The sequence below is a fragment of the Bradyrhizobium sp. SZCCHNR1053 genome, assembly GCF_032381235.1.
Taxonomy (GTDB): Bacteria; Pseudomonadota; Alphaproteobacteria; order Rhizobiales; family Xanthobacteraceae; genus Bradyrhizobium.
Window position 1 is genome coordinate 172,029 of record NZ_JAUHJM010000007.1, and the last position, 57,671, is coordinate 229,699.

The following is a 57,671-nucleotide window of genomic DNA, read 5'->3' on the forward strand; positions in this document are numbered from 1 at the left end:
TGCCGTTCACGTAGGGCCAGGGCAGCGGCGGCTCGAACATGATCGCCCGTTTGACCGAGCGCAACCAATACAGCACGTCCGGCGGCAGCGAGGTGGCGAGCGCATTCTTCAACGGTTGCAGCATTCAAATTCTCCAACGCGGCGCTGTTCGATGACCGCAAAACGGCCTTGAGGGATGGCGCAGATGCGACGCTGCGCCGAAGAGAGGTGTTCGCCTGGCAACGCCCGACAGGCGGCGTCACGTCGAGACGGGATCGCGCGCTCGGTGACGGCGATATCGGCGGTGAGTGCGCGCCTTCTGCGTCGCGCGCAAGCCCACCTGCTGCCTCCTGGCTTAGCCGTCCTCCATCCATGGTGCAAGCGGGCGGCCATGCGTCAATAGAGGCTGGCAGCCCGGCGTCCGTCGGCCAGCGCGTCGTGGGCGTCGGCGGGCCGCTCCTTCGGCTGCTTGACGAAGAACGGGTCGGCGGGCCAGTGGTTCATGCCGACGACCATGATCGTCATCTCCTCGTCGGGCATGCGCGGCATGAACACCAGATCGATCGCGGAGCGTGTCTTGTGCGACGGCGGGCTGCCGCGATGCATGAGGCGGGTCGCATCGAACACCAGCAGATCACCGGTCTTGCCCAGAACCGTGTGCTCCCGGTAATTGGCGTCGCGATACTGGAACGGACCGGTCTGCTCGTCGACATCGCAGAGATAGAGCACGCCGCGAATGACGCCGGCCGGGCAGCCGTCGCTGTGCCATTGCTGGGGACCGATGCCCTCGGTCAAATGCGGCTTCGAGCGCACCAGCCGGACATTGGCGACCTTGGCGGGGCAGCCGAGCACGCCGCGGAAGAAGGAATCGAAATCGCCGCCGCTGAACAGCGCGTGCAGATAGTCGACGAGCGCCGCCGATGGCATCCCGGTCTGTAGATCCTGCGTGTAGGGAGCGACGCTGTTGCCGGCCCAGTCCCATGCCGAGTGGCGGTTGCTGACGTCGCGGTCGAAGCTCTCGGTTTCCCGGAACATGGCCGCCTTTTCCGGATTCGTGCTGATCACCGTGACGCCGTTCTGCTGGAAGGCGACGATCTTGTCGGCGAGCTGGCTCGGCGTCTTCTGCGGATCGAACTTCGGCGCATAGGCCGTGCACATCGGCGGCGCGCTGTTCGCGGCCGGCAGCAGCGTCAGCTGGCGCGGCTGCGCCGTGCCGTTCTTGTCTGCGGGGGCTGCGTCTGGACTGAGATGTCCGTTCAGGCGGTCGAACGTGTCGGCCCGCACCAGGCGGTAGCCGAGAGCGCTGAGCGCCTGGTTGACGCCCCCCTTGAGCCGCTGCTTGGCAGTGCTGATCATCGGTCCCAAGGCCATGATGTCCTCATGCTGCGTTCGGCTTGGTGGGCTGGAACGGATCCAGGCCGCACGCCATTCGATAATAGAGTTCGTATCGCGGATGATTGGCGACGAGGCCGCGGCTGTCGATCGCATGATCGATCAGCGACTCGAGCAGGAGACGGGCGCCCTTGGGCGGCAGATGCACCCCGTCGAAATCGAACTCCGGACGCAAGAGATCGCCCTCGGTCAGGTCGGGCCAGCGGTCGACCGTGAAGAGGTTCACCGAACGCACCTTCTGCGCCAGCTTCCAGTTGAACGCCTGAACCAGCTTGGTCCGGACGGAGACAGGGCAGTCGTAGTTCTGCAGCTCTCGGATGCGCGCTTCCTGCCGGGTCGGGGGAACGACGCTCTGCACGTAGACGCGCTTGAAGCCGGCCTTGACCAGCTGATCGAGCCCGGCGACGAACGGCCCGAGCCGTGCCTCGATCGCCTCGTCGATGAGATCCCACGGCACCAGCGGCTTGTCGAGCAGAGGCAACGTGGTGGCGAACGGCGGAACGAAGTCGTGGGTGTCCTTGAGGAGTTGCAGGAGCGGACCGCGAACGTCGATCTCGCCGACGGTGATCATGATCAGCGGCGGCCGCACGGCCTGGCCGACCGCCTTGGCAATGGCGAAATCGACCTCGTCCATCGACAGATGCGTCGCGCGTCCGTTGCGCACCAGGCCCTCATATTCGAGGAAGGCGATGAAGTCAGGATGAAACTCGCCGGTGGCTGGATCGTAGAACTCCCGCGCCGTGGCGCCGGGGATGTACTTGGTACGGGCCATCACCCAGGCGCCGGTCCACCGCTCCCGGAACACCATGTTCCGATACGGCAGGGAATGGCTGTCGCCGACGATATAGACCGGCAGAACCGCTTCGAGCTCGGTGTCCACGCTGATACGTCCCCCCCTCACATCACAGGCTCGGCCGCGGCCGCCGCTCGTCCTCAGTTGTTACGGCTCGCGGCCAGTGCGCGGTAGAACTCGTCCTCGTCGCAGATGATCTGCGGCGCGGCCGGAGGAGCCGCCGGTTGCATTCGTTCGTCATCACGTGCGGATCGCACCTCTGCGCCAGCGTCCTCGCCGGTGAACTGCGCGAAGAACAGCTTCATCGCGCGCGCGACGCCCTCGGTCGTGACCGAGCGCGCATCGTCGGCGAAATACGCCCCCGCATTCTTCGCATTGGTGATGATCTCGTAGGACGCGAAGTAATGCACGTTGTCGTAGCGCCGGACCATCTCCTCGGCGGCGACGCGCAGCACGCTCTTGGAATAGGTCGTGGCCTGCAGCACGTGGCGCGGCTCCATGGTGGCGGCGAGCGGGACCGGCGAGACCGTCAGGATGATCTGCAGGCGCGGATTGGCTGCCGACATCAGGTTGATCGCCTCGGCAAGATAGCCGGTGGTCTCCATGACCGAGAGATTGTGGAACGCGTATTTGGCATCGTCGAAGTCGCCAGCGCTGCCGCACCCCGGACAGGTCGGATACACCGTGCCGTCGAGCTTGGACACCCAGCTCTCGGTCAGACCGAGCGTGAAGATGAAGATGTCGGTGGTTTCGAAGAGCCGCCGCACCGCCTGCAAATGCTGCTTCAGATCGGCCTCGGCCTCGACCATCGAGATGTAGCCGCGCGGCGTGATGCGGGAGCGCAGCAGATCGAACACCCAGCCGTCGCTGTCGGTCCAGAACTGATCGGCTGGCCGGAAAGCTCCGAACGCCCGCTGCAGCAGTTGCAGCAGTTGCAGGGTGCTGTAGACGTTGCCGTAGCGCGCGGAGAACACGCCATAGCCGAAGCGCTCCTCCTGCTCGGGCGTCAGATGCGGCGGCGCGGGCTCGGTGACATAGTAATTGTAGCCGCGCTCCTTCAGGGCGCGCGAGATGTGCTGCGCGAAGCAACTGCCGGCCGAGGCGACGCGCTGATCAGGACCGAAGCGGAGCCGCGCGGTCAGATGAGGATCGAGATCGGATGGGCTGCGCTCGGCAACGGCCTGACGCCAGAAGCTGCTCGCGGGCAGCGTGGTGTAGGGACAACTCATGCACTCACCCTCTGACCGCATGGGGCCGCGACGCAACGAAAGCGAAGCGCATGCTGCTCAAGCCCTCGGCTTCATTCCGAGATAGGAATGAATGATGAACTTGGTGCCCTGGATCGAGTAGTCGCCGGAATGGCTGGCGACGATGTTGAAGCGGCTGACGAGGTCGGCCCAGGCCTTGCGCTCGCCGGCCTCGGGGTCGGCCTCGTTGCAGTTCCAGTCGTCGAAGCAGAGCACGGCGCCCTTCGAGATGAAGCCGCGTTCGAAGCACGGCACCAGAGCATCCATGGTGGATGAGTAGAGGTCGCCGTCGAAATGGATCAGCGCAAAGCGCGTGTCGTCCGGGAGCAGCTTCACCGTGTCGGCGAACCAGCCTTCATAGATCTCGACCCGGCTGGGCGGAATGATGGCCTCGACCATGGTCCGCAGATCCGCGGCGCTGAGAATCCTGCAGCCGCCCTTCGACCAGGTGCCCGATTTCACGTGCTGCGACTCGAGGTCGACCTGCGCCGTGATTTCCGGCAGGCCCTCGAAGCTGTCGAACAGGCGCAGCTTGCGCAGCGGCTGGTTCGGCTGATAGCGCGGGTCGAACACCATCGCGTTCGCCAGGGTGCGCGCGGTGAAGCCGCCCATGGTGCCGAATTCGGCGATATCGCCTTTGACATCGGCGCTGTTGATATACATCACGCTCAAGGTCAGTGTGCGCGCGATCTCCTTGGCGGGCAGGATCAGGACGTCGTCGATATCGAAGAACAGGTACGGCGCGCTGATCTTGTGGGCGTCGAGCCGTTCCAGGGCTTCGGTCTGCCGCGTCCGCGGCTCCGACCCCGCTCCGGCGGCCGGCGCGGGGACCGGTTGAGGCTCGGGTTCGGGCTTTGGCTCCAAAGCGGCCTGCGGCCGTTCCGGAGGCGGCTGCCCCATCAGCGCGCGCTTGATCGAGCGCAGCTTGAACAGGGTCTGGGGGGGCAGGCCTTCGGCGATCGCCACCTTCAACGACTTCGTCATGACAGCCCCGTTCCCTGCCGCTCGCGATGTTTCGCTGCCAATCTATAGATACATTTTGCAAAGATCGCAAAAGCGGCATGCGGGATCCGCACTCGTTTTGCGTGGGTCTTCAGCCGGGGAGGCCGACAAAGCCGCAATCCGGGTCGCCGGCGTTCGAGCCGGTTCCGACGTGCGCGTCGACGACGAATTGGCTCGCATCTTCAGGTGCATCACCCTTGTCCAGTCAGGTGACGAAAAATATTCTTCTTTCGTTTTTCCAGAAAACGTGGTTTTCTCTCGCCATCCCGCCTCGTGCAGAGGGACGTACGCGTCGTCACGATACGTGGAGGTGGGCTGCGATGGACGTGACGGCTGCGCCCGACGAGCGCAAGCGTTACGGACGGCGAAGTCGTGTGGTCCTGGCCTCTCGACGCTGAGGTCTGCGCAACGCGCCAAAGGCGCGTTGTCGCAAAATGGGGGCAAGAACGCCGATCCCCAGGGAGAGCACGAAGGACACCGTTAAAACCGATCGCGCGGGGAAGGCCGGGATGTCCCAGCCGAACCTGTGGTACCTGCCGCCTGCATTTCTTTCTGCAGGCGGGCCATGGGGGCGGCAGGCTCCCGGCCTTCCTCGCGCCCTCTCAATCGAGAGGGCGATGGTCAACTCATAGCTCGGACGCCAATGCGTCGCGAGAGCGCCTGTCGACGCTCTCAGCTCACCCTCATTCGAAGAAGATGAATTCGTGGTCGCCGGTGTAGCCGGAGCGCTTGAACTCGAACGCCCATTCCTCGGGGGTGTGGAAGATGCGGCAGGTGAGCTGCCAGTACATCAGGTTCACCTTCTCGCGCTCGTTGCGGTAGCCCTCGACGCAGAGATATTTGGCGCCGCGGCTGACGCGCTCCATCTCGCGCAGGGCGGCATCGAGATCGTAGTTGTAGAGGTTGTGCAGCGTGTTGATCGAGATGACCAGATCGAAGTGCTTGTCGGGGTAGGGCAGCTTGGCCGCGCTGCCGACCTGGCAGAACGGCTTCACGCTCTCCATCGTGTGCTCGACGCCGTAGGACGAGACGTCGATGCCGGCGACCTCGAGATCCGGGATGGCCTCGCGGAAATCGTGCAGAATGAAGCCCTTGCCGGAGCCGACGTCGAGCACGCGCATGCCCGGCTTGATGCCGTACGTCTCGATCATCGCGTCGGCGACCTTGCGCCAGCGGCCGTCATATTTGTAGCCACCATAGCCGGTCTCGCGGCTGCCGTCCCAATAGTCGTAATCGTACTTGATCGCCATCTCCGCGACATCGGCCTTGTCGCGCTGGGTGACACGCGCGAGATAGTCGCGCTTGGTCGATTTGTGGACGAGACTGACGAACTCGCGATAGGCCATGAAGATCTCCGGGCGTGGGATTGTCGGTTAGTCGGATGTGGCGCCGATCAGGCCGAGCTGCGCCTCGGCCTTGGCGAGCTGCGCGGCGCAGCGCTGCGCCCAGGCGCCGGTGTCGGCGAAGGCGCGCCTGATGGCGCCGAGCGGCAGGAAGTCGTTCAGGATGATGCAGGTCCACTTGACCTGGTAGGCGTCGAGCAGCAACCGGCAGCGCGCGACGCTGGCCGCATCGAGCCCGAGTCCCTCGGTCAGCCGCTCGGTGAAATGCTCATGCACGGCCAGCGGCACCGGCACCTCCGGCTGGCAGAAGAAGTCCGACGCCAGCTTGGCCGGATCGTCGCGGCCGGCATATTCGAAATCGAGGAAGGTCAGCTTGCCCTGGTCGTCGATCAGCGCGTTGTGGAAGCCGAAGTCGGACGGCGATAGGCAGACCTGATCGGCGGGGATGGCGGCCTCCAGGCCGAGCCCTTCGGCCGCGGCGCCGCTCAGAATGGTCGCCTTCACGTCGGCCCAGGCCGGCTGCAGCCGCGCCGCCACGAATTGCCGGGCCTCGGCCACATGCGGTACGTCGGCATCGAGCGTCGCCAGCCGCGCGACGCGGCGCTCGACGGTCGCGATGTGCTCGGCCAGCGAGAAGCAGGCCTCCGATCCCGGCGCCAGCGCAGGGCGGGGCGGGGCGTTCACCGCGAGCACGAAATCGATCGCGGCCTCGACATGAACAGGTGCCAGCTCGGCAGCCGTCAGCTTGCGTCCTTCGACGAAGCTGTAGAGGCCAGCCTGCTCGGCGCGGTCGCAGGCCAGCGGTTCCGGCACGACGCGAACGCCGCGCGACCAGGCATGGCTGATGAAGCTCCATTCAGCGCCGAGCCGGTCGCGGGTGTCGCGGGCATCGGTGAAGTAGCGCTTGAGGACCAGCGGGCCGTCGGCGGTGTCGACGCGAAAGACCTGGTTGTTGCGGCCGCCGGCCAGCCGCGTCAGCGCCCTGGGGCTCGCCTTGCCGGCCTGCGCGGTGAGGCGCTGCGCCAGCGCCAGCAGCGCGGCATCGGCGCCCGCGCTGGCCTCAGCCGCGGTCACGGACGATATCCGCCGCGATCTCAGCCCAGGAGGTGCGGCGCTCATAGCCCGTGGCCTTGGTCGCGAACTGGTCCTCCGGATCGAACAGCACCTTGCGCATGCCTTGCGGAAATCCGGCCATGGCCAGGATCTCCGGCAGGTCGTCGACGAACACCTCGCAGGCCAGCGTCTGGGCGCGCGCGACCTTCTCGTCCTTGGTCAGCTCGAAGAACACCCGATCCGGAGCAATCTGGCCCGGCGCCGTGCCCATCAGGCCGCGATCGGTCAGGAAGCCGCGCGCGGCGGCATGCATGTCGTGCTTCGGTCCGAGAATGGGGTGCCTGGTCTTATGGCTGACGATGAACAGGTCATGGCCGGCGGCGCGGGCCGCGGCGACGAACTCGGTGAAGCCGGGGTAGGGCGACACCAGGTCCATGCGGGCGCCATAGACATAGCCCTGCAGCTCGGTGAAATCATCCTTGCGCCCGCTGCCGTTGAGATGGTCGCGGACGCTGTTCTTGTCGCGGCCGAGATCGGCCGGGATCAGGCCGCGCTCGAGTGCTGCCGCATGAAACACGCCGTCATAGCAGGCGATCGTGTTGTCGAAGTCGATCCCGATCCGCATGGCCTGGACTTAACGCAGCGACATGTCGATCAGCGGACGGCCGACCTTGCCGGCGGCGAGATCCTGCAGCGCCTGGTCGGCCTGGGCGAGGCTGTAGGGCTTCGACAGCAGATCCCGCACCGGGAAGCGGCCGGAGCTCAGCAGCCGGCCGTAGCGCCCGTAGTCGCGATCCGGCACGCTGTCGCCGCCCCAGGTGCCGAGCAGGCTCTTGCCCTGGTTGAAGACGCCGGGATTCAGCGTGAGCGCCGCGCCATGCTTGGCATTGCCGATCACGACCGCGCGGCCGCCCTGCTGGCGCGTCGAATTGATCGCCTGCTCCATCACGGCAGGAATGCCGGAGGATTCGACCGCGAGATCAACGCCCTGCGGCACGATCTTCTTGATCTCGGCCAGCACGTCGCCGCTGGCATCGATGATGTGAGTCGCGCCGTAGATCTGGGCGAGCGCGCGGCGGGTCGGGTTGGGATCGATGCCGATCACCGGCATCGCGCCGGCCAATGCCGCTGCCATCAGCGCGTTGAGGCCGATGCCGCCGGTGCCGAACACGGCGACGGCGTCGCCCGGCTGGACCTTGAGCACGTTGTAGACCGCGCCCATGCCGGTCGGCGCCGCGCAGCCGAGCAGCACCGCGACATCCATCGGCAGGTCGGGCGGCAGCAGGGTCAGGCGGTTCTCGCTGACGACCGCATGGCGCTGGAAGGTGGTGACGCCGCCGGCGTTGACCTTCTTGCCGTCCCAGTCATAGACGGCGCCGCCGGCCTCGATGCCCGTGCCCTTGATCCAGGACAGCACGACCTTGTCGCCGACCTTGACCTTGGTGACGGCGCTGCCGGCCTCGATCACCGTGCCGGTGCCCTCATGGCCCAGGCAGTGCGGCACCCATTTGTCCTCGCCCTTGTCGCCGCGCCACTCCATCACCTGCGTGCCGCAGGCGCCGGAATAGGCGATCTCGACCAGGACCTGCCCCGACTTCAGGGCCGGCGTCTCGATCTCGGCCAGGACGAGCGGCTGGCCGGTCTGGACCAGGAGGGCAGCTTGGGTCTTCATGTGATGTCTCAGCTCAACGCGTGGATGATCTTGTCCGCGATCTGGTGGCCGGTCAGTCCCAGCACCTCGCGGGCGTATTCCTGTTCGCCTGATTTCTTGAAGAAGGCGTCCGGCGTGCCGAAGCGCAGGAACTTCTGGTGCTTCGTCTCGGTGTCGGCGAGCCATTCGGAGACGGCGGAGCCGAAGCCGCCGATCAGCGAATGCTCCTCGATGGTCGCGACCAGCTTGAAGCGGCTGAAGGCCTGCTTGAGCTTGTCCTCATCCAGCGGCTTCACGGTGTGGAAGCTGACGACCTCGGCGGAGATGCCCTTCTCCTTCAATCTATGTGCGGCTTCAATGACTTCCGGCAGCATGTTGCCGGTCGAGAGCAGGCAGACGTCGGAGCCTTCCTCGATCGTGATCGCCTTGCCGATCTTGAAGTCCGTGATGGGGCCCTTGTGAACGACCGGCTCACCCTTCTTGCCCATGCGGATGTAGACCGGGCGGTCCTGCTGCATGGCCGCGCGCAAGGCGCCCCGCACCTCGAAGGCATCGCCCGGGCAGATCACGACCATGTTCGGGATCGAGCGCAGGAACGAGATGTCCTCGCAGGCGTGGTGGGTCGGGCCGAGGCCGGAATAGGCGAGGCCGGCGCCGACCGCGACGATGGTCACGGGGACCTCGTGATAGCAGACGTCGGTGCGGATCTGCTCCAGGCAGCGCGTCGTCACGAACGGCGTGATCGTGTAGGCGACCGGGCGGAGGCCGTTCATGGCCATGCCGGCGGCGACGCCCATCATGTTGGCCTCGGCGACGCCGCAGTTGAAGAAGCGGCTGGGGTGCTTGTCCTTGAACTTGTCGAACAGGCGGTTGCCGATGTCGCCCGAGAGCATGACGACGCGGCTGTCCTCGTTGCCGAGCTTGGTCAGTTCGTCAGCGAACGCGTTTCTCATGACAGGCCGAGCTCCTTGAACGACTTGACGACTTCCTCAGCGGTCGGGGCGCGATAGTGCCAGTTGTTGTCGTCCTCCATGAACGACACGCCCTTGCCCTTCACGGTGTGGGCGATCAGCGCCACCGGCTTGCCCGAGCCGTTCGGGATGTTCTGCATGGCTTCCGCCAGCGCGCCGATGTCATGGCCGTCGATCTCGTGGGCGTCCCAGCCGAAGGCGGCCCATTTGTCGCGCAGCGGTGCCAGCATCAGGGTTTCGTTGGAGCGCGCGGTCGCCTGCCACTTGTTGTAGTCGACGACGACGCAGACATTCTCGAGCTTCTGGGCGGCGGCGAACATCGCCGCCTCCCACACCGAGCCCTCGTTGTTCTCGCCGTCGGAGAGCAGGGCGAACACGCGGTAGTTCTCGCCCTTGATGCGCCCTGCGAGCGCCATGCCGCAGCCGAGCGGCAGGCCGTGGCCGAGCGAGCCGGTGGCCGCCTCGACGCCGGGCAAAAGGTTCGCCGGCGGATGCTCGGCGAGCCGGCCGCCGTCCTGGCAGTAGGTGTCGAGCTCCTCGATCGGGAAGTAGCCCTTCATCGCCAGCGTCGCGAACAGCGCCGCGGCGGCATGACCCTTGGAGAGGATGAAGCGGTCGCGCAGCGGGTCGGTGGGATTCTTCGGGTCGATGTTCAGCACATGCCAATAGGCTGCGGTCATCGCATCGGCGCAGGACAGCGACGAGGCCAGATGCGCGGCCTGCGCCTTGTGCGACATCTCGATGATCTTGCCGCGCAGCCTTGCGGCCTGCGCCTTCAGGGCGGCGGCGTCAGGCTTGGCCGCCGGGCTCCGGACTGCAACGTTCATCGTGCTCTCCAGTCGCGCTTCTCCGGGAAGCGCAGGGGTCGATCAGGGTTTATGTTCGTACTTGGTCGGCAGCTTGGCCATGACATCCTCGAAACGTCGCGCCCAGGCGATGACGTCGTCGATGCCCTGTTCCAGCGAGAAGGTGTCGCGCCAGCCGAGCTCGGTGCGCAGCTTGAAACTGTCGAGCGTGTAGGCGGTGTCCTTGCCCGGCCGCTCCGGGCCGATCTCGACGCAATCCTCGAACGACTTGCCGAGGCGGGCCAGGATCATCTCGACCAGGGTGCGGATCGAGACCAGCTCGTAGCCCGAGATGTGATAGGTCTCGCCGAGCTTGCCACTGCGACCGATCTTCACCGTCGCATCCGACACGTCGGTCATGTGGATGAAGACGCGGATCGACTTGCCGCCGCCGTCGAGCCGCAGCTTCTGCCCGGTCATCGCCGCCACGATGGTGCGCGGCACGATGCGATAGAGCTGCTGGCCCGGGCCGTAGACATTGGCCGCACGTGTGAAGACCACGGGGAACTGGTAGTTGGCGAAATAGGTGCGCAGGCTCATGTCGCCGGCCGCGCGCGACACGGCGTAGGGCGTCGACGGGTTGAAGGCTGCGTCCTCGCGCACCCAGCCCTCGGTCGAGCCGTAGACCTCGGGCGTCGTGACGTGGACGTAGCGGTCGAGGCCGTCATAGTTGCGCAGGATGTCGTGCAGCCGGACCGCGGAGACGACGTTGGTCATCATCCAGTGGTCTGGATGCAGCCAGCTCTCGCCGACCATGCTCTGGGCCGCGAAGTTCACGACGTGAGTCGGCCGCTCCGAGGCCAGCAGCGCCTTGAGCGCATCAAGATCGTGATTGAGATCGACGCGCTGGAAGCGGACCTTGCCGGGACGCTTCTGCCATTTGTACGGCAGGAAGGCGTCATGCGGCTCGTCCGAGCGGCTGGTCGCGATCACGTCGTGACCGGCCGCGGCCAGGAAGTCGACGAAGGTTGCGCCCGAGAAGGAGTTCGAGCCGAGGATCAGGTATTTTTCGTTCGCAGCCATCGTCCCTGTCCGTCAGACCTCGCGCGTCGTGATGATGTCGCCGCGCTGGGCGTACAGCCACTGCATGATCATGTGGCCGATCACCATCTGCGCGTCCTCGGCGATCTGCATGTCGTCGACCGCGAAATGGATTGGCACGTCGGCGAGCGCCTTGGCCTTGCCGCCGGAAAAGCCCAGCACGGCATAGCTGGTCATGCCGATCTTCTTGCCTTCTTCCAGCGCCTTCAGGATGTTCGGCGAGTTGCCGGAGCCGGAGAAGGTGATCAGCACGTCGCCCTTGCGCGCGAGCACCGCGAGCTGCAGCGAGAACACCTGGTCATAGCCTTCGTCATTGGCGAGGCAGGTGATCACGGATGGGTTCGACGACAGCGAGTGCACGCGCAGACCCGAGCCTGGCGTCTTCGAGAGCGCGTAGAGGAAATCGTTGGCGAGGTGGTTGGCGTTGCCGCCGCTGCCGCCATTGCCGCAGAAGAACACCTGCCGGCCGGTCTGCCAGCAGTCGCGCAGATCATAGGCGAGCTTCTCGACCGGGCTCCAGTCGAAATCCTTCAGCACGGTGCTGAAGCGGCTGGTGTAGTCGGCGAACAGGCTGCCGGGGGTCTTGAAGGCCAGGACGTTCATTTCACGACCTCCTTCTCCATCCATTTCAGATTGTACCAGCGATCGTCGTTCTTGAGCTGGCCCTGCGAGTACATGCCGATGATTTCCTTGATCGCGTCCTCCACCGTCTTCTTCGGGCGGAAGCCTGTCGCGAGCAGGCGATCGGAGTTGACGCGATAGCTGCGCGGGTCGTTCGAGGGCGTCACGATGACCTCAGCCGGCACGTGCTTGGTGACCAGATTGGCGATGTCGAGGATCGAGATGTTCTCGAAGCCCGCATTATAGATCCCGGTGTGCTCAGGATGATCGAGTAGGAAGAGATAAAGGTCGGTGATGTCGTCGATGTGGATGTTCGGCCGGGTCTGGTCGCCGCCGAACACGGTGATGCGGCCGTTCATCAGCGCCTGCATCGTCAGCATGTTGACGGAGACGTCGAGCCGCTGGCGCGGAGAGTAGCCGCACACGGTCGCGGGACGGACGATCTGCACCACCATGTCATCCTTGTAGGACAGCACGATGCGCTCGCCGCACATCTTGGTCTTGTTGTACTCGGAGATCGGCAGCAGCTCGAGATCCTCGGTGACCTGCTCCTCTTCCTTCACGCCGTAGACGCTGCCGGAGGACGCGTAGATGAAGCGCTTGATGCCGTGGCGATAAGCGCGATCGGCGAGCTGCATCGTGGCGAGGCAGGAGATCTCCCAGGTCAGCTTGGGGTCGAGATCGCCGCACGGGTCGTTGGCGACGCTGGAGAGATGGATGATGGCGTCGACCCCGGTCAGGTCGATGGCGTCGGGATTGCGGACGTCGCCCTGGACGACGGTGAGATCCGGATGCGGCTCGAGGAAATTGCCGAACCACATGATGTCGAACGCGACCACCTTGTGGCCGGCCTTCAAGAGCTTCGGCACGAGCACGCTGCCCTTGTAGCCGCACGCTCCGGTCACGAATATCTTCATCTGAGCAATCCCCGTGGCTCGCCTGTCGTGTCGCCGGCTGGCGCGTCGCGCGCACCTTTATACAAATTGGCTAGGGAAGGCGACCAGCCCGGCGGCGCAAGCCGCCCGTCAGACGTCCCCGCCACGGCGCGGTTCGTGATTAAACTCCAAATGGGCCCGGCGCAAGCTTTCCGGGTTACCGATATCCCGATGATAACCGCTGGTTTCCACGCACAAAATGCGTCCGAGATAGTTGGGGATGATTTCGGTGGAGAGATCGACGATCGGCTTTCCCAACGCGGCGATGTCGGTGATGACGGCAGGATCGAACACGTAGACCGCGCCATTGGCGAGGTTCCCAGGCGGATTCTTGACCTTCTCGTGGAAGGCGATCACCCTGTGCTGATCGTCCAGCTCGAGAATCCCGCACGAGCTCGGATCATCGGTGCGGAACGCGAGCATCGTCATGATGCAGCCATCAGGGCGGTTGCGATGGGCGGAGAGCAGCCCCGCGACGTCGAAATCCGTCAGATTGTCGGCGTGAGCCACGAGGAAGGGCTGGTCGCCGAACCAGGCGCGGTTGGCAAGCATGGTGCCGCCCGTCCCGAGCAGTTCATCTTCGTGAACGAGATCGATGCGGTCCCGCCAGCGCGATTGCGCCACGTGCACGCGCACCTGTTCGGCGAGCCAGTGTGTGTTGAGCAGCGCGCGCTCGATGCCGCCTTCGAACACGAGATCGAGCCAGTAGTCCAGCAATGGCCGGTCGTGCACACGCACCAGGCATTTCGGCGTCGTATTGGTCAGCGGGCGCAGCCGGCTTCCGATCCCCGCCGCGAGCAGGAGGGCACGCATGACGACATCCTACTCCTGGCTGAACCCAGTCTCGTCGATTTCCCGCACCAGCTCCGCCGTCGTCAAGGGCAGGTTGCCGACGCGGGAGACCTGGAGGGCGGCCGCCAGCGATCCGAGATAGGAGGCCCGCCAGATATCGGCGCCCGCGCGCAGGCCCATCGAGCAGGCCATGAAGAAGCTGTCGCCGGCGCCGGACACGTCCTTCGGCGACGGATTGAACGCCGGCAGCCGGTCCGAGGTGAAGGTGCCATCCGCCAAGGTGTTGATCAGCGCGCCTTCGGCGCCGAGCGTGATCACCAGATTCTTGGTGCGGGCCCGCTCGACCAGCCGCTCGCTGATCACGGCGAGGCCCGAGATGAAGTCGTTCAGCGCGACGCGCGCCTCGCGCTCGGTCGGCGTCAGCAGGGTCATGCCCTTGAAGCGGGAGACGTCGCCGGTCTGCGAGGACACCTGGCTGTCGGCCGCCATCATCACGCCCTGTGCGCGGGCGCGATCCGCGATCGCGTCGACCAGATCCTGCGGCAGGCAGCCATAGTTGAAGCAGGAGAACAGCAGCAGATCGCAGGTCTTCAAGGCACGCTCGACCGATGTCAGCATTTGCCGCTGCAGGTCGGCGTCCGAGGCGTGCTGGCGCAGATGGTTGACCCGCAGCAACGTCTTGTTGAGCGCGCGAAAACGCTGTTTGCGCGTGGTCGGCCGGCTCTGGTCGGTGAAGGCGTTGAAGTTGACGCCATGCTGTTCCAGCGTGTTGCGCGCGAATCGCGCCGCCTCGTCGTCGCCGACGAGCGTGAAGAACTTCACGTCCGCGCCGAGGCCATGGGCATGCGCCGCAACCGCGCCGGCACCGCCGACGAAGGTGCGGGTCATCAGCGGCGTCACCACGATGGTCGGATCCTCCTGGGACATGCCGACCGCATCGCAGGTGACATATTCGTCGACGATCAGGTCGCCGATGACGGCGACCCGCATGCCGGAGAGCTTGCGGAGCAGATCCTTCAGATTCGTGATCTCGAAGCCGTGGCGCTTGGGAAATTCCTGCGGTTTGCGAACCGTGGAGATGTCGATGTTGGCGTCGCGTTCCAGCAGCGACAGCGACGCAAAGCGCAACTCACCGGACGAGAAGATCAGCCGCCCGCCATAGACGTCCACGGCCTCCTGCTCGGGATTGGCGCGATCCTCGAACTCCTTGCCCTTGACGACGACGGTCGGCTTCAGATGCGCGATGAAGTCGGACGCCGACGTATCCAAGCGCACGGCATGGTGCACAAAGGCGATGGAACGCACATTTTCGAGGCGCATGTCCTGCGCCAGGGTCACGCCGGGCGTCGAATCGGGATTGACGCCCACGACCAGCACGTCGGCCTGCTCGGCGGCGAACTTCAAGAGCCGTAGATGTCCGGGGTGCACGACGTTGAAGTTGCCGGACACGAACGCAATCGTCTCCCCGGAGTCACAAGAGGCGCGAACAGTCTGGCAGGCCAGATCCATCTCACTCATATCGATCACCTGATCCAAGGAATTCACCTCCGGCTCGATCGGGCTGAGGTAGGACATCCGGCCAGCGTGTCATTCGCCGGCCGAAGAACTCCGATGCAAAGCGTCGCTGTCGCCCGGCACATCTGCACCGCGAATCCCGTTCCGATCTGCATCTTTCATGCCCGACATTGATTTCGTTGCGAAAAAAACAAGCGCGACCCCGAGATCGGAGCGATGGAGGGGCCGGCGGCCGATCATTTCCAATGGTCTCTTTATCAGGTGTGCGCAGCAGCACAAACAGTCCTGTTAGCTTGCGGTTGTGTGGTCGCGTCGGAATGCGGCTTCCGGAGAGCTCATCGTCCTTCACGGCAATGCTCGGCGCTGTGCAGACGAATCAGGCGAAGGATGGATCCAAGAATGCTCCGGCGAGAGACGGACTGCGTTGCGCTGGTCGGCGGGCCACGCGGAAAAGCCTCGGGGACGCCAGTCTCTCGCAGGACGTCTCAGTGATAGAGGTCGAACTGTTCACCTTGTCCTTTTTCAAGATCGGCCGTCAACGCGCTGCGGTCGATCAGCGGAAACAGCTTGCTGAACTCGGGGCGGTCCAGCAGTGCGAGGTAGGTCTTGAGCATGCCCCGTTCCGAAGGATGCGCGGGATCGAAGAAGTTGCCGGCATCGCGCGATATCTCGGTGCGGCTCATGTCGAAGAACTGAATGCCTAGCTGCGCAAATCTTTCGACGGTCTGTGGACTCCTGATCTCGCGCCAGAGTCCGGAATAGGGCCAATAGGCCTCATCGGTGTCGAGAAAGGCGGCAGCGCTCTCCAGGAGCGGATACTGGATTGCAATCACCGAGAACCCGCGCTCGCGGGACAGCCGAGACAGCCGCTCGATCTCGCCAAATTCGCGTTCGCTGAGATGGGGCGCGCCCGGAAACGAGGAGGTGACGTATTGAGCGCCGCGCGCCAAGGTTTCGGCTGCTGCATTCCGGTAGGGTGGCGCGACCATGACGGAACCATCCTTGCGGAACCCGAACTTGCCACGGATCGCCTCTGTTCCTATCAGCCTGTTGTTGTCAACAGGCTCGAGCTGCGGCGTCATCATGGCCGAACGGATTGCATCGAGGTCTCCGTGGGCCCGCGTGACGAAGTCTGCGACGTCGTGCAGCTTCCGCCGATGCGAATCGATGCCCTGGGCGAAGTCCATCGTGCGCTCTTTCCGCCAGACGTCAGCGAGGAAGTCGCCAAACAGGAAGTAGTCCAGCGCTACGACGACTACGCGCGGCTTCGCCACCGTGGTTGCGCGATCGACGAAGTCCACAACGTGCGTGAGAGGCCAAGCCGTCAGGCACGCATTGTAGGTCACATAGGGGCGGAACATCTGCTCGCGCGCCTGACCGCACCGCGAACTTCCTACCAGCAGAACCTCAGGACGGACCTGTTTGATTCGTTCGAGCTTGTAGGGTGCATAGTCCTTGAAGGTGCCGAGCCAGACCAGCCGTTCTGTGCGCGACTGCTGGGCTGCAATCATGGAGAGCGGAACGGTCGCGCCCAATCGCCAGCCGACCCATTCGAAAACAGCCAGCAGCGGCAGGAAAACGACAGCAAACAGCGCCACTACGATCGCAAGATACCGCGCCAAAGTTCGAGCCCGCCTTGATGATTGTGCTTCGGGAGTTAGCGAGTTTGGCTCGCAATCCGCGTCGTGCTGGGAGTTGATTGCGCCAGAATCAGGCTAATAGCTTGGCGTGGTCGCCGCAAGCGGATGATGCGCCAGCGCCACGCCGCCTGACTGGACAGCTTCGACGAGAACATATTCGGATTCCTCAGCAGGATCGGCGCGATCGACGGCCCTTCTGCGTTCACTAAGCCAGAATGTCGGTGGCGAGGGCTCGAGGCCCGTCGCTTGCCACGCCCGGCTCGTTCAGAATTGGAAATAGAGGAACTGCGAGGTGTCTCCGGCAATGATGTTCATCAGAACTGCCGCCACGAGCGCGATGGAAGTTCCGATTGCCCACGGCAAGGACGGTCGCCACTTCAGGTTCAGAATGCTCCAGGGACGAGGGTTGTGGTAGGTTTCCAGCCCGACTTTCCAACGCTCGAACATCGTGTTCACGTTGGGCAGGGTGAAACAGGCGACATAGCCTGCCAGGATCGCGATCATGACGCGCGGATCGACGAGGTTCGTTGCCGTGATCTTCTCCGGGTTGGACAGGGCGAGCATCCCCTTGATCAGCCTGACCGCGGCGTTCGGATTGTCGGCCCGGAAGAAAACCCATGCCAGAACCACGACGAACTGTGTCAACAATAGCGCCGCCACCGCATACCAGGCGGTCGCCGACAGGCGGGTGAGGGCCGGTCGCTGCGCGACGAATTTGCTCCAGCGATGATTGACGATCAGAAACAGCCCGTGCAGGGCGCCCCAGATGATGAAGGTGAAGCCGGCGCCGTGCCAGAGACCGCCGAGCAGCATGGTGGCGAAGAGGTTGGCGTTTCTCCGGTGCTCGCCGTAGCGGTTGCCGCCAAGCGGGATGTAGAGATAGTCGCGCAGGAAGCGCGACAGCGAGATATGCCAACGGCGCCAGAATTCGACGATGCTCAGCGACTTGTAGGGGGAATCGAAGTTGAAGGGCAGCCGGATCCCGAACATGATCGAGATGCCGATCGCCATGTCCGAGTAGCCTGAGAAATCGAAGTAGATCTGCAGCGAGTAGGCGAGCGCGCCGCCCCAGGCGTCGATCAGGTGAAGGTGGCTCGAATTGGCGGCCTGGAACACGGGATTCGCGATCAGGCCGAACCCATCCGCGATGAACGACTTCTTGAATAGCCCAATGGTCAGAATCGTGAGGCCGACCGCGACTTTTTCGAGCGAAATCCTTCGGCTCTCCTCCGAGCCGAATTGCGGCATCATCTCGCGGTGATGGAGGATCGGGCCGGCGACCAGATGCGGGAAATACGTGACGAACAGGCCGTATTTTACGAAGCTTCGCTCATCGGAATACCCCCCGTAGACGTCGGCGAGGTAGGCGATCTGGGTGAAGGTAAAAAACGAAATGCCGAGCGGGAGAACGATCGCGAGCGAGGGGTGTTTCGACGCGGTGATCGCATTGAGGATCTGGATGCCGAAATTCGTGTATTTGTAGAACGCGAGCGCAGCCAGGTTGAGCGTGATGGCAGCTGAAAACAGGCCAGTGCGGAGCTTTCCGGTCTGTCCGGCAATCAGCAGACCCATCGTATAATTGAAGACGATGGAGACCAGGATGATCGGGACGAAGTGAATGTCCCAATAGCTGTAGAAGGTGAGCGACGCCGCGGTGAGCCAGCTGAGGCGCACGACGGGGGCGGCGAAAAAGCGAGCCAGCAGAAAATAGCCGACCAGGGTCACCGGCAGGAACAGGAACAGAAACTCAAACTGCGTGAAAAGCATAACAAGTTTCTTGATGTTGCTGCATATTGCGTTGCTTTATCAATGATTGAGGGCGCTGCCAAGTTGGGTGCACCTCTCCCGCTGCGAATTTCGGGGGATGCCGCCTCCTGACGGCAGCGACGTGCGGCCGGCCTCTCGAAAAGGGCGGGCCCTTTTCGATCAATGATTCTTCTGCTATGGCAGCTCGAAAATCTGACCAACGACGCCAATCCGACGACGCCATGATGGGGTTTCGCGCAATCACTCTCGCCGATGATCGCAGCGGCGAGGAAACCCTCTATGGGCCATGCAGATGACATCCCGATAGGTCTGCGCTCTCGCGCGCAAAGCAAACTGGGGAGGAGCGGGAAACCCTCTGTTCCACCGGCTGACGTCGTGTCTAGACTCTCGTTGTCGAAGCCGAAAGCAGCTGCCACGACACCCACCGAGACAACCTATCGAGCGGGAATTGCGTCATGTCGACAGTCGGCCGGTCTGCACCGGAAAAGTCAGCTGAACCGGGTGGATTCGGGCGCTATCTCATCGCAGTCGGAATTGTGGGCCTGGCGGCCGCGTTCGCGTTTTCGCTCGGTTTGTCGCTGTTCTCGTCCGACGTGTGGACGTTGCGCGATGGAGTGCTGCAGATTCCGCGCCAAGGCGACACCAACTGGTATCGTGATTTCGGAGGCCGCAGCATTCCGCAGATCCAGGACCAGGATATCTTCTACAGCAACCTCGGAGGATCGGTCGAAGCCGCCAAGCGGGCTGACATTGTCTTTCTTGGTCCGTCCTTCGTCAGCTATGCCGTGGACCGGCAGACGCTCGCGCAATCGCCGGTGCTCGGTCGATTGGGGATCTACAACATGGCCTTCGTGGGCATTCGCGGCGGTGAGTTCTCGCGGCTCGTGATCCAACGTTGGAAAATCCGTCCGCGTCTGTGGATCATCAATGCCGACGATCAGTTCGTGCACTTTTTCAGCAACGATCTCAACGTCACTCTTGGTCCGCAGAAACAGCCCATTGCCGCCGTCCAGCGCAATCGAATGCGGGGGTACCTGACGGTGATCGGCCGCAATTTGCACTGGCGTATCGAGGACTTGGTTGCGGCGTATCAGAATGGCTATTTCTCGCCCACCGGCCTCTATCGCAACATCACTGATGGTGACATGGCGCTGGATGCCAATCCGGGCTACGTCGCCTTGGGCAACAAGCCGATGCTGTCGGCCCGCAATCCTGACTGCCATACGACCCCCGCGATTGTCGACTATGCGAAGAGATTTCTCAATGAGGTGGGCGGACAGGTCGTGCTCACATTGGTCCCGCATAGCCAGTCTTGCGTCCAGCAGGCCGCGGAACTGGCGAAAGAATTGAACATCGAGCTGATCGCGCCGCCATTCGATGGCCTGACGACGATTGACGGCGGCGGCCATTTGGATCGGCAGGGCGCTCAGGTCTTTACGAGCCATCTTGCTCGCGAGATCGTCAAGACGGCGGCCTTCAAACGGGCATTTCCCGACGGCAAATGATTGTGCGGGATTTCAGCAAAAGGCGACGCCGGCGCCATGCCGGTTCGTCCGAGACGTCGACGTCTCCCTGCCATCAGGGGCGATGTGACCAGGTGCGGTTGGATGCCGGAATTTCTGAATTCTCCTCTCTCTTAGGTTTGCTCGCGTTCATCCCCATGTTCGGCTTGGAAAATTCCCGACACCTCTGTTATAGGTGCAATCCAAACGGTTCAATCCCTGGTTGGCATTTGCGGGGCGATGTCTCCTTGGGGGAATCTCGCATTCGACCCGGCGAGCGTGCTGTCCTCATCCCGAGAAGTGATCCCGGGCGCGCAGCGCAGGCGACTTGAACGGCCGGTCGTCCAAGCTCTGCCTTGATCCGAACGCGCGGAATCGGGGATTTCAAGGTTGTGTGGAACTTGGTCGTATGAAACTGCAAAAGCGAAGGCCGATGCGCGGCGGGCGCCGACGGTTTGTCTACCAGGTCTTTGTCATAGTCGGGGCGACCCTCAATCTGCTGCCGCGACGCGTGGTGTTCCTTGGTCTGGTGATCGCCTTCGCCGCGAGACTTCCGCTCAGGCGGCGCCTGGCTCAGGCGTATTTTCCCTATGTGACGTCATATCTTGCAACTCGGCCGGAGTTTCGTTTTTCGACGGCTCTCAGCCGCCATTTCCCCGCTGCCTCGCTTCGAGCCCTGAGCAGCATCGGTGCCTATCGCGAGGCCGCCGGCATGGTCGGCCGCGATGCCTTGGCGTCCGATGACGCGGAGACCAGATACGCGCTGGTTCGATCCTTGTTCGAGCTGGGCGAGTTTTCGGAGGCGCGCGACGCCGCGGCAGGAGCGAAGCCCGAACAGCTCGAGGCGATGGTCGATCTCGCCTTCTACAAGGCCATGGTCGACCTCATCGAAGGGGATGAAGCGGCGGCGCTCGATGCGATGTTCTGGGCGTGTCGGAGCAGCCTGCATTTTTTCCGTCCCCACCAGAACATCGCGGCTCGGAATTCACCGCGTTACTTCCCGAACAGCCTCGATTTCCTCTGCGGGGCTCGCGGCCGGCTGTTCGACCTGTGCAACTTCACGGGCCAGCGCGTGATGCATGTCGGTCGCGGCGAGATTGCAATTCGCTTGTACGAGCGGGCTTTGAACGTGCAGCAGGAACTCCGGGCATCGCCGCCACCGCTTTCTGATGAGTTGAGGCGGCTGCTCGACCGGCTCGGCGTGACCCTGGATGCGCTGCGGCTCGTTCCTGAGGAATGGGCGACGCAGATCGGCCATCTGGGCATGCTCGACATCCTGTTTCGCATGCGAGAGCTGGGCTGGTGGTCAGGCGAAGCCGTGATCGTCGTCCGCCCCGACAGCATCGCCAATGCGGTCTTCTTCAAGCTGTTTGAAAGTTTCGGCAAGGTCGTGGTGATCGGTGAAACCGTATCGGAGCGACTGGGTGAAGAACTGCTGTCCTTGCAGCGCTGGTACGGGTTGAATTTCAACGCGTTCAGGCTGCCGGACGGGCGGGTCGTACCTTGGCAGGACGCCGGTGCGATCGCCATCGAACAATGGGAGCGCGAGGGAAGAGGGCATCCGCTGCGTGACGCCTACGATCGGAGTGCGGCCGCCGCAGCGGCTGGCTTCGACGCGTTCCGTTCCAGCCACGGCATGAAGCCCGACGACTGGTATGTGTGCCTGCACACGCGGGACGCTGCGCACTATTTCGAGTTCATGGGCACAGGGCAGACCCATCGCAATGCGCCGATCGAGACGTCTTTGGACGCCATTCGTCTGATCACCACCCATGGCGGATGGGTCATCAAGCTCGGTGGTCCGAACTCGCCGAGGCTTCTGCCGATGGCTCGCACGATCGATTACGCGCTGAGCGAATTCAGATCGGAGCTGATGGACATCCACCTGATTCGCCATGCCCACGCATTCATTGGGACGACGTCCGGGTTGACGAATGTCGCTGTCAGTTTCGGAATTCCTTGTGCGATCGTGAATGCGATCACGACCGACGCCCAGCTGTGGAACAGCAACGTCCGTTTTGCCCTCAAGCCCGTCAGGCTAGCAGACGGCACCGTGCTGACGCAGCATCAACTGACGACGTCGCCCTGGCGCTGGCGCGTGTTCGATGCGGCCGTGCTGGGCCGGAGCGGTGCGCATCCGGAGACCAACTCGGCGGACGACATCCGCCACACGGCCGATGAGGTCCTGGCCATCGCCGACGGTCGGTTGGCTGAATTCGAAGGCGATCACGATGGCGCAGGACTGTTGTCGCGCTGGAGGCGTGCGCTGGGGCTGCCCTATTACTACGGCACCAGCCGTCCGAGCCTCGGTTTCCTGGCCAATCATGAGACGGAGTTGCTGCGCGACGCCGTCGAGGGCCACTGAGCCATGCAGATGGGGGACGGGGTGGCGGAGATGGCACCATGTGCGGCATAGCCGGCCTGCTTCGCCCCGGCGGAGCCGACGAGGCCCAACTGACCGGAATCATTGATCGCATGACGACGGCGCTGGCGCATCGGGGGCCAGATGCGTCCGGCAGTTGGATCAGCGCTGCGAGGGGCCTCGCCTTCGGACATCGCCGTCTGGCGATCCTCGATCTCTCCGAGGCCGGGGCGCAGCCGATGCACGGTGCCTGCGGGCGCTACACCGTCACCTTCAACGGCGAGATCTACAACCATCTCGATGTCCGTGCCGAGCTGGAGGCCGGTGGCGACGCGCCGAATTGGCGCGGTCATTCCGATACCGAAACGCTGCTCGCCGCGATCAGCCGATGGGGCGTTCGACCGACGCTTCAGCGCCTGATCGGCATGTTCGTCTTCGGGCTGTGGGACGCCGAGACTCGGCAATTGATCCTGGCACGCGACCGCTTCGGCGAAAAGCCGCTGTTCTACGGCTGGAGCAACGCTGATCTGGTGTTCGGCTCCGAGCTCAAGGCGCTGGCGGCGCATCCCTCCTGGGCGCCGTCGCTCGACCGAGCGGCGCTCACGGCGTTCATGCGCTATTCCTACGTGCCGGCGCCCGCCACGATCTGGACCGGCATACGCAAGCTGCCCTCGGCGTCGTTCGTGAGCTTCTCCGCGGATGCGGCTCCCGGCGGCTGGCCGCTGCCGCAACCCTATTGGTCGCTGCGCGATCGTGTCGCCGCCGCTCAGGACGATCGCATTGCCGACGAGGGCGAGGCGGTCGAACGGCTGGAGCAGCTGCTGTCGGTGGCCGTGAAGCGACAGTGCTTGTCGGACGTGCCGCTCGGCGCGTTCCTGTCCGGCGGCGTCGATTCGTCGACGATTGTCGCCCTGATGCAGGCGCAGGCGGGCCAGCCTGTGCGCACCTTCAGCATCGGCTTCGCCGAAGGCGGCTACAACGAGGCCGAGGACGCGCGCAACGTCGCGCAGCATCTCGGCACCGATCACACCGAGCTCTATGTCGATGCGCGGACCGCGATGGACGTGGTGCCCAAGCTGCCGCGGATCTATGACGAGCCGTTCGCCGACTCCTCGCAGATCCCGACGCATCTGGTCGCGCAGCTCGCGCGCCGGCATGTGACTGTCGCATTGTCAGGTGACGCGGGCGACGAGCTGTTCGGCGGCTACAACAGGCATGTCTGGGGCGGCGCGCTGCAGGCGCGCCTTGGTCGCGTGCCGATGCCGCTGCGGCGTGCGATTGGTGCCGTTCTCGGTGCGATCGCCCCAGAGCCGGCCGATACGGTTCTCAGGGCGCTGCAGCCGGTGTTGCCGGCCCGATTGAAGGTTCGGCATGCCGGCGATCAGGCGGCCAAGCTCGGCCGCGTCATTGCCGCCGACGGCTTTGATGGTCTCTACCGGGCGCTGTGCTCGATCGATCAGGATCCGGCCGGGACGGTGGTGGGCGGCATGGAGCAGGAAAGTTGGGCAGGGAACGAGATGCGGCAGCTTGCGGCACAGCTCGACCCGCTCGACCGCATGACCCTGGCAGACTCCCTCAGCTATCTCAGCGACGACATCCTGCAGAAGGTGGATCGCGCGGCGATGGCGGTGGCGTTGGAGACGCGCGTGCCGTTCCTCGACAAGGACGTCGTCGAGTTTTCAGCCAAGGTTCCTTCCGGCATGAAGGTGCGGGACGGTCGCGGCAAATGGTTGGTACGACAGGTGCTGTATCGCCACGTGCCGGCTGAGATGATCGATCGGCCGAAGACGGGCTTCAGCATTCCCCTCGACGCGTGGCTGCGTGGGCCGTTGAAATCATGGGCCTCGGACCTGCTGTCGCCGGAGCGGCTGAGGCGGCAGGGTCTGTTCGATCCGGTGCGAGTGACGCGCATGTTCGACGAGCATCTCAGCCGCCGCCACAATCATTCCTACTGGCTTTGGAACGTGCTGATGGCGCAGGCCTGGCACGACGAATGGGCGCGCGCCGCCTAGAGCATGATCCGGAAAAGTGGAAACCGGTTTTCCGAAAAGATCATGCTCAAACAAAGAGATGAGATCATGATGCGATTCCGTGGAATCGCATCATGATCCAGGTCAGTCTTCGACCGTCGCGGGAACGGCGAGGCGGCCTGCGCCCTTTTCTGCGCTGAGAATCCACACGAGGCCGCCCATGCCGCCGACGATGAAGTAGACCGCGCCGAACAGGATCGAGACCACGGTGCCGTCGGCCGGCGCAAGCCCGGCATAGCCGAATGCGACCATCATCGTCGCCTCGCGGACGCCCCAGCCAGCGATCGAGATCGGCAGCATCGTGATCAGCATGATTGGCGGGGTCAGCAGGAATAGCTGTTCGAATGCGGCTGGCGCCGCGATGGAGCGCACGGCGCACCAGGCGATGACGACGGCCAGCACGTGGATCGAAAGCGACAGCACGGCGATCTTCGCGGCCGTGGTCCGGCCGAAGATTACCCTGTTCGCGATCACCGAGCAGGCATAGACGTGGCGCGTCGGCCACCACGCCTTCATCCACGCCGCCGGCAGATGGCCGATGGTGAGGAAGCCGACGCCGGCCGCCAGTGCGGCGGCGTCGACCAGCACCAGGGCCAGGCGCCCGTGCTGGTCGGCGATCATGCCATAGCTCCACGGCAGGCTCGCGACGATGATCAGCGCTAGCGCGATGAAGCCGACGGCGCGGTCGGTCAGGATCGAGTAGCTGGCTGCGCGCCAGCCGGCGCCGGTGCGCCCGATCAGCCACAGCCGCACGGCGTCGCCGCCGATCGAGGACGGCAGGGTCTGATTGAAGAAGGCGCCGATCATGTTGTAGCGGAACGCCTGCATGTCCGTCAGCGGCGCGCCGCACAGCGCGGAGATCTCGCGCCACCGCAGGGCGCCGATGAAGATCTGCACCAGCGTGATGGCCACCGCCAGCCCGATCCAGCCGATGTTGATCTGACTGAGCCGCTCGCGGATCGCCGCAAAGTTGATCCCGCGCAGAGCGAGATACAGCAGAGCCAGCGACACCACGATCCGGAGGAGAAGAATCAAAAACGCACGCATGCCAGGCTGGCTTCGCTCTTGGTTGAAACGGTCCAAGCCGAGTGCGATACGCGCAACGCCCGTCCTGGCAGGGCCGGACCCCGGGTAAGGGGAGCCGTAGCCGCCCCTTGCGGTCCTGATGCCCCGGTGGCTAAACAGTCGCAGGGGTGGCGTCAATGGCCTCCGAAACGACCGGAATATCAATTTATGTCTCATGGCCGGAAGATTGCGGTGATAGGCCTTGGCTATGTCGGCCTGCCGGTCGCGGCTGCGTTCGCGCGGACAGGCTGCCCGGCGATCGGGTTCGATATCGATGCGGCCCGCGTCGCAGAGCTGAAGGACGCCAGGGATCGGACCTGCGAGGTCGATGCGGGCGATCTGCGGCGGCCGGGCCTGCGCTTCACCAGCGAGCCGGCCGATATCGAGACTGCCGATTTCTTCATCGTCACGGTTCCGACCCCGATCGACAGCGCACGTCGGCCCGATCTGGGCGCCATGCTGGCCGCGACGCGCGCCGTTGGCGCCGTTCTGAAGCCCGGCGACATCGTCGTCTATGAGTCGACCGTCTACCCGGGCGCCGTCGAGGAAGACTGCGTCCCGTTGCTGGAGAGCTGCTCGGGCCTGAAGGCGGGGGCCGATTTCAACGTCGGCTATTCGCCGGAGCGCATCAATCCCGGTGACAAGACGCATCGCTTCGAGACCATCACCAAGGTCGTCTCGGCACAGAACCCGCAGACGCTCGAGATCGTGGCGGCCGTCTATGGCTCGGTCGTCACGGCCGGCATTCATCGTGCGCCCTCGATCAAGGTCGCCGAGGCGGCGAAGGTGATCGAGAACACCCAGCGCGATCTCAATATCGCCTTCATGAACGAGCTGTCGCTGATCTTCCAGGCGCTTGAGATCGATACCGGCGACGTGCTCGCAGCCGCCGCCACCAAGTGGAACTTCCTGCCCTTCACGCCCGGCCTCGTCGGCGGTCACTGCATCGGCGTCGATCCCTATTACCTCACCTATCGCGCCGAGAAGGCGGGCTACCATCCTGAGGTCATCCTGGCGGGCCGCCGCATCAATGACGAGATGGGCCGGCGCATTGCGCGCGAATGCATTCGCGGGCTGCTGAAGCGGAAAGGGCGCAGCGGCCTCGTCACGATCCTCGGCATGACCTTCAAGGAGAATGTGCCGGACATCCGCAATTCGCGGGTGATCGACATCATCAGCGAACTGCAGTCGTTCGGCGTCGAGGTGCAGGTCGCCGATCCCCTGGCCGATACGGCGGCGGTGCACGAGGAGTATGGCATCGGCCTCACGGCAGTTGACGCGCTGCGTCCAGCCGACGCGGTCGTGCTGGCCGTGTCGCACGATCAGTTCCTGGCCGGAGGCTGGCCTTTGGTTCAGAGCCTCCTCGGCGAGGAGAGCGGCCTCGTGCTCGACGTCAAGATGAAGCTCGACCGCGCGAGCAAACCCGCCGCCATCGAACTGTGGCGACCCTGACGGAGCGACCATGGCAGATCATCCCATCCTCGTGACCGGCGCCGCCGGCTTCATCGGATTTCACCTGTCGCAGCGGCTGCTCGCCGAGGGACGGCAGGTGGTCGGCATCGACAACATCAACGCCTATTACGATCCGAAGCTGAAGGAGGCGCGGCTCGACATTCTGAAGGCGGCGCCCGGCTTCACCTTTCACAAGCTCGATCTCATCGACCGTGCCGGCATCAAGGCGCTGTTTGCCCAGCATCGCTTTCCCGCCGTGGTGCATCTCGCGGCCCAGGCCGGCGTGCGCTACTCGCTGGAAAATCCGCACGCCTATGTCGATGCCAATCTCGAGGGCTTCATCAACGTCCTCGAGGGTTGCCGCCATCATGGCTGCGAGCATCTGCTGTTCGCATCGTCCTCATCGGTCTATGGCGCCAACACCAAGCTGCCGTTCTCGGTCAAGGACAATGTCGATCATCCGATCAGCCTCTATGCGGCAAGCAAGAAGGCCAACGAGCTGATGGCGCATTCCTACAGCCATCTCTATCGCCTGCCGGCCACCGGGCTGCGCTTCTTCACCGTCTACGGCCCCTGGGGCCGTCCCGACATGGCGATGTTCATCTTTGCCAAGGCCATCCTCGCAGGGCAGCCGGTCAGGCTGTTCAATCAAGGCCGGATGCGGCGTGATTTTACCTATGTCGACGACATCGTGCAGGCCATCGTCCGCCTGATCGGCCGCCCGCCCCAGGGAAACCCGGATTGGGATGGAAACAGGCCCGATCCGTCGAGCAGCCGGGCGCCATGGCGGATTTACAATATCGGCAACAATCATCCCGAACAGCTGATGGACGTGATAACACTACTAGAGAAGGAGTTCGGGCGGCCGGCCATCAGGGAGATGCTGCCGATGCAGCCCGGCGACGTCGAGGCGACCTATGCTGATGTCAGCGACCTCGAACGCGACATCGGCTTCCGGCCGGCGACCTCGATCGCCGACGGCATCGGACGTTTTGCGAAATGGTACCGCGACTATCACCGAATTTAACGGGTTGATTCATGACCGGACGCATCATTCCTCTCATCATGTGCGGCGGCGCTGGGACCCGGCTGTGGCCGGCATCGCGGGAGGTTCGCCCGAAGCAGTTCCTGCCGCTGTTCGGCACCCGTTCCACGTTCCAGGACACGTTGCTGCGCGTATCCGATGCCGACTTGTTCGAACGGCCGATCATCATCACCAACCTGGCCTATCGCTTCATGGTGCTGGAGCAACTGGCCGAGATCGGCATCGAGGCCGACGTCCTGCTGGAGCCGATGCGGCGTGATTCAGGCCCGGCCATCGCAGCCGGAGCCGCCTTCGCCCAGTCGCGCCATCAGGACGCTGTCGTGCTGGCACTCGCGGCCGATCACGTCGTTCGCGACACCGCGGCCTTCCTCGCGGCGTGCCGGCAGGGGCTCGCTGCCGCCGAGGCCGGCCGCATCGTCACCTTCGGCGTCAATCCAGAGCGCGCGGCCACCGAATATGGCTATATCAGCCCGGGTGCATCGGTATCCGGGGAAGTGCGGGCCGTCGCAAAATTCGTCGAGAAGCCGGATCAGCCGACCGCCGAGCGCTACATCCGCGAGGGCTATCTCTGGAACAGCGGCAACTTCATGTTCCGCGCGTCGGTCCTGCTCGATGAATACCGCAAGTTCGACGCGGGCAGCGTGCAGACGGTGATCGACGCTGTCTCCAAGGCCGGCCGCGACCTCGGTTTCATCATCCTGGATTCCGATGCCTTCGCGGCGGCCAAGCCGATCTCGATCGACTATGCCGTGATGGAAAAGACCGAACGTGCCGCCGTGGTGGCGGTGTCGTGCGGCTGGTCTGACGTCGGCTCCTGGCATGCGGTCTGGGAACTGTCCGACAAGGACGGGCAGGGCAATGCCGCGCGCGGCACCGCCGTGTTCGAGGATTCCCGCAACTGCAACGTGGTCACCGACAAGGCGCTGGTCGCGCTCGAAGGCGTCGACGATCTTGTCGTGGTGGCCGCGCAGGACGCCGTGCTGGTGTCGCGCCAGCGCGATGCCAACGGCTTGAAGCGGCTGGTCGCCAAGCTCAAGACCGTGGCGCCCGAAGTGACCGAGACGCACATCAAGGTGCACCGGCCCTGGGGCAGCTATCAGTCGGTCGACAATGGCGAGCGTCATCAGGTCAAGCGCATCATCGTCAAGCCGGGCCAGCGCCTGTCGCTGCAGAAGCACTATCACCGGTCCGAGCACTGGATCGTGGTGCGCGGCGCGGCGCGGGTCACCGTGAACGAGACCGTCAAGACCGTGCATGAGAACGAATCGATCTACATTCCGATGGGCGCGGTGCACCGGCTGGAGAACCCGGGCAAGATCCTGCTGGAGCTGATCGAGGTCCAGACCGGGTCCTATCTCGGCGAGGACGACATCATCCGCATCGAGGACGATTACCGCCGCGAGTAGGGCGGGTCTCGCCTCGAATCACGCGAGCCGTGCTAGACAGCCCCGGACGTCGTCCGCCGGAGAGCTTCGTTGCAAAGCACGATCGGATCGCGCGCGTTCCAGAATGCGCGCCTGCAGAAGAAGAATCGCAAGCAGGCCGATAGCCTGCTGCCGAAGGCCGTCGAGGCCTATCGGGCGGGCCGGCACGCCGATGCCCAGACCATCTGCGGACAGGCTCTGGGCCTCGTGCCCGATCATTTCGACGCCTTGCACCTTCTCGGCGCGTCCGCGCTCGACAGCGGCCGGCTCGACCTCGCCGAGCAGGCCCTGACCCGCGCGGTCGCCGTGGAGCCGCGCAATGCCGAGGCCCTGGCCAATCTCGGCCTCGTGCTGTTCAGCATGAAGCGCTACGAGGAGGCGCGCGCGGTACAGGAGCGCGCCGTTGCGCTCAAGCCCAATTTTGCCGCGGCGCTGACGAGCCTCGGCAACACCCTGATGAACATGCAGCTGTTCGCGCAGGCGATCGAGGTGCATGACCGCGCCATCGCCCTCAAGCCGGACTTTGCCGACGCCTACTGCAATCGCGGCATGGCGCAACTGCTCCTGCTGCGCAACGAAGAGGCCAAACAGAGTTTCGACCGCGCCTTGGCGCTGGCGCCGCGGCACATGCAGGCGACGTTCGGCAAGGGACTGGTCAGCGTCAATCTGCGGCATCTCGAGCAGGCGCTCGCTGCCTTCAACGCGGCGCTCGCCATGAAGCCGGGGACGGCGGCGGTCATCGCGCAGCGTGGCCGTCTCTACGTGCAGATGGGACGGTTCGCCGAGGCCGAGGCCGATTTCGATGCTGCGCTGGCGACCGACCCCGGGCTGGAGGCGGCGCTGCTCGGCAAGGCCCATGTCTGCGTGCTCACCGAGCGGATCGCGCCGGCCATGGTGGCCTGCAAGCGGGTGCTTGAGCAGAATCCGGCGTCGGAGGTGGCGCTGATCTGGCTCGGCACGTGCCTCGCAAAGCAGGGCGATACCGCCGGCGCCATCCAGCACTTCGACCGCGCCCTCGAGATCAAGCCGGATTTCGAGGATGCGATCATGAAGAAGATCTTCGCGCTCGATTTCTATCCCGGCGCCGACGTGGCCGTGCATCAGGCCGTCCGCCGCGAATGGTGGGAGCGGATCGGCGCGCATATCCCGCAGCGCCAGCTTGCCGCCATCGACCGCGACCCGGATCGCCGCATCACGGTCGGTTACGTGTCGTCCGACTTCCGCAGCCATTCGGCCGCGCTGACCTTCCTTCCGGTGCTGCGCCATCACGACCACGCGGCATTCAAGGTCATCTGCTACTCGTGCTCGCCGCTGGTCGATTCCGTGACGGAACAGTGCAAGGTCGCGGCCGACGGCTGGGTCGACGGATCTCAATTGTCCGACGATGAGTTGGCCGATCGCATCCAGGCCGACCAGGTCGACATTCTGGTCGATCTCTCCGGCCACTCGGCCGGCAATCGTCTCACCGTGTTTGCCCGCAAGCCGGCGCCGATCCAGGTCACCGCGTGGGGCAACGCGACCGGCACCGGATTGCCCGCCATGGACTACTTCTTTGCCGATCCGGTCACGGTGCCATCGGCGGTGCGGCCGCTGTTCGCCGAACAGGTCTACGATCTCCCGGCGCTGATCACGACGGATCCGCTGCCGGGAGCGCAGGCGACGCCGCTGCCGATGCTGCGCAACGGCCACGTCACGTTTGGTGTCTTCAACCGTGTCGACAAGATATCCGACGAGGTGCTGAGGGTCTGGTCGGCGCTGCTCCAAGCGTTGCCGGACGCCCGCATCGTCATCAAGAACGGCGCGCTGGAGGACGCATTCCTGCGCGACACGCTGATCGCCCGCTTCGCCGCGCACGGCGTCAACGAGAGCCGCCTCACCTGTCTCGGCGCCTCGATGCGCCACGAGCACATCGCAGCGTTCGCCAACATCGACATCTCGCTCGATCCGTTCCCGCAGAATGGTGGCGTCAGCACTTGGGAATCGCTGCAGGCCGGCGTGCCCGTGGTCGCCAAGCTCGGCAGCAGCGCGGCGTCGCGCGCCGGCGGCGCGATCGTCAAGGCGATCGGGCTCGACGACTGGGTGGCCGAGGACGGCGAGGGGTACATTGCGATCGCCCTGAAACACGCGGCGCGGCCGGCCGAGCTCGCTCAGCTCCGTGCGGAGCTGCCGACGCGGGTGGCCAACTCGGCCGCCGGCAATGTCGAGACCTACACGCGCAAGGTCGAGGAGGGGTATCGCCAGTTCTGGCGCCGCTATTGCGCTACTGGCGGCTGAGGCCCATCCGTCGCGGCGTGACGCAAGGTCGCCGCGTGAACAAGCCCGATATGTAGTTCCACGCGTTATTCGGAGGCCGTCTTTGGCAAGCGATGTCGGTTCCCGCGCGTTTCAGAATGCGAGGCTGCAGAAGAAGCATCGCAAGCAGGCCGATGCGCTGATGCCCGCGGCCGTCGCCGCCTATCGCGGCGGTCGCCGTTCCGAAGCCCAGGCGATCTGCAGCCAGATCCTGGCGCTGCTGCCCGATCATTTCGATGCCCTGCACCTGCTCGGCGTGACGGCGCTGGACGGTGGCCAAATGGATCTCGCTTCGCAGGCGCTCACCAAGGCCGTCGAGATCGAGCCGCGACATGCCGAGGCGCTCTCCAATCTCGGCCTCGCGCTGTTCAACCGCAAGCGCTTCGAGGAGGCGCGCAAGTGCCAGGAGCGGGCGATTGCGCTGAAGCCAGCCCTCGTGGTCGCGCAGACGGGCCTCGGCAACACGCTGATGCGCCTCGGCCTGCCGGACGAGGCGATCGCGGCGCATGAGCGGGCCATCGCGCTGAAGCCAGACTATGCCGACGCCTATTGCAACCGCGGCATGGCACTGCTTCCGCTCGGTCGCAACGCCGAGGCCAATCAGAGCTTCGATCGCGCACTGTCGCTCAATCCGCGCCACATGGAGGCGATGTTCGGCAAGGGGCTGGCGAGCATCAACCTGCGTCATCACACCGAGGCGCTCGCGGCCTTCGATGCCGCGCTTGCCGTCAAGCCCGGTGCGCCGCAGGTGCTGGCGCAGCGCGGCCGGCTGCATCAGATGGCCGGCCGTTTCGACCAGGCGAAGGCGGACTACGAGGCGGCGCTGGCGCATGATCCGATGCTGGAGATGGCGCTGCTCGGCAAGGCCCAGCTCGGCCACTTCAAGGACGTCGCCCAATCCGTCGATGCCTGCCGCAAGGTGCTGGAGCGGAATCCGCGCTCCGAGGAGGCCTGGCTGTGGCTCGGCGTCTGCTACGCCAAGCAGGGCGAGGTCGTTGCGGCCGTCGAGCATTTCGACCGCGCCCTTGAGATCAGGCCCGATTTTGCCGAGGCCATGACCGCGAAGATCTTCACGCTCGAGTTCATGCCGGAGGCCGACTTTGCGCTCCAGCAGGTGGCACGGCGCGAATGGTGGCAGCGGATCGGCGCCCACATCCGGCGCCGGCCGGCGCCGAAGCGCGATCTCGACCCGGAGCGGCGTCTGACGATCGGCTACGTCTCCTCCGACTTCCGGAATCATTCGGCGGCGCTGACATTCCTGCCGGTGCTCAGGCATCGCGACCCGCAGAATTTCGCAGTCGCCTGCTATGCCTGCTCGCCGGTGCAGGATGCCGTCACGGCGCAATTCCGTGCCTGCGCCGACCTCTGGGTCGACGCCGCGCAGATGTCGGATGACGAGCTCGCCGACCGCATCGACGCCGATGGCGTCGATATCCTGGTCGATCTCTCCGGCCACTCCGCCGGCAATCGCCTGCCGCTGTTTGCCCGCAAGCCCGCCCCGGTCCAGGTCACAGCCTGGGGCAGCGGCACCGGCACGGGGCTGCCGACGATCGACTATTTCTTGGCCGATCCGGTCACGGTGCCCGCAGCGGTACGTCATTTGTTCGCCGAGCAGGTCCATGACCTGCCGGCGGTGATCACCACCGAGGCGTTGCCGGACATCGCGCCGACGCCGCTGCCGATGCTCCGCAATGGCTTTGTGAGCTTCGGCGTGTTCAATCGGTTGGACAAGATCTCCGATCCTGCGCTGATCGTCTGGACACGGATCATGCAGCAGCTGCCGGACTCGCGCATCGTGATCAAGAGCAGCTCGCTCGATGATCCCCTGTTGCGTGACCGTCTCCTGGCGCGCTTCGCCGCGCAAGGCGTCGCGCCGGAGCGCGTGGTCTGTCTCGGCTGGTCGACGCGCGAGCAGCAGATCGCGCAGTTTGCCGAGGTCGACATCTCGCTCGATCCGTTTCCGCAGAATGGCGGCGTCAGCACCTGGGAGTCGCTGCAAGCCGGCGTGCCGGTCATCGCCAGGCTCGGACGCAGCGCGGCGTCGCGCGCCGCCGCGGCGATCGTCACGGCGGTCGGGCTCGGCGAGTTCGTCGCCGAAGACGACGACGGGTATGTCGCGCTCGCCGCGAAGTGGGCCTCGAAGCCGGCTGAGCTGGCGAAGCTGCGGACCGCGCTGCCGGCGATGGTCGCGGGCTCGGCCGCGGGCAATGTCGAGACCTACACGCGCAAGGTCGAGGAGGGCTACCGCCTGTTCTGGCGTCGCCATTGCGCCAGCGCCGGCTAGTCTTTGTGTCGCGGCATCCGGTGGTGTCGCATGTGATGTCACTGCGTTCCCGCGATCTGCACGCCGCCCGTGGAGGCAAGTCTCTTGGCAAGCAATGTCGGCTCTCGCGCCTTCCAGAATGCGAGACTGCAGAAGAAGCATCGCAAGCAGGCTGACGAGCTCATGCCGCGCGCCGTGGCGGCGTATCGTGCCGGCCGTCACGCCGAGGCGCAGGCGATCTGCGGACAGATCCTGGCGCTGCTGCCCGATCATTTCGATGCGTTGCACCTGCTCGGCGTTACGGCGCTCGACGGCGGCCAGCCCGATCTCGCCGAGCAGGCGCTCACCAAGGCCGTCGAGATCGAGCCGCGACATGCCGAGGCGCTCTCCAATCTCGGCCTCGCGCTGTTCAACCGCAAGCGCTTCGAGGAGGCGCGCAAGTGCCAGGAGCGGGCGATTGCGCTGAAGCCAGCCCTCGTGGTTGCTCAAACAGGTCTCGGCAACACGCTGATGCTCCTGGGGCGGCCGGAGGAGGCGATCGCCGCGCATGACCGGGCGATCGCGCTCAAGCCCGATTACGCCGACGCCTATTGCAATCGCGGCATGGCGCTGCTTCCGCTCGCGCGCAATGCGGAGGCCAATCAGTGCTTCGATCGCGCGTTGTCGCTCAACCCGCGCCACATGGAGGCGATGTTCGGAAAGGGGCTCGCCAGCATCGCCCTGCGCCATTCCGATGAGGCGCTGGCGGCCTTCGACGCTGCCCTCGCCATCAAGCCGAACGCCGCGCAAGTGCTGGCACAGCGCGGCCGGCTGCATCAGCAGGCCGGACGTTTCGACAAGGCGATGCCCGATTTCGAGGCCGCGCTGGCGCTCGATCCGCGACAGGAGGTGGCGCTGCTCGGCTTCGCGCAGCTCAGTGTGATCAGGGACAACATCGCGCCGGCGATGGACGCTTGCCGCAAGGTGCTGGAGATCAATCCCGCGTCCGACGTCGCCTGGACCTGGCTCGGCGAATGCTTCTGCAAGCAGGGCGATCTCACGACGGCCCTGCAGCACTTCGAGCGCGCGCTCGCGCTCAAGCCCGACTATGGCGATGCGATCACCGCCAGGATCTTCCTGCTCGACTTCATGCCCGACACCGATTTCGCGCAGCACCAGGCGGCGAGACGCGAATGGTGGACCAGGATCGGCAGCCAGGTCGCGCGCCGTCCGCCGCCGGTGCGGGATCGTGATCCGGAGCGGCGCCTGACGATCGGCTATGTCTCGTCCGATTTCCGCAGCCATTCGGCGGCGCTGGTGTTCCTGCCGGTGCTGCGTCATCACGACCACGCCGCGTTCAAGGTGATCTGCTACTCCTGCTCGCCGTTGCGCGATACGATGACGGACCAGTGCCGCGCGGCCGCCGACCTCTGGGTCGACGCCTGGCAGATGTCCGATGAGGAGCTGAGCGATCGCATCGAGGCCGATCAGGTCGATATCCTCGTCGATCTCTCCGGCCATTCCGCCGGCAACCGGCTGCCGGTGTTCGCGCGCAAGCCGGCGCCGGTCCAGGTCACGGCCTGGGGCAGCGGCACCGGCACCGGCCTCCCCACGATCGACTACTTCTTCGCCGATCCGGTGACTGTGCCCGAAGCTGCACGTCATCTGTTCGCCGAGCAGGTCTACGACCTGCCGGCCGTGATCACCACCGATCCCTTGCAGGGATGGCAGCCGACGCCGCTGCCGATGCTGCGCAACGGTTGCGTCACCTTCGGCGTCTTCAACCGGATCGACAAGATCTCCGAGCCTGCGCTCGCGCTCTGGTCGCGCCTGATGGGCGCGCTGCCGGACTCGCGGATCGTCATCAAGAACGGCGCGCTCGACGACGCGCTGCTGCGCAATGGCCTCGTCGCGCGGTTCGTCGCGCATGGCATCGCGCAGGAGCGCATCACGTGCCTCGGCCTGTCGACGCGCGATCAGCACATCGCGCAGTTCGCAGGCATCGACATGTCGCTCGATCCGTTTCCGCAGAATGGCGGCGTCAGCACCTGGGAGTCGCTGCAGGCCGGCGTCCCCGTGATCGCGAAGCTCGGCCACGGCGCGGCAGCGCGCGCGGCAGCCGCCATCAACACGGCGGTCGGGCTCGGCGACTTCGTGGCCGAGGACGACGACGGCTACATCGGTCTCGCCCTGAAGCAGGCCGCGCAGCCTGCGGCTCTCGCGAAGCTGCGGACGGAGCTGCCGGCGATGGTTGGCAGCTCCGCCGCCGGCAATGTCGAGACCTACACGCGCAAGGTGGAGGAGGGCTACCGCCTGTTCTGGCGCCGCACCTGCGCGTCCGCCTGACAGGCGGTCGAAGCTATAGCCGCGCGGCACCGACGATGCGCCCCTCCGGGCTTTCGAGCAGCACGGCCGCATCCTCGCCCTCCGGCATCGGCTCGGTGAGGCGCAGCGCCGTGCCGCTCCAATCGCCAAGCGTCCGCACCGAGCGCACCACGTTCAGCTCCTCCAGCGTGCGGCCGTCATTCTCGCCGCGGCGGATCGCCGTCTCATGCCGATGATCGAAGCCGACCAGAAGGAGGCGTCCGCGTCCTTCACCGCCGCCGACCTCGACCGTGAGCTTGTCGCCATTGCGTGCGAGCTTGACCGGCGCCGCCGTCGCGCTCGCGCCCCTGGCGCGATCGATCGCGGCTCCCACCTCGGCCCTGTTGGAGCCGACATGACCCGTCACCCCGTCGACGACGATCTCCGGCGTGTAGGAGCCGTCGCCGAAGCGGCTGCCGTAGCGGGCCTGGCGATCGGTGGCGGCCGGCAATGAGAACGGGTCCTTCCAGCCCAGCCGATCCCAATAGGTGACGTGAAAGGCGAGCGGCAGCACGTCGCGGCGCTGCCGCACCAGCTCGTTCAGATAGGCATTTGCAGGCGGGCAGGAGGAGCAGCCCTGCGAGGTGAAGAGCTCGATGACGACAGGCCGATCCACGGCGGCAGCCGACGGCGACCACGGGGTAAGCGAGGCGAGCAGCACGGCGAAGGATGAGGCGTAGCGGAGCGAGGCGAGGCTGAGGGTCATGGGTGTTCTCCCGCGATGTGACGTGATCTCCTTCGCTGGCGGGATCCACCGCGTTACCTCCGGCCGCGGCCAACACGCAGGCGTGAAGCCGCTGCAACCGTTGTGTCCGTGGCCTGTCGTGACGCGTGAACAGGGCACTTGCCACACGTGAAGGGCATCGCGCACGCCGTTCAAAAGACAGCGGTTTTCGTCCAAACCCGATGTAACTTTCTGAATCAAATCGTGTCCTGAAAAAGGTTTCCGCATTCGCCTCGCTTCAACCGGCATGCTAGGAGAGCTTCGACCGGTGATTTGCAGTTCGTTAACCGTCATGGCCAATCCGTGACGTCGCAATCCGGGGACATTGATGGGGTCGATGACATGAGTTCCAAGGGGGCGGGCCACAAGGCCGAGCTGAGGCAGGCGCTGCGAGTCGGCGTCATCGGAGCCGGCGTGATGGGCAGCAACCATGCCCGCGTGCTCGCCGGACTGCCCGATGTGCACTTGGTCGGCGTGGTCGATCCGCTGCCGGCGCATCGCAGCCGCGTCACCGAGCTTGCGAACTGCCCGACCTTCGAGACGCTCGATGAGCTCGTCGCCGAGGGCGTCGATGCGGTGACCGTCGCCGCCCCGACCCACCTGCATCATGAGCTCGCGCTCGCCTGCATCGCCCGCAAGGTGCATCTGATGGTCGAGAAGCCGATCGCCTCCACGGTGGACGAGGGCAGGGAGATCGTCTCGGCCGCGCATCGCGCCGGCGTCACCCTGATGATCGGCCATGTCGAGCGCTTCAATCCGGCGGTGGCCGCGATCAAGAAGGCGATCGCCGGCGAGGACCTCCTGTCGATCGCGATCACCCGCGTCGGTCCGTTCCCGCCGCGCATGTCCAATGTCGGCGTCGTCATCGATCTCGCCGTGCACGACATCGACCTCATCCGCTGGTTCACCGAATCCGACATCATCGAGGTGCAGCCGCAATTGTCGAGTGCGGTGGCGGAGCGTGAGGACATCGCGCTCCTGCAGTTCCGCACCGCCTCCGGCGTGCTCGCCCACATCAACACCAACTGGCTGACGCCGTTCAAGGCGCGCAACGTCACCGTGGCGACGCGCGGCAAGTACATCATGGGCGATCTGCTGACGCGCCAGGTCACCGAGTGCTTCGGCTTCAAGCCGGATGGCAGCTACTCGATGCGCCATCTGCCGGTCGGCCATGACGAGCCGCTGCGCGCCGAGCTGATCGCGTTCCTGCACGCGGTGCGCTCGGGCACGGCGCCCGCGGTCACCGGCGACGAGGGCGTCGCGAGTCTGGCGATCGCCACGCAGTGCCTGGAGACCTCGAGCCATCGTCCCGCCGAGGCGGCTGCTACCAAGCGTCGCGCCGTGGCCGGCTAGCCGGCCACGCCTCCGCTTCACCCCATCGTCTCGATCCGAACCTTTGTCAGAGCTCATGAATCAGCACCTGCGTCATCAGCCCATTCCGTTCATCGACACCGCCGCGCAGCGCCAGCGGCTCGGCAAGTCGCTCGACGACGCCGTCGCCCGCGTGCTCGCGCATTGCCAGTTTCTCGGCGGCCCCGAAATCATCCAGCTCGAGAAGGAGCTGGCTGAATTCTGCGGCGCCAAATACGCGGTGAGCTGCTCCAGCGGCACCGACGCGCTGCTGATGGTGCTGATGGCCCAGGGCATCGGCCCGGGCGATGCCGTGCTGTGCCCGTCTTTCACCTTCTGCGCGACCGGCGAAGCCGTGGCGCTGACCGGCGCCACGCCGGTGTTCGTCGACGTGCTGGAGGACACCTTCAACATCGATCCGGCCTCGCTCCACCGCGGCATCGCAACCGCCAAACGGCTCGGTCTCAAGCCGAAGGCCGTGATCCCGGTCGATCTGTTCGGACAGAGCGCGGACCACGATGCGGTCGCCGCGATCGCTGGGGACGAAGGCCTGTTCGTGCTCGACGACGCCGCGCAGGGCTTTGGCGCCAGCTACAAGGGCCGCCGCATCGGCACCTTCGGGCTGGCGACCGCCACCAGCTTCTATCCGGCCAAGCCGCTCGGCTGCTTCGGCGACGGCGGTGCCATCCTCACCGACGATGCCGGCCTCCTGGAGCGCCTGCGCAGCGTGCGCGCCCATGGCGGCGGCAGCGACAAATACGACAACGTCCGCCTCGGCCTCACCGCGCGGCTCGACACCATCCAGGCCGCGGTCCTGATCGAGAAGCTCAGGATCTTCGAGGACGAGATCGTCGCGCGCAACAAGGTGGCCGAGCGCTACACGGCCGCGCTGGCCGATGTCGTGAAGGTGCCGCGTCTCGTCGAGGGCTGCACCTCGGTCTGGGCGCAATACACCATCCGCCTGCCCAAGGGCATCGATCGCGACACCTTCGCCGCGGCGCTGAAGGCGCAGGGCATTCCGACCGCGATCTACTATCCGAAGTCGATGCATCAGCAGACCGCCTACCGCATCTTCCCGAGCGCCGATGGCGGCCTGCCGGTCAGCGAGCAGCTCTCCAGCGACGTCATCAGCCTGCCGATGCACGCCTATCTCGACGAGCCGACCCAGGCCCGCATCATCGACGTCGTCCGCGGCGCACTTCAGGGCTGAGGCATAAGGCATCGTTGACGTCACGCCGCTTGCAGCGGCGCGGCTCACAGCCCCGGCGGGCGATCTGCCCCGCCGACAGTCCCAACCAACACTGTCGTCCCGGCGAACGCCGGGACCCATACCGCGTGATCTCCGAAACGGGCAGGCGGCCCGTTCCGCGCACCCCACCAGCTGCACAGCGTATGGATCCCGGATCTGCGCCCGCCGCCGCTTCGCGTCGGCCGGCTTGTCCGGGATGACAGCGGAGTGGGAAGCGCGCCTCTCGCCTCCCCACCGGCGTCGCACGTGCTGACGCGGGATCGGCATATTCACCGTCATTGCGAGCGAAGCGACTTGTCCGCCATAGCCCGAAGGGCGACGGCGGAAGCAATCCAGAGTCCCCATGCGCGACTCTGGATTGCTTCGTCGCTTGCGCTCCTCGCAATGACGGCGGTGAGACATGACTCCGCTCTCTCGCGGCGCATCTTCGCGTCCGAGCTTTGCCGATGGACCCACCCTCTCCTCGAAGAGGGCACGGGGAATGCCGGGCGCTGGCCGCACCCATGGCCCGCCTGCGAAAAAAATGCAGGCGGCAGGAACCACAGGTTCAGCCGAGACATCCCGGCATTCCCCGCGCGATGGTTGGAACGGCTGCTTCGCGTTCTCCCCGGTGCTCCGGGCTTTTTGGCCACCGTCATCGGCACTGCGCCTTTGCGCATCAGCACCGACTTGGCATCAGCATCGGGATGCCAGGACCACGCGACTTGACCGTGCGCATCGATGTCGTTCGTCGGCATGGAGAACCATGCTGCAACATCGACACACCCACCGCATCCCGCCTCAACGTCCGTGACGACCGCGAAGCGCCCCTCTGATCGAGACGGGACGGCGGCATACAATCATGATTTCGGATAAAAAGAAAGAGAAATATTTTTCAGAAATGGACTGGATGGAGGGAGGCGCTTCAAGCGGCTAGCGAAATGAGTTTTGAGGCGGGCTGTTCGGACGCCATAAAGCGGTCGGGAGATCAGTAAGTGGGTAGATAGACGCCATCGCGCCATTCAGCGAGTTGCCCGACGAGTCAGTCCGCTGATATCGGGCTTCTCGTGTTTCGTGCTGGCCCGGAGTCTCGGGTACGACGGGTCCGTCTTAGGTTGTGGGGTCAGCGAGGCGCCTCATCTTCAGTCCACCAACGCATCTGCTGCACCTTGCCGCTCCTCTCCAGTATCATCTGCAGGGCTCCAGCCAGACGGTCGACCGTGTCGGTTGTCGGAATCTTTTTCAGCAGTCGTCGAACGAAGGGATGCGAAGGCTCGATGAAACACAGAAACCCGTTCTCATGCTCCTGGTAGTGGCCGCATCCGAGCCAGATTGGAAATTCCGAATTTTCGAGATCGATTCGCCACCCCCAATCCTCTGGGGTCATACGCGAAACCGTGAAGTCGTGACGCGGCAACTCCTCGGACAAGAATTCCGCCAGGCGCTTCCCATACAGCCCCGGATTGACCAGTTCATCTTCGCCGGGCTCCGGCGGAAAGGCTGTCGAGACAAATTCGAGGTGAGTCTTCATTTAGCGAACGTACTTGGATTGTCGAGAGCATTCCAGCCAGCCCGTAGGGCGGATTAGCGGAGCGTAATCCGCCGTCATGCCACATTCGATATTGCGTGCCAGAACTGGTCGGGTGGCCACGTCCACACACTCGATCGGGATAGACTCTCACCATCATCGATTGTCCGCACTAGGCGCGGCGGATTACGCTCCGCTAATCCGCCCTACGGGCTGACGTTGGCATGAAGTGCAAGTGTCGGAACGCACAGCGCGCAGGGCGGATTGGCGCGGCTAAATCCGCCATCATGCAACCTTTGACATTGTCAGCCACAACTGATCGGGGGCCACGTCTATCCGACCTTTCCCCGCAATCCCGGCAAGAGCCCACGTCGTTCTGGGGACGCTGCACGACGTGGATGGCCGGGACAAGCCCGGCCATGACGACGTGGAAGCAGACGGGCGCGAAATGTAAGAGCGGCATATGCGAAAGCCTGCTGCGAGCGGGGAGGTTTCCAGCCGGCGCCCGCTGAAATCCTGGCAGCCGTTGCTCCAAGCGGGAACGGGCCGCGACAGGGCGCCGCATTTTGGCCGCACGCGGCAAGAACGGACGTTCCGCTTCAAACTCCCCGCCCAATGCTCTAGAAGCCCCCCATGCTCGGACGTATCTTCACGGTCGGCGGCTATACGCTGCTGTCTCGGCTCACCGGCTTTGCCCGCGACATCATGCTGGCGGCGATTCTCGGCGCTGGGCCGGTGGCGGATGCGTTTTTCATTGCGTTCCGGCTGCCCAACCATTTCCGGGCGATCTTCGCCGAGGGCGCGTTCAACGCCGCCTTCGTGCCGGCCTATGCGCATGTCCATGGCGAGAAGGGGCCGACCTCGGCGAGCCTGTTTGCCGACCGCATCTTCACGCTGCTGCTGGCCTCGCAGATCGTGCTCTTGATCCTGGCCTGGGTGTTCATGCCGCAGGCGATGACGATCCTGGCGCCCGGCTTCACCGACGATCCGGTGCAGCGGGACCTGGCGATCACGCTCACGCGGATCACCTTTCCCTATCTGCTGCTGATCACGCTGGTGACGCTGTATGGCGGCATGCTCAACGTGATGCAGCGCTTTGCCAGCGCTGCGGCTGCCTCGATCTTCCTCAACATCGCGATGATGGCGACGCTCGCGCTCGTGGTGTTCTTCCCGACCGCCGGCCATGCCGCGGCGTGGGGCGTGCTGATCTCCGGCTTCCTGCAATATGTCCTGCTCGCCGGCGATCTCGCCCGCCATGGCGGCCTGCCGCGCTTTGCGCCGCTCAAGCTCGACGATGACATCCGCGCCTTCTTCAAGGCGCTGGGGCCCGCCACGCTCGGCTCGATGGGCACGCAGGTCGCGATGTTCGCCGACACCATCATCGCGACGTTCCTGCCGGCCGGCGCGATCTCGGCGCTGTATTACGCCGATCGTCTCAACCAGCTGCCGATCGGCGTCATCGGCATCGCCATCGGCACCGTGCTGCTGCCGGAGATGTCGCGGCGGCTGACGGCGAATGACCAAGAGGGCGCCATGGAGCAGCAGCGCCGCGCCTTCGAGTTCACATTGCTGTTCTCGGTGCCGTTCGTCGCCGCCTTCCTCGCCGTGCCCGACGTCATCACGCGGGCGATGTTCGCCCGCGGCGCTTTCACCAAGGGCGATGCCGCGGCCGCCGGTGCGACGCTCGCTGCCTATGCCGTCGGGCTCATTCCGTTCGTGATGATTCGCAGCGCGGTCTCGACCTTCTACGCGCGCAAGGACACCGCCACACCGGTGAAGGCTTCGCTCACGGGGCTGACCGCCAACGTCGTGCTCAAGGTCCTGCTGATGGGCTCGCTCGCGCAGGTCGGTCTTGCGCTGGCGACAGCTGTCGGCGCGTGGATCAACCTGTTGCTGGTGCTCGGCTTCGCCGTGCACAAGGGTTATCTGCGTTTCGATCGGCGGCTCACCATGTCGCTGATGAAATTTGCCGGAACTGGCGCGGTGCTCGCGGCAACGTTGTGGGCGACGGCCTTCGTGGCATCGACCCATCTCGCATCGCTCGGCCGCATGCAGGATGAAGCCGTTCTCGGTCTGCTGATCATCGTCGGCGCCGTCATTTATGCGGGCGCCATTCTCGTTCTGTTCGGCCCGCGCTGGCTCAAGGCGCTGGTGCGGCGCTGAGGTTTGCGCTGCAGCATCGCTTGCTGGCATGCCTGCCGAGAGTTGACCGCGCGTGTTGCGGCGCCGGCCATATGGCGTTTGCGCGAGTCCTCGTTCCGCTGCAATATGCCGTCCAATAGTTGCGACAATGCAAGCGGGAAGTGAAACCAGATGGCAGCTCCAATCAAGTTCGGTGTCGGACAAGGCGTTCTCCGCAAAGAGGATGACGCGCTGATTCGCGGCAAGGGCCGCTACACCGACGATCTCGCGCCATCGTCCGCCCTGCATGCCCTGGTGCTGCGCTCGCCGCATGCCCATGCCGGGTTCACCATCGACGTCACCCAGGCGCGGCTCTTGCCGGGCGTGGCGCTGATTCTGACCGCCGCCGACACCGCGGAGCTCGGTGGGCTGCCCTGCCTGTTCAATCTCGAGACCGATCCGTTCACCGCGCCGCCTTATCCGATCCTCGCCAAGGACGAGGTGCGCCACGTCGGCGATGCCATCGCCTTCGTCGTTGCCGACACGCTCGATCACGCGCGCGACGCGCTGGAGGCGATCAAGGTCGAATGGACGACCTTGCCGGCAGTCACCGGCGTCGTGAATGCGATCAAGCCGGATGCGCCGCAGGTGTGGGCCGAGCACAAGGGCAACGTCCTGTTCGACGTTGCGATCGGCGACAAGGCCGCGGTCGAGGCCGCCTTTGCGAAAGCGCATGCGGTCGCCGAGATCCGCATCGTCAATCCGCGCGTGGTGGCGAGCTTCATGGAGACGCGCGCCGCGGTCTGCGAATACGACACCAAGCGCGACCATCTGACGCTGACGGCGGGCAGCCAGGGCAGCCACCGCCTGCGCGACATCCTCTGCCAGAACGTGCTGAAGATCCCGACCGAGAAGATGCGGGTGATCTGCCCCGATGTCGGCGGCGGCTTCGGCACAAAATTGTTTCCCTACCGGGAGTATGCGCTGCTCGCGGTCGCCGCGCAGCGGCTGCGTAAGTCGGTGCGCTGGGCCGCCGACCGCTCCGAGCATTTCATGGGCGACGCGCAGGGCCGCGACAACGTCACCACGGCGAAGATGGCGCTCGCCGAGGACGGCAAGTTCCTCGCGATGGACGTCGACCTGATGGGCGACATGGGCGCCTATCTCTCGACCTTCGCGCCCTATATCCCGCATGGCGGCGCCGGCATGCTGCCGGGGCTCTACGACATCCAGGCCTTCCACTGCCGGGTGCGCACGATCTTCACCCATACCGTGCCGGTCGACGCCTATCGCGGCGCGGGCCGCCCCGAGGCGGCTTATGTCATCGAGCGTCTGGTCGATGCCTGCGCACGCAAGCTCGACATGAGCGTCGATGCGATCAGGCGCAAGAACTTCATTCCGCCGCGCGCGCTGCCCTACAAGACCGCGACCGGCAAGGTCTACGATTCCGGCGACTTCAACGCGCATCTGAAGCGCGCGATGGAGATCGCGCAGTGGAAGGAGTTTCCGAAGCGCGCCAAGGCCGCCAAGAAGCACGGGCTGATCCGCGGCATCGGGCTCGCGAGCTATGTCGAGGTCTGCGGCACCATGGGCGAGGAGACCGCCAATGTGCGGCTCGATCCCAATGGTGACGTCACCATCCTGATCGGCACGCAGTCGAGCGGGCAGGGCCACCAGACCGCCTATGCCCAGATCGTCGCCGAGCAGTTCGGCCTGCCGCCGGAGCGCGTCCACATCCACCAGGGCGACACCCAGGAGATCGCGACCGGCCTCGGCACCGGCGGCTCGGCCTCGATCCCCTCGGGCGGCGTCAGCGTGCAGCGCGCCACCCATGAGCTCGGCGACAAGCTCAAGCAGATCGCCGCCGAAGCGCTCGAGGCCGGCCTCGGCGATCTCGAGATCGCCGACGGCGTGATCCGCGTCGCCGGCACCGACCGCGCGATCTCGTTCGCCGACCTCGCCAAGCGTCCGGGCACAGATCCCGCCAAGCTCAACGGCAGTGCCACCTTCGCCAGCGCCGACGGCACCTATCCGAACGGCACGCATGTGGCCGAGGTCGAGATCGATCCGGCGACCGGGATCATCAAAATCGTCAACTACGTCATCGTCGACGATTTCGGCGTGACGCTGAATCCGCTGCTGCTGGCCGGCCAGGTGCATGGCGGTGCGGTGCAGGGCATCGGTCAGGCGCTGATGGAGCAGGTGGTCTACAGCAACTCCGACGCTCAGCTCGTCACCGGCAGCTTCATGGACTACGCGCTGCCGCGCGCCGCCGACGCGCCGTCCTTTACCTTCGAGACCCACAACGTGCCCTGCAAGACCAATCCGATGGGTGTCAAGGGCGCGGGCGAGGCGGGCGCGATCGGCTCCTGCCCGGCTGTGGTCAATGCGATCGTCGAAGCGCTCTGGCGCGAGTACAAGATCGATCACATCGACATGCCGGCGACCCCGGAGCGCGTCTGGATCGCGATCCGGGAGCAGCATCGCCGTCATAGTCTCTGAGTACTCTCCCTCCGTAGCCTCTCCGATATCCGCCTCAATTCCGGAATAATCCGCGGGCTGAGGGGTTGATCTAACCGAGCGACCCGTTCAGGTGGGCTGGACGGGATTGTGACAACAAAGGAGCGAATTGATGAAGCGGACTGTCGTGGCTGTCGCAGCTTTGCTGCTAGGGGCGGGCGCCGTGATGGCACAGCAGGATCTGGTCAAGCATAGCCAGGACACGATGAAGGCCAACGCCAAGAACCTCGGCGGTGTTCTCATCGCCATGGTGAAGGGCGAGAAGCCGTACGACCAGGCCGCGGTCAATGCCGCTCTGGCGCAGCTCGACGAGACGGCCAAGAAGCTGCCGACGATGTATCCCGCCAGCGTCAAGGGCGCGAAGTTCGAGGGCGACTACAGCCCGTCGCCGAAGATCTGGGAAGACCATGCCGGCTTCAAGACCAAGATCGACAGCTTCGCCAAAGTGGTCACCGAGGCCAAGGCCAAGATCAAGGATCTCGACAGCCTGAAGGCGACCGCGCCGGCGATCGGCAAGGAGTGCGGCGGTTGCCACGAGACCTTCCGGCTCAAGGCCAGCTGACCTGATGTGATCTCATGCGAGGGGCGAACGCGTGCTGCGCGTTCGCCCCGTTTGTTTGTGCGCCCGAGCGTCCTGTCGTATCGATCGCCGCCGACGCCTTGGAGCTTGCGGCGAAAACCACGACATCCTCCCCGCCGTGACGGAGCGACCATGTTGCGACGCCTTCTGCTTGCTGTCTGTGTGCTCGGTGCCGCGGGCCTTGCGGTATTCTGGTGGCTGACGAGCCCGTCGACCGTGGTGCTCGCGGCGGCGACACGGGCGCCTGATCTCGCCAATGGCCAGGAGATGTTCAACATTGGCGGCTGCGCGTCATGCCATGCCGTCCCGAACCAGCCGGATCGACTGAAGCTCGGCGGCGGGCTGCCGCTGACCTCGCCGTTCGGCACGTTCTACGCGCCCAACATCTCGCCCGATCCCACCGACGGCATTGGGCGCTGGAGCGAGGCCGAGTTCGTCAATGCGGTGGTGAGGGGTGTGTCGCCGGGCGGCAGCCACTACTACCCGGCGTTTCCCTATGCCTCCTACGCGGCCGCGAAGATCGACGACGTCCGCGATCTCTTCGCCTACATGAAGACGCTGCCGCCGGTCGCCGGGGCCTCGCGCGCGCACGACATGCCATTCCCGTTCAACATCCGCCGCACCGTCGGGGTCTGGAAGCTCTTGTTCTTCGGCGACAAGCCCTTTGCCGCCAACGCCTCGCGCCCGGCGGAGTGGAATCGCGGCGCCTATCTGGTCAACACCTTCGGCCATTGCGCCGAATGCCACAGTCCGCGCAATGCGCTCGGCGGCATCGTCTCGGCGCAGCGTCTGGCGGGTGGGCCCGATCCGGAAGGTCAGGGCTTCGTGCCGAACATCACCCAGAAGGGCCTGTCGGACTGGAGCGAGAGCGACATCAGCTATTTCCTCGAGACCGGACAGCTGCCCGACGGCGACAGCGCCGGCGGCTCGATGGCGCGGGTGATCCGCAACACCTCGCAGCTCACGCCCGAGGATCGCAAGGCGATGGCGGTCTATCTGAAATCGCTGCCGCCGGTCGAAGGCCCGCCGAAGCCGAAGAAGCCCGCGGGCTGATCAGTTCGGCCGGTGCGCAACGCGGATCAGATCGGCTTGAAGCTGCCGTCGCTCTGGATCACCGTCAGCGACACCGGCGGTGGATTCTCCTTGCGCGCGTTGCCGAAGCTGACCACCAGCCCGCCGATGTCGAACTGGCCGACCTCGTTGATGATGCGCAGCAGCTCGGCGCGGGTCGGGTTAGGCCCGGTCATCGCCAGGGCGCGGGCCACCAGGCGGCCGGTGATGTAGCCCTCGAGCCCGATGAAGTCCGGCGTCTGGCTCGGATCGAGCGTCTTCATCGCGGCCTGATAGTCGGCGACGATGCGGAGGTCGGTGTCCCACGGAAACGGCACCACCTCGGAGACGATGACGCCGCGGCCTTCCGGGCCGAGCTCCTTGGCGAGCGCGTTGCCGCCGACGAAGGAGACCGCCGTGAAGGTCGGGTTGAAGCCGCTGCGATGCGCCATCTTGATGAACTCGGCGCACGGGCCGTAGGTGCCGACCAGGATCACCGCTTCCGGCTCCGCGCGCCGGATGACCTTGAGCGCCGCGCCGACCGCGCGCGTGTTGCGCTCGAACGTGCCTTCGGCCGCGAGCTCGAGGCCGCGGCGATCGAGATGTGTCTTCACGCCGGCCAGCACGTCGCGGCCGAACGCGTCATCCTGATAGAAGATCGCGATCCGGGTCAGGTGAAGCTCTTCGGTGAGGTACTTGATCGAGGCTTCTGCCTCGGCCGCGTAGCTCGCGCGGATGTTCACGATGTTCTGGAATTCGGGCGCCCGCAGGAATTCGGCGCCCGAGATCGGCCCGATGAAGGGGACGTCGTTCGACGCCGCGATCGGAGCGGTGGCCATCGCGGTCGGCGTGCCGACGGCGCCGATCAGCGCGAACACCTTATCCTCGTAGATCAGCTTGATGGTCTCGACCACCGAACGATCGGGATCGTAGCCGTCGTTGCGGCTCGCCAGCTTGAGCCTGCGTCCGTAGACGCCGCCCTTGGCGTTGAGCTCGTTGAAGGCCGCCAGCAGTCCCTGGCGCGCCGCCTGGCCCAGCGCGGCCGACGGGCCTTCCAGCGCCGCCACCTGGCCGAACATGATGGAGTCGTTGGTGACGCCGAGCTCGTCGGCGCGCGCAGGCCCGGGCGGGAGCACGCCGGCGATCAGGATGAGAACTATGGAGATCCGAAGGCTTGAAAACCAGTTCATTGCGATCTTCGATGCACGGGTACGCTGGATGACAACTCAGTCTAGGCGTGTTGAATGAAGACCTCGCTAAGGACGTGGCCCGCGCTTGATCGCGTTTTGGGCGGCCCTCAACAGTCAGCCGTTAACCAAGCCCCGGTTTCTGGTACTCCACAACGGATCATCTTTGACCGTCCTTAACTTACCGCGGCCAGCATCGGCCCCATCGTGGTGAGGGGCAGCCGTTTGGCGGGGGCCATATTGCAGGTTGAAGAGTACAGCGCACCGACGCTGCCGGAAAAGGATGATGCTCGCAGCGGTAGCGGGCGGGAGAGGCTGCGCGCGTCGTTATCGCGATACCGCCTTTATCGCCCTGCGATCATCGCGGCATGCGTCGGCGTCGTGCTGTCGGTCGTCGGGACGGTTGCCGTGGGACGCTGGGAAAACCGGCTGGCGCGCACCGATTTCGAAGGTGTGGCCGAAGCCCAGGCGATCCTGGTCCAGAACGGCGTCAACGAATATGTCAGCCGGCTGACCGCGCTGCGCACCCGCTTCGAATCCGCCAACGACGACATCACCCGCAGCGAGTACCAGACCTTCAGCGCGCGCCTGTTCGAGGCGCATCGCGGCATGCTCCGCCTGGCGTGGCTGCCGCGGATCAAGCGCAAGGAGCGCGGCGAATACGAGGCGGCGGCGATCACCGATGGCGTTCCCGCCTTTCGCATCAAGTCCTATCCCGACGGCACGGTGGCGCCGGAGAGCGACGAATACTATCCGGTCTACTTCTCCACCGAGGCGAAGACGTCGCCGGTCTACGGCCTCGATTATTGGAGCATTCCCGACCATCGCGCCGTGCTGGAGCAGTCGCGCGACTACGACGTGATCGGCGCGCTGCGCACGCGTCAGAACCTGATCAATCAGAACGAGCGCAACAACGCCGTGATGATCGGCATCCCCGTCTACGCCAAGGGGACGTCGCGCACGACGGTCGCCGACCGCCGGCGCAATCTCAGCGGCTTCATCATCGGCGTGTTCGACCTGCCGACGCTGCTGCAGTCGGTGCGCGCGAACAATCCCAACAGTCCGGCGCTTGCGATCAACCTTCTGCCGCCCGAACGCGTGATCAACGCCTCCGGCGTGGACCCGCAGCGCTGGCCCGCGGACCCCAGCATCTGGTCGACGACCTTGCGCATCGGCGATGCCGACTGGGTGTTCCAGGCGGCGCCCGCCGGCGGCAGCCTGATGGCGAGCCACAATCGCGCGCTGGCGCTGTATGCGGCCGGCATGGCGACGACGATCTTCCTCGCCGTGTATCTCGCGCTGTCGAGCCGCAACGCCCTGCAGCTCGCGCTCGCCAATCGCCGCGTGCTCGAGCTGGCGCAGACCGACGCGCTGACGGGCCTCGCGAACCGCGCCTTCTTCCTCGAGGAGATGGAGCGCATCAACGACGAGAAGAGCGGCCGCTTCACCGTTTTCCTGCTCGACCTCGACCGCTTCAAGAACGTCAACGATTCACTCGGTCATGGCGCCGGCGACGAGCTGCTGGTGCAGGTCGCGCAGCGGCTGAGATCGCAACTGCGCGACGAGGACGTGCTGGCCCGGCTCGGCGGCGACGAGTTCGCCCTGATCCAGGCCGGATCCGCCGACCAGCGCGCCGCCGCGATCGAGCTTGCGCAGCGCATCACCAAGCTGATCGCCGAGCCGTTCCAGCTCGCCGGGCAACGGGTCGAGATCGGCACCAGCATCGGCATCTCGCTCGCGCCCCAGCACGGCCGCGACCAGGAGCACCTGCTCAAGAAGGCCGATCTCGCGCTCTACCGCTCGAAATCCGCCGGCCGCAGCTGCTACACGCTCTACGACGATGCGATGTCGGCCGAGCTCGAGGCGCGCAACACGCTCGAGGGCGATCTGCGCGACGCCATCGCGCAGTGCCAGTTCGAGGTGCACTATCAGCCGTTCTACGACGCCGAGACGCGCGAGCGCCGCGGCGTCGAGGCGCTGGTGCGCTGGCGTCATCCGGTCAAGGGGCTGGTGCCGCCGGACAAGTTCATCCCGCTTGCGGAGTCGACCGGCCTGATCGTGCCGCTCGGCGAATGGATCATCGGGCGCGCCTGCGACGACGCCACCGCATGGCCCGACGACGTCAAGATCGCCGTCAATCTGTCGCCCGTCCAGTTCAAGCAGGCGGAGCTGTTCGACGTCATCCAGTCGGCGCTCGCGAGGTCCGGCCTCGATCCGAAGCGTCTCGAGATCGAGATCACGGAGTCGGTGCTGCTGGAGCGCGCGGCCGAGAACGAGAGCTTCATCGACAGGCTGAAGGGTCTCGGCATCTCGCTGGCGCTCGACGATTTCGGCACCGGCTATTCGTCGCTGCGCTCGCTAACGGCGTTCCCGTTCAACAAGATCAAGATCGACAAGTCCTTCGTCGCCAATCTGAGCGTGCGCAACGAAAGTGCCGCCGTCATCTCCTCGGTCGTGACGCTGGCGCGGGGGCTTGGCATCCAGATCACCGCCGAAGGCGTCGAGACCGAAGAGCAGCTGGTGCAACTGCGCTCGCTCGGCGTCAACTTCGCGCAAGGTTATCTGCTGGGCCGGCCGATGCCGGTCGAGCAGCTCGAGCAGCATCTGGAGATCGCACGCCCTGCGTCCGAGGCCGACGAGCCGCAGCCGGCCGAAGACGCATCTGAGGGCGACGCAACCGAGGACGACGATCCGCACTCGGCGGCCGTCGTCGCGCTCATTCCCCGGTCCGGGGCGCTGCTATCCCTCGCATCCAACGGCTGAGCGGCGAGGCGGTTTCGGCGTCCGCGTCGACCGACAGGCGTGGCGAGCCCAGCATGGCGGCCTCGCGCGCGGCGCTCGGCGTGATGCCGTAGGCGGTCTTGAACAGCCGCGTGAAATGCGCATCGGTACCGAGCTGCCAGCGCCGCGCGACCTCGCTGATGCGCAACGCCCGCGATCCGGTTCCCGCGAGATCGAAGAACGCACGGTGCAGTCGGCGGCGGCGGATGTAGTCGGCGATGCCGCCGATCGGCGAGAACAGGCGGTAGAGCGAAGCGCGCGACAGACCGAAATGCAGCGCCACCGCGTCTGCGCTGAGCTCTGGGCTCGACAGTTGCGATTCGATATATTGGCGGACGCGGAGCAGCGAGGCGTCCGGCGTCACGCTGCGGTCGGCATCGCGGCGTTCGAGCTCGCCGCGCAGGCAGGCCGAGATCAGCGCGATCGTGCCCTCGACCACGGCCTGGCACTCGTCGAAACTCATGCGCGGCGCATAGTCGAGCAGTGCGCCGAAATGCCGCGCCAACAGCGGCGCCAGCGCGCCGCTGCGCGGCAGCACCAGGCCGTGCAGGTCGTCGACCTGCAGCAGGCGCGCATCGAACATCGGACGCGGCACCACCAACGTGACGTTCTCGAACGGGGTCGCGCGCGTTTCGAGTGTCTGGGCGAGATCGAGCACGCAGAGGTCGCCTGCCTCGACCCGGATCGGCGAGGCGCCAGCGACGCCCTCATAGCTGCCGTTCACGTAGAGCTGCAGGATGATGTGATCCACGCCGCTGCGGGCGACGGTCTCGGCCGATCGCCGGAACCGCTGGCCGCTCGCACGGGCCGATCCGAGCAGGACGGAGCCAAGCGCGTAGGACAGGACGTCCGCCCGGAACGGAGCGGCCTCGCCGGCCGCGAGCTCGTCGACCTCGAAGAACGTCGACGTGGCCTCACGCCACGCGGCAATGTTGGTCTCGGTGTCCATCTGCTCGGCGGAAAAGCCATAGCTCGGCAGCAGGGACGAAACGGCTTTGATCTCACTCTTCACACGGCGCCGCAGTCATTCTTGAGTTTTCGTCTCAACTTCTTGATCGACCGTATCGGATCGGTCGCCCGCCTTGACCCGATGCTCCGCGCACCGGTTATAGACGCCTATCGCCAAGTTGCCCGAAAGGAAAGCCGGGCCGTTCGACGGTCCCCCCATGACCCCTCGCGATCGAAAGGTCCGGCTTTTCAGCCTGCTGACACGCACTGGCGGACACGGGCCTCCGGCCGCCCCCCGTCTTTCATGACGAAACCATGCTTGACCCATTTTCAGGACCTCGGCGCCCGTCGGTCACGACGGGCGCCTTTGTCGTGAGGCAGGCGGCCGACGGGCAGGTCGTCCCGGGCTTGGACGAGCTCGTCGCTAGGTGGCGCCGAAGGCCTTGAACGTGATGATGGTGTGGGTGTCCTGAATGCCCGGCAGCACCTGGACCTTCTCGTTCACGAAGTGGCCGATGTCGGTGGCATTGTCGACGTAGAACTTCACCAGCAGGTCATAATTTCCCGCCGTCGAGTAGATCTCGGAGGCGATCTCGGCTTCCGCCAGCGCATTGGCGACCGTGTAGGACTGGCCAAGCTTGCACTTGATCTGGACGAAGAAGGGAACCATTGCGGGCTGTCTCCGGAAGGCATCTTTCGCCTCAATATAGCGTTTTCCGGCGAAGTCGATACGCTTTCTCCGGTGGCCGGGCCTGCTTGCCGGGCGCGGCCGGCCCGCGCTAGGAAGGGGCATGAGCACCCCCGTCGCACTCACCATCGCCGGTTCGGATTCCTCCGGGGGAGCCGGTATCCAGGCCGACCTCAAGACCTTCGCGGCGCTCGGCGTCTATGGCGCCTCGGTGCTGACGGCGCTGACCGCCCAGAACACCAAGGGCGTGACCGGGGTGCACCTGGTGCCCCCCGATTTCGTCACCGCGCAGATCGATGCGGTGTTCGACGACCTCGCCGTCGGCGCGGTCAAGATCGGCATGGTGGCGCAGGCGCCGATTGCCGACGCCATTGCCGCAAGCCTTGCGCGCTGGACGCCGTCACACGTGGTGCTCGATCCGGTGATGGTGGCGACGTCGGGTGCCCGGCTGTTGCCGGAGGATGCGATCGACGCGCTGCGCCGCGGGCTGATCCCGCGGGCGTCGCTGATCACGCCGAACCTGCCCGAGGCGGCCGCGCTGCTGGACGAGCCGGTCGCGACCTCGGACGAGGCGATCGCGGCGCAAGGCCGCCGGCTGCTCGCGCTCGGCTGTCCGGCCGTGCTGATCAAGGGCGGCCACGGGCAGGGCACGGACAGCACCGACTATCTGATCACCGCGGATGGCTGCATCGCATTGGCGTCACCGCGCGTTGCGACGAAGAATACCCACGGCACGGGGTGTTCGCTGTCGTCGGCCGTGGCCGCAGGGCTGGCGAAGGGCGAGAGCCTCGAGGCGGCCGTGCGCAATGCCAAGGCCTTCATCTCCGGTGCCATCGCGGCGGCCGATCGCTTCACCGTCGGGCATGGCCACGGCCCGGTGCATCATCTGTACCGGTTCTACTGATTGAGATCACCCGATGCTGGTTCGAGCCGTGCGCATCAGCCGCGCGGCGGCGATCTCCTGCTGATGTCCCCCCATCACGCGGGCGCGATATTCGCCTGGTGATTCGCCGAACCAGCGATTGGATGCGCGGAAGAAGGTGCTCTGGTCGGCATAGCCGAGCAGATAGCCGATGTCGGTGAGCGTCATGCGGAAATCGGCGAGATGGCGCTGGGCGAGCTCGCGCCTGACATCGTCGACGAGATCACTGAAGGAGAGGCCTTCATCGGCGAGCCGGCGCTGGAAGGTGCGATCGCTCAAGCCGAGCTCGGCGGCAATGGCCGAGCGCAACGGGCTGCCGTCGGGCAGCAGCTTGGCAATCGCGGTGCGGGCGCGATGCGCGGTGTCGGTCTTGACCAGGCGCTCCAGCGCCTCGTCGGCGATCCGATCGTGGATTGCCGAAAGCTCGGGCGCCGAGGTCGTCAGCTTGCAGGCGAGATCCTGATCCGACACCAGAAAGCCGTTGAAGGGCGCATCGAATTCGAGCGGGGACTGGAACGCCCTGTTGTAGGACGCAATCGACAACGGCACAGCGTGCGAGAAGCGGGTGGCGAGCGGCGTCAAGCGACGATCCAGCATCCACCGGCATAGATTGAGCAGATTGACGACGCCGTAGTCGTAGCGCTGCCGCGGAATCGGGCATTCACCACCGAACACGTCGGTCCGCACCCAGCGGCCGCCATTGCCCTGCTCGAGCGTGATGGTGACGGCGTCACTTACCAGGCACATGTAGCGGATCAGGCGCGTCAGCCCGGCGAGAAGCGTGGGGCTCGACATCATGGCGTAGCCGGCGACGCCATAGTTGTCAGGCCGCGGCGCATCGAGCTTGGCGAGCCCGATGTCCGGATTGCCCGAACGCTCCGCCGCCAGCACCCACAACCGGCTCAGTGCCTCGGTCGGCCAGCGGCGATCGCAATCGTCGAGATCGTCGATCGACAGGCCGACCTCGGCGAACAGCGCGGCCGCATCCAGACCTTGCTCGTTCAGTGTCGTCGCGACGCCGCGCATCCAGGACGACGATGTGGTTCGAATCTGCTGAGCCATCCCTTGGCCTTCTGGAGCCAGTGCTTTGGCCTCCTCGGGTCATTGTGCAGATGCACATGAGATTGCATAGCACCGGGCATTGGCGATCGCGACACGAAATTCGTTGTGCGACCGCATGGCTGGCGCGCAGGAGAAAATCATGCCCGTTCTGAAAACCAATGACGGCACAGAGATTTACTACAAGGATTGGGGCTTCGGCCAGCCGATCGTGTTCAGCCATGGTTGGCCGCTGTCAGCGGATGATTGGGATGCGCAGATGCTGTTTTTCCTCAATCACGGCTTTCGCGTCGTCGCCCATGACCGCCGCGGCCATGGCCGCTCGGCCCAGGTCGCCGACGGCCACGACATGGACCATTATGCCGACGATCTCGCGGCATTGACCGCGCATCTCGATCTCAAGAGCGCGATCCATGTCGGCCATTCCACGGGCGGTGGTGAGGTGGTGCATTACCTCGCGCGCCATGGCGAGAGCCGCGCGGCCAAGGCTGCCATCATCGCCGCGGTGCCGCCGCTGATGGTGCAGACCGCGGCCAATCCGGGCGGGCTGCCGAAGTCGGTGTTCGACGACTTCCAGACCCAGGTCGCCACGCGCCGCGCGGAGTTCTATCGCGACGTCGCCGCTGGGCCGTTCTACGGCTACAACAAGCCCGGCGCCAAGCCGTCCGAGGCCGTGATCCAGAACTGGTGGCGCCAGGGCATGATGGGCAGCGCCAAGGCGCATTACGACGGCGTCGTCGCGTTCTCGCAGACCGACTTCACCGAGGATCTCAAGAAGATCACGCTGCCCGTGCTGGTCATGCACAGCGAGGACGACCAGATCGTGCCTTACGCGGATTCGGCGCCGCTGTCGGCCAGGCTGCTGAAGAACGGCGTGCTGAAGACCTACACGGGCTTTCCGCACGGCATGCCGACCACGGAGGCGGAGACCATCAACGCCGACCTGCTGTCCTTCATCAAGAGCTGATCAGAGGAGGCTTGCATGACCTGGGGAATTCCGACGGCCCTGTTTCTTCAGATCCACGTGGTGCTGAGCCTGATCGGAATCGCGACCGGGCTCGTCATGCTCGCCGGCATGCTGGCAGGCCGCCATCTGGCGGCCTGGGCGGCGCTATTCCTGGTCACGACCTTCCTCACCGGCGTGACCGGCTTTCCGCTGCCGCCGTTCGGTCTCGACCCGCCGCGCATCATCGGCATCATCCTGCTCACGCTGTTGATTGCGGCCAGCGCCGCTCTCTATGCGTTCGCGCTGTCGGGATGGTGGCGACGGGTCTACGTCGTCACCGCGCTGCTCTCGCTCTATCTCAACGTCTTCGTCGCGATCGTGCAGTCGTTCCAGAAGATCGGCGTGCTCAATGTCCTGGCGCCGACGCAGAGCGAGCCGCCGTTCGCCGCAGCTCAGCTCGTCACGCTCGCTGTGTTCATTGCTTTCGGTGTCTTCTCGTGGCGGCGTTTCGCGCCCACCCCGCTGGCGCCGCGAGCTTCTCTCACCTGATCGATTCGGCCCTTCAAGGAGAAACCTCGTGTCCAAGCTCGAAATGCTGACCCCGCAGAACTGCGCCGTGGCGCTGATCGACTATCAGCCCGCGATGTATCAGGGCGTGCAGTCGCACGATCGCCTCGGCGTCTTCAACAACATCCAGATCGTCGCCAAGGCGGCCAAGCTGTTCAAGATCCCGACCGTGCTCACCACGGTCGCCAAGGACTCGTTCTCCGGTCCGTTCATGCCGGAGGTGACCGAGCTGTTTCCGGAGCACGACATCGTTGACCGCACGGCGATGAACTCCTGGCTCGACGCCGGCTTCCGCAAGCAGGTCGCCGCGACCGGCCGCAAGAAGTTCATCATCGCGGGACTCTGGACCGAGGCCTGTGTGCTGTTCCCGACGCTCGACATGCTGCGCGAAGGCTATGAGATCTACATCCCGGCCGATGCCTGCGGCGACCTGTCTCTCGAAGCGCACAACCGGGCGATGGATCGCGCGGTGCAGGCCGGCGCGGTGCCGATCACCTCGTGCCAGTTCGCCTTCGAGCTGCAGCAGGACTGGGCGCGTGCCGAGACCTATGACGGCATGATGGAGATCCTCAAGGCGCATTCGCCCTACGGCATCCAGATCCGCTTCTCGAAGTGGGCGCTCGGCGAGCACGCCTCGGAAGGCGGCGCAAAGTAACCCTGGGACGAGCGATGAAGATCTATCTGTTCTCGCTCGGGGCGGGTCTGTTGGTCGGCGTGATCTACAGCCTGCTTCAGGTCCGCTCGCCGGCGCCGCCGCTGGTGGCGCTGGTCGGCCTGCTCGGAATTCTCGTCGGAGAGCAGGTGATCCCCGTGGGCAAGCAGCTCCTGAACGGCACCACGCTTGCTGCCGCGTGGCAGAAGGCGGCCTGCGCCACGCACATCTTCGGCATGCTGCCCGGCCATCACGGCCGGGCAGACACAACCATCGCTTCGGCGCGAGACGAGAAGACCTCATGACCGATCATCCCGACCTCATCCTGCATCGCGGCTTGTTCACGACGCTGGATCGCTCCAACCCGCAGGCGAGTGCTGTCGCGATCAAGGACGGCGTGTTCACCGCGGTCGGCCGTGAGCAGGACGTCATGAAGCTCGCTGGCTCGGCGACGA

Annotated in this window: 47 protein-coding genes (2 of these 47 cut by a window edge); 22 read left to right on the forward strand and 25 right to left on the reverse strand. The window is 65.2% G+C overall.

All coding sequences use genetic code 11. The features are described from left to right. From QX051_RS18525 to QX051_RS18610, 18 genes are all read right to left on the reverse strand, one after another. Positions 1-124, reverse strand: partial view of a TylF/MycF/NovP-related O-methyltransferase gene (locus QX051_RS18525; protein ID WP_315777116.1) — the 5' portion only. It extends 854 nt beyond the left edge of the window; the window shows 124 of its 978 coding nt (coding positions 1-124); it begins with the start codon at positions 122-124; its stop codon lies off the left edge, out of view. Between the two features lie 251 nt (positions 125-375). Beyond that, a complete protein-coding gene (locus QX051_RS18530; protein WP_315777117.1) occupies positions 376-1,350 on the reverse strand; it encodes a hypothetical protein in 975 nt (324 codons plus the stop codon). 7 nt (positions 1,351-1,357) lie between these two features. Continuing rightward, complete coding sequence (locus QX051_RS18535; RefSeq protein ID WP_315738908.1) at positions 1,358-2,251, reverse strand: hypothetical protein; 894 nt, start codon at positions 2,249-2,251, stop codon at positions 1,358-1,360. A 53-nt stretch (positions 2,252-2,304) separates the two neighbouring features. Then, positions 2,305-3,393: a GSCFA domain-containing protein gene (locus tag QX051_RS18540; RefSeq protein ID WP_315777118.1), complete on the reverse strand. Its 1,089-nt coding sequence runs from the start codon at positions 3,391-3,393 to the stop codon at positions 2,305-2,307. Positions 3,394-3,450: 57 nt separating this feature from the next. Beyond that, complete coding sequence (locus tag QX051_RS18545; RefSeq protein WP_315738906.1) at positions 3,451-4,395, reverse strand: TylF/MycF/NovP-related O-methyltransferase; 945 nt, start codon at positions 4,393-4,395, stop codon at positions 3,451-3,453. Positions 4,396-5,096: 701 nt separating this feature from the next. Further along, positions 5,097-5,759, reverse strand: a complete 663-nt coding sequence (locus QX051_RS18550; RefSeq protein ID WP_315738905.1) for a class I SAM-dependent methyltransferase — start codon at positions 5,757-5,759, stop codon at positions 5,097-5,099. 27 nt (positions 5,760-5,786) lie between these two features. Further along, entirely contained in the window at positions 5,787-6,830 is a 1,044-nt protein-coding gene (locus QX051_RS18555) for an aminoglycoside phosphotransferase family protein (RefSeq protein WP_315777119.1), read from the reverse strand. Continuing rightward, positions 6,817-7,434 (reverse strand): hypothetical protein, encoded by a 618-nt coding sequence (locus tag QX051_RS18560; RefSeq protein ID WP_315777120.1) that lies wholly within the window; start codon positions 7,432-7,434, stop codon positions 6,817-6,819. The genes QX051_RS18555 and QX051_RS18560 overlap by 14 nt, the downstream gene beginning before the upstream one ends. A 9-nt stretch (positions 7,435-7,443) precedes the next feature. Beyond that, positions 7,444-8,481 carry a zinc-binding dehydrogenase gene (locus tag QX051_RS18565; RefSeq protein ID WP_315777121.1) on the reverse strand — a complete coding sequence of 346 codons (1,038 nt, stop codon included), beginning with the start codon at positions 8,479-8,481 and terminating at the stop codon, positions 7,444-7,446. An 8-nt stretch (positions 8,482-8,489) separates the two neighbouring features. Further along, the gene (locus QX051_RS18570; RefSeq protein WP_315738900.1) at positions 8,490-9,413 is read right to left on the reverse strand and encodes a transketolase family protein; all 924 of its coding nucleotides are present in this window, start codon (positions 9,411-9,413) and stop codon (positions 8,490-8,492) included. Next, positions 9,410-10,258: a transketolase gene (locus QX051_RS18575; protein WP_315777122.1), complete on the reverse strand. Its 849-nt coding sequence runs from the start codon at positions 10,256-10,258 to the stop codon at positions 9,410-9,412. The genes QX051_RS18570 and QX051_RS18575 overlap by 4 nt, the downstream gene beginning before the upstream one ends. A gap of 42 nt (positions 10,259-10,300) precedes the next feature. Next, positions 10,301-11,299, reverse strand: coding sequence for an NAD-dependent epimerase/dehydratase family protein (locus QX051_RS18580; RefSeq protein WP_315777123.1), 999 nt, complete (start codon positions 11,297-11,299; stop codon positions 10,301-10,303). A 12-nt stretch (positions 11,300-11,311) separates the two neighbouring features. Then, positions 11,312-11,920, reverse strand: coding sequence for an SIS domain-containing protein (locus QX051_RS18585; protein ID WP_315712798.1), 609 nt, complete (start codon positions 11,918-11,920; stop codon positions 11,312-11,314). Beyond that, positions 11,917-12,855: an SDR family oxidoreductase gene (locus tag QX051_RS18590; protein ID WP_315738896.1), complete on the reverse strand. Its 939-nt coding sequence runs from the start codon at positions 12,853-12,855 to the stop codon at positions 11,917-11,919. The genes QX051_RS18585 and QX051_RS18590 overlap by 4 nt, the downstream gene beginning before the upstream one ends. A 108-nt stretch (positions 12,856-12,963) precedes the next feature. Continuing rightward, positions 12,964-13,686, reverse strand: coding sequence for a nucleotidyltransferase family protein (locus tag QX051_RS18595; protein ID WP_315777124.1), 723 nt, complete (start codon positions 13,684-13,686; stop codon positions 12,964-12,966). Positions 13,687-13,695: 9 nt separating this feature from the next. Next, a complete protein-coding gene (locus QX051_RS18600; RefSeq protein WP_409997764.1) occupies positions 13,696-15,183 on the reverse strand; it encodes a PfkB family carbohydrate kinase in 1,488 nt (495 codons plus the stop codon). A gap of 482 nt (positions 15,184-15,665) precedes the next feature. Next, on the reverse strand, positions 15,666-16,778 hold the full coding sequence (locus QX051_RS18605; RefSeq protein ID WP_315777125.1) for a hypothetical protein: 1,113 nt from the start codon (positions 16,776-16,778) through the stop codon (positions 15,666-15,668). A gap of 306 nt (positions 16,779-17,084) precedes the next feature. Then, a complete protein-coding gene (locus tag QX051_RS18610) occupies positions 17,085-18,587 on the reverse strand; it encodes an MBOAT family protein (RefSeq protein WP_315738893.1) in 1,503 nt (500 codons plus the stop codon). A 455-nt stretch (positions 18,588-19,042) separates the two neighbouring features. On the opposite strand from QX051_RS18610, the gene QX051_RS18615 reads away from it, so the two are divergent. The 3 genes from QX051_RS18615 to asnB all read left to right on the forward strand — a co-directional run bounded on the left by QX051_RS18615 (position 19,043) and on the right by asnB (position 24,463). Further along, on the forward strand, positions 19,043-20,092 hold the full coding sequence (locus QX051_RS18615) for a hypothetical protein (protein ID WP_315777126.1): 1,050 nt from the start codon (positions 19,043-19,045) through the stop codon (positions 20,090-20,092). 406 nt (positions 20,093-20,498) lie between these two features. Beyond that, positions 20,499-22,454 carry a TIGR04372 family glycosyltransferase gene (locus tag QX051_RS18620; protein WP_315777127.1) on the forward strand — a complete coding sequence of 652 codons (1,956 nt, stop codon included), beginning with the start codon at positions 20,499-20,501 and terminating at the stop codon, positions 22,452-22,454. A 38-nt stretch (positions 22,455-22,492) separates the two neighbouring features. Then, positions 22,493-24,463, forward strand: coding sequence for an asparagine synthase (glutamine-hydrolyzing) (gene asnB / locus QX051_RS18625; protein WP_315777128.1), 1,971 nt, complete (start codon positions 22,493-22,495; stop codon positions 24,461-24,463). Positions 24,464-24,565: 102 nt separating this feature from the next. On the opposite strand, the gene QX051_RS18630 is transcribed toward asnB, so the two are convergent. Continuing rightward, positions 24,566-25,528, reverse strand: coding sequence for a lysylphosphatidylglycerol synthase transmembrane domain-containing protein (locus tag QX051_RS18630; protein WP_315777129.1), 963 nt, complete (start codon positions 25,526-25,528; stop codon positions 24,566-24,568). Between the two features lie 186 nt (positions 25,529-25,714). On the opposite strand from QX051_RS18630, the gene QX051_RS18635 reads away from it, so the two are divergent. From QX051_RS18635 to QX051_RS18660, 6 genes are all read left to right on the forward strand, one after another. Further along, a complete protein-coding gene (locus QX051_RS18635; protein ID WP_315777130.1) occupies positions 25,715-26,998 on the forward strand; it encodes a nucleotide sugar dehydrogenase in 1,284 nt (427 codons plus the stop codon). A 10-nt stretch (positions 26,999-27,008) separates the two neighbouring features. Next, positions 27,009-28,025: an NAD-dependent epimerase gene (locus QX051_RS18640; protein ID WP_315777131.1), complete on the forward strand. Its 1,017-nt coding sequence runs from the start codon at positions 27,009-27,011 to the stop codon at positions 28,023-28,025. An 11-nt stretch (positions 28,026-28,036) separates the two neighbouring features. Continuing rightward, complete coding sequence (locus QX051_RS18645; protein WP_315758396.1) at positions 28,037-29,449, forward strand: mannose-1-phosphate guanylyltransferase/mannose-6-phosphate isomerase; 1,413 nt, start codon at positions 28,037-28,039, stop codon at positions 29,447-29,449. A 69-nt stretch (positions 29,450-29,518) separates the two neighbouring features. Beyond that, positions 29,519-31,741 (forward strand): tetratricopeptide repeat protein, encoded by a 2,223-nt coding sequence (locus tag QX051_RS18650; RefSeq protein WP_315777132.1) that lies wholly within the window; start codon positions 29,519-29,521, stop codon positions 31,739-31,741. An 82-nt stretch (positions 31,742-31,823) separates the two neighbouring features. Further along, the gene (locus tag QX051_RS18655) at positions 31,824-34,043 is read left to right on the forward strand and encodes a tetratricopeptide repeat protein (protein WP_315777133.1); all 2,220 of its coding nucleotides are present in this window, start codon (positions 31,824-31,826) and stop codon (positions 34,041-34,043) included. An 84-nt stretch (positions 34,044-34,127) separates the two neighbouring features. Next, positions 34,128-36,347 (forward strand): tetratricopeptide repeat protein, encoded by a 2,220-nt coding sequence (locus QX051_RS18660; protein WP_315777134.1) that lies wholly within the window; start codon positions 34,128-34,130, stop codon positions 36,345-36,347. Between the two features lie 13 nt (positions 36,348-36,360). On the opposite strand, the gene QX051_RS18665 is transcribed toward QX051_RS18660, so the two are convergent. After that, complete coding sequence (locus tag QX051_RS18665) at positions 36,361-37,071, reverse strand: DUF1223 domain-containing protein (protein WP_315777135.1); 711 nt, start codon at positions 37,069-37,071, stop codon at positions 36,361-36,363. A gap of 360 nt (positions 37,072-37,431) precedes the next feature. Here QX051_RS18665 and QX051_RS18670 point away from each other — a divergent pair, with 360 nt between their 5' ends. After that, positions 37,432-38,442, forward strand: a complete 1,011-nt coding sequence (locus QX051_RS18670) for a Gfo/Idh/MocA family oxidoreductase (protein ID WP_315777136.1) — start codon at positions 37,432-37,434, stop codon at positions 38,440-38,442. Positions 38,443-38,497: 55 nt separating this feature from the next. Next, positions 38,498-39,649 (forward strand): DegT/DnrJ/EryC1/StrS family aminotransferase, encoded by a 1,152-nt coding sequence (locus QX051_RS18675; protein WP_315777137.1) that lies wholly within the window; start codon positions 38,498-38,500, stop codon positions 39,647-39,649. Between the two features lie 1,141 nt (positions 39,650-40,790). Here QX051_RS18675 and QX051_RS18680 read toward each other — a convergent pair. Next, the gene (locus tag QX051_RS18680; RefSeq protein ID WP_315777138.1) at positions 40,791-41,198 is read right to left on the reverse strand and encodes a hypothetical protein; all 408 of its coding nucleotides are present in this window, start codon (positions 41,196-41,198) and stop codon (positions 40,791-40,793) included. Positions 41,199-41,828: 630 nt separating this feature from the next. On the opposite strand from QX051_RS18680, the gene murJ reads away from it, so the two are divergent. The 4 genes from murJ (at position 41,829) to QX051_RS18700 (ending at position 47,469) form a co-directional block, all read left to right on the forward strand. Then, positions 41,829-43,358 (forward strand): murein biosynthesis integral membrane protein MurJ, encoded by a 1,530-nt coding sequence (gene murJ, locus QX051_RS18685; RefSeq protein ID WP_315777139.1) that lies wholly within the window; start codon positions 41,829-41,831, stop codon positions 43,356-43,358. Positions 43,359-43,508: 150 nt separating this feature from the next. Then, the gene (locus QX051_RS18690; protein ID WP_315777140.1) at positions 43,509-45,818 is read left to right on the forward strand and encodes a xanthine dehydrogenase family protein molybdopterin-binding subunit; all 2,310 of its coding nucleotides are present in this window, start codon (positions 43,509-43,511) and stop codon (positions 45,816-45,818) included. Positions 45,819-45,948: 130 nt separating this feature from the next. Beyond that, the gene (locus QX051_RS18695; protein ID WP_315738876.1) at positions 45,949-46,398 is read left to right on the forward strand and encodes a cytochrome c; all 450 of its coding nucleotides are present in this window, start codon (positions 45,949-45,951) and stop codon (positions 46,396-46,398) included. A 150-nt stretch (positions 46,399-46,548) separates the two neighbouring features. Further along, the gene (locus QX051_RS18700) at positions 46,549-47,469 is read left to right on the forward strand and encodes a cytochrome c (protein ID WP_315777141.1); all 921 of its coding nucleotides are present in this window, start codon (positions 46,549-46,551) and stop codon (positions 47,467-47,469) included. A 26-nt stretch (positions 47,470-47,495) separates the two neighbouring features. Here QX051_RS18700 and QX051_RS18705 read toward each other — a convergent pair whose 3' ends face one another. Further along, a complete protein-coding gene (locus QX051_RS18705) occupies positions 47,496-48,656 on the reverse strand; it encodes an ABC transporter substrate-binding protein (protein WP_315738874.1) in 1,161 nt (386 codons plus the stop codon). 237 nt (positions 48,657-48,893) lie between these two features. On the opposite strand from QX051_RS18705, the gene QX051_RS18710 reads away from it, so the two are divergent. Further along, the gene (locus tag QX051_RS18710; RefSeq protein ID WP_315777142.1) at positions 48,894-51,416 is read left to right on the forward strand and encodes an EAL domain-containing protein; all 2,523 of its coding nucleotides are present in this window, start codon (positions 48,894-48,896) and stop codon (positions 51,414-51,416) included. Here QX051_RS18710 and QX051_RS18715 read toward each other — a convergent pair. Both QX051_RS18715 and QX051_RS18720 read right to left on the reverse strand, forming a co-directional pair. Further along, on the reverse strand, positions 51,370-52,434 hold the full coding sequence (locus tag QX051_RS18715) for a helix-turn-helix domain-containing protein (protein WP_315777192.1): 1,065 nt from the start codon (positions 52,432-52,434) through the stop codon (positions 51,370-51,372). The two genes, QX051_RS18710 and QX051_RS18715, sit on opposite strands and share 47 nt — an antisense overlap. Before the next feature lie 372 nt (positions 52,435-52,806). After that, the gene (locus tag QX051_RS18720; protein WP_172112765.1) at positions 52,807-53,052 is read right to left on the reverse strand and encodes an Lrp/AsnC ligand binding domain-containing protein; all 246 of its coding nucleotides are present in this window, start codon (positions 53,050-53,052) and stop codon (positions 52,807-52,809) included. 121 nt (positions 53,053-53,173) lie between these two features. Here QX051_RS18720 and thiD point away from each other — a divergent pair, with 121 nt between their 5' ends. Further along, positions 53,174-53,974, forward strand: coding sequence for a bifunctional hydroxymethylpyrimidine kinase/phosphomethylpyrimidine kinase (thiD, locus tag QX051_RS18725; RefSeq protein WP_315777143.1), 801 nt, complete (start codon positions 53,174-53,176; stop codon positions 53,972-53,974). 6 nt (positions 53,975-53,980) lie between these two features. On the opposite strand, the gene QX051_RS18730 is transcribed toward thiD, so the two are convergent. Then, the gene (locus tag QX051_RS18730) at positions 53,981-55,054 is read right to left on the reverse strand and encodes an AraC family transcriptional regulator (RefSeq protein ID WP_315777144.1); all 1,074 of its coding nucleotides are present in this window, start codon (positions 55,052-55,054) and stop codon (positions 53,981-53,983) included. Between the two features lie 139 nt (positions 55,055-55,193). Between QX051_RS18730 and QX051_RS18735 the strand changes: the two genes are divergently transcribed. The 5 genes in view from QX051_RS18735 to QX051_RS18755 are tightly spaced (at most 28 nt apart) and all read left to right on the forward strand, a layout consistent with a single transcriptional unit that may run on beyond the window. Further along, positions 55,194-56,018: an alpha/beta hydrolase gene (locus QX051_RS18735; RefSeq protein WP_315777145.1), complete on the forward strand. Its 825-nt coding sequence runs from the start codon at positions 55,194-55,196 to the stop codon at positions 56,016-56,018. A gap of 15 nt (positions 56,019-56,033) precedes the next feature. Continuing rightward, positions 56,034-56,546: a hypothetical protein gene (locus QX051_RS18740; protein WP_315777146.1), complete on the forward strand. Its 513-nt coding sequence runs from the start codon at positions 56,034-56,036 to the stop codon at positions 56,544-56,546. 28 nt (positions 56,547-56,574) lie between these two features. Then, complete coding sequence (locus QX051_RS18745) at positions 56,575-57,219, forward strand: hydrolase (RefSeq protein WP_315712755.1); 645 nt, start codon at positions 56,575-56,577, stop codon at positions 57,217-57,219. A 14-nt stretch (positions 57,220-57,233) separates the two neighbouring features. Beyond that, complete coding sequence (locus tag QX051_RS18750; RefSeq protein ID WP_315758377.1) at positions 57,234-57,521, forward strand: XapX domain-containing protein; 288 nt, start codon at positions 57,234-57,236, stop codon at positions 57,519-57,521. Beyond that, positions 57,518-57,671: the start of an amidohydrolase gene (locus tag QX051_RS18755; protein WP_315777147.1), read on the forward strand. 1,724 nt of this gene lie beyond the right edge of the window; the window shows 154 of its 1,878 coding nt (coding positions 1-154); the start codon lies at positions 57,518-57,520; its stop codon lies beyond the right edge, outside the window. Before QX051_RS18750 ends, QX051_RS18755 begins: the two co-directional genes overlap by 4 nt.

Coding starts and splice junctions, on each gene's coding strand:
- QX051_RS18630 (WP_315777129.1), bottom strand. CDS start 25,528: ATGCGTGCGTTTTTGATTCTTCTCCTCCGGATCGTGGTGTCGCTGGCT.
- QX051_RS18735 (WP_315777145.1), top strand. CDS start 55,194: ATGCCCGTTCTGAAAACCAATGACGGCACAGAGATTTACTACAAGGAT.
- QX051_RS18750 (WP_315758377.1), top strand. CDS start 57,234: ATGAAGATCTATCTGTTCTCGCTCGGGGCGGGTCTGTTGGTCGGCGTG.
- asnB (WP_315777128.1), top strand. CDS start 22,493: ATGTGCGGCATAGCCGGCCTGCTTCGCCCCGGCGGAGCCGACGAGGCC.
- QX051_RS18575 (WP_315777122.1), bottom strand. CDS start 10,258: ATGAACGTTGCAGTCCGGAGCCCGGCGGCCAAGCCTGACGCCGCCGCC.
- QX051_RS18645 (WP_315758396.1), top strand. CDS start 28,037: ATGACCGGACGCATCATTCCTCTCATCATGTGCGGCGGCGCTGGGACC.
- QX051_RS18670 (WP_315777136.1), top strand. CDS start 37,432: ATGAGTTCCAAGGGGGCGGGCCACAAGGCCGAGCTGAGGCAGGCGCTG.
- QX051_RS18705 (WP_315738874.1), bottom strand. CDS start 48,656: ATGAACTGGTTTTCAAGCCTTCGGATCTCCATAGTTCTCATCCTGATC.
- QX051_RS18615 (WP_315777126.1), top strand. CDS start 19,043: ATGTCGACAGTCGGCCGGTCTGCACCGGAAAAGTCAGCTGAACCGGGT.
- QX051_RS18540 (WP_315777118.1), bottom strand. CDS start 3,393: ATGAGTTGTCCCTACACCACGCTGCCCGCGAGCAGCTTCTGGCGTCAG.
- QX051_RS18700 (WP_315777141.1), top strand. CDS start 46,549: ATGTTGCGACGCCTTCTGCTTGCTGTCTGTGTGCTCGGTGCCGCGGGC.
- QX051_RS18560 (WP_315777120.1), bottom strand. CDS start 7,434: ATGCGGATCGGGATCGACTTCGACAACACGATCGCCTGCTATGACGGC.
- QX051_RS18680 (WP_315777138.1), bottom strand. CDS start 41,198: ATGAAGACTCACCTCGAATTTGTCTCGACAGCCTTTCCGCCGGAGCCC.
- QX051_RS18720 (WP_172112765.1), bottom strand. CDS start 53,052: ATGGTTCCCTTCTTCGTCCAGATCAAGTGCAAGCTTGGCCAGTCCTAC.
- QX051_RS18545 (WP_315738906.1), bottom strand. CDS start 4,395: ATGACGAAGTCGTTGAAGGTGGCGATCGCCGAAGGCCTGCCCCCCCAG.
- QX051_RS18640 (WP_315777131.1), top strand. CDS start 27,009: ATGGCAGATCATCCCATCCTCGTGACCGGCGCCGCCGGCTTCATCGGA.
- QX051_RS18580 (WP_315777123.1), bottom strand. CDS start 11,299: ATGGCTGCGAACGAAAAATACCTGATCCTCGGCTCGAACTCCTTCTCG.
- thiD (WP_315777143.1), top strand. CDS start 53,174: ATGAGCACCCCCGTCGCACTCACCATCGCCGGTTCGGATTCCTCCGGG.
- murJ (WP_315777139.1), top strand. CDS start 41,829: ATGCTCGGACGTATCTTCACGGTCGGCGGCTATACGCTGCTGTCTCGG.
- QX051_RS18690 (WP_315777140.1), top strand. CDS start 43,509: ATGGCAGCTCCAATCAAGTTCGGTGTCGGACAAGGCGTTCTCCGCAAA.
- QX051_RS18635 (WP_315777130.1), top strand. CDS start 25,715: ATGTCTCATGGCCGGAAGATTGCGGTGATAGGCCTTGGCTATGTCGGC.
- QX051_RS18600 (WP_409997764.1), bottom strand. CDS start 15,183: ATGAGTGAGATGGATCTGGCCTGCCAGACTGTTCGCGCCTCTTGTGAC.
- QX051_RS18530 (WP_315777117.1), bottom strand. CDS start 1,350: ATGGCCTTGGGACCGATGATCAGCACTGCCAAGCAGCGGCTCAAGGGG.
- QX051_RS18595 (WP_315777124.1), bottom strand. CDS start 13,686: ATGCGTGCCCTCCTGCTCGCGGCGGGGATCGGAAGCCGGCTGCGCCCG.
- QX051_RS18590 (WP_315738896.1), bottom strand. CDS start 12,855: ATGAAGATATTCGTGACCGGAGCGTGCGGCTACAAGGGCAGCGTGCTC.
- QX051_RS18585 (WP_315712798.1), bottom strand. CDS start 11,920: ATGAACGTCCTGGCCTTCAAGACCCCCGGCAGCCTGTTCGCCGACTAC.
- QX051_RS18695 (WP_315738876.1), top strand. CDS start 45,949: ATGAAGCGGACTGTCGTGGCTGTCGCAGCTTTGCTGCTAGGGGCGGGC.
- QX051_RS18620 (WP_315777127.1), top strand. CDS start 20,499: ATGAAACTGCAAAAGCGAAGGCCGATGCGCGGCGGGCGCCGACGGTTT.
- QX051_RS18740 (WP_315777146.1), top strand. CDS start 56,034: ATGACCTGGGGAATTCCGACGGCCCTGTTTCTTCAGATCCACGTGGTG.
- QX051_RS18675 (WP_315777137.1), top strand. CDS start 38,498: ATGAATCAGCACCTGCGTCATCAGCCCATTCCGTTCATCGACACCGCC.
- QX051_RS18730 (WP_315777144.1), bottom strand. CDS start 55,054: ATGGCTCAGCAGATTCGAACCACATCGTCGTCCTGGATGCGCGGCGTC.
- QX051_RS18610 (WP_315738893.1), bottom strand. CDS start 18,587: ATGCTTTTCACGCAGTTTGAGTTTCTGTTCCTGTTCCTGCCGGTGACC.
- QX051_RS18565 (WP_315777121.1), bottom strand. CDS start 8,481: ATGAAGACCCAAGCTGCCCTCCTGGTCCAGACCGGCCAGCCGCTCGTC.
- QX051_RS18665 (WP_315777135.1), bottom strand. CDS start 37,071: ATGACCCTCAGCCTCGCCTCGCTCCGCTACGCCTCATCCTTCGCCGTG.
- QX051_RS18570 (WP_315738900.1), bottom strand. CDS start 9,413: ATGAGAAACGCGTTCGCTGACGAACTGACCAAGCTCGGCAACGAGGAC.
- QX051_RS18550 (WP_315738905.1), bottom strand. CDS start 5,759: ATGGCCTATCGCGAGTTCGTCAGTCTCGTCCACAAATCGACCAAGCGC.